We start from the raw sequence: 47,374 nt of genomic DNA on the forward strand, positions 1-47,374 counted from the left end.
CGATCGAGGCGACGCGGCGCGCGAAGGGTTTGAGGAAGGGAATAGCCGCGCCCTTGACGCCGAAGAGATGCAACCGCACCGCCGGCGGCAGGACGCGGTCGAGATGATCCACCACCGCGATGAGACCGGCGTCGCCATGGATGGGTCGTCGGCACATCGATCCGACACCGATGAGGGTATGGCGCTCGACAAGGCCTGCGAGCGCGGTGGCGCAGCGTTCGTAATCTTGCGGCAGGCGGCCCTGGATGACCGACAGGAACGTGCTGGCGATATTCCGATCGACAGCGCGCGCATGGCATTCGATATTGGCCCGGACGGTGCGCGCGGTCCGGTCCAGAACCTCCTCCCGGTCTCGGGCAACCTCTTGCTCCACGCAATAGTCGAGGCTCGCCCACCAGCGAAAGGGATAGGCGGATGCGAGCGCGACATAGTCGTCGATGGTCCAGGGAAAGCCGCCATAGCGAGCCATGGCGCTGAACCCGGCGCTGTCCAGGCAAAGACTGTGGAGACCGGCCGCATGCTTCAGGCCCTGGAGCTTCCAGCCGGCCCATTCACGCCCCTGCCTTGCGTCCACCCAACGGGAGAAGGCATTGGCGGAGACGAGGACCGGCAGGGCAAGGCTGCGCGCGCGGGCGAGCAGCGGGCCGGAGCGAAGATGCGGCAGCCCGACCATCAGCGTGATCGCGCGCGATTGGGACGAGGACGTAACCATGCGACATGTCCTTGGAAACCACCTCATCGGCAAAGCCCATCGACGGCACCGGGCTCGACCTAGTGCCGTACGGGGTGGGCCACGCGCTTCAAGCGCCCAGGCCTTGCGGAAAAGGGACTATTGTCGGCGCTCGCAGGTGAGGCGTTCGCCCTTGCGCCATCGGGCGGGGGGCAGCCAGGTGCCAGCAAAGGCCCCTGCCCTGCGGCCCTGGGCGTCGGCGAAGGCCGCCTCATAGCGCGCGCGGCGGGCGGGATCGCGGCGAAGATACTGCGCTTGCGGGATCGCAAGCCCGGCTCGGAGCAACGTCTCGCCGAGGTCAGCGCCGCGAACGGTCACGGTGGCGACGGGGCGGCCATAGGTTGATGAGGGCGTCAGCGTGATGACCGCCTCGGCATCGCGCAGAGCCCGCGCTGCGAGATCCTGCGCGGCCTTGCCGCACGACCAGCAGCCATTCCGGCGCTCGCACATCTGCCTTGTCTCGAAGGCATCGATCCCGAGCAGGCGGATATCGACGGCGAGCGTATCGCCGTCGAGCGCGCGGCCGCGCGCATGGAAGCTCTGGGCGTCCGACAGGCTGGAGCCCATAAGCAGGGCTGCAAAGACGCTCGCGAGCATGACCTTGCGACCCATCATGATACCATGACCGTCTCGACCTGCTCATAGCGGGCCGGGACCAGGGCCACCCGGTAGGGCTGGAGAAGATCGCCGATGCGCACGACGCTGATTGGCTCACCGCCGGCGGCGAACAGACGTGCAGCGACGCGTTCGGCATTCTGCCGGCTGCACAGGAGGTCGCGCTTGGCCGACCGGGGAAAGGGAAAAGGGAACATGATCAGATCCTTGTCTTCGCAGGAGGGACGGGAGGCAAGAGCGCTCAGGCGAAGAGGGTCTTGTGGACCTTGGTCTCCGGGACGATCGTCCAGGCCTGGTCCATGAAGCGGGTGATCCGGTAGGGCATGCGCGTCTCGGGATCGCGCAGGATGACGCGGCGGCCGATCCGGTCGACGATGAATTCCTCGCCCACATGCCCGTCGGAAAACCGGACCGGCGCGGGCAGCTTGATGCGCGCGCCGGTCTCGATCTTTCTGGAACGGCGGGCGAGCGCCTCGCGGCAGCGACGCCGCCAGTCGAGCGCATGCTCGTTGGTGGTCGGTGTGAGAAGATCGAGGATCGCGGCGGGACAGGCAGCCTCGCAGGGGCCCATATTTTCCGTCATGTCCTTGTAGCCAAAATTTTCGCCGCTCGCGCTGCGCGGGTTCCACAGGACGAGGCAGACGATGGCGACGACCTCGCCGCCGATGCCGTCGCGCGTCACCTGAGCGGCTGCATAATAGACGCGGTTTGCAGGGCAGGACGAGGCGAGCACCTTGAGGCCGCGCGTGCCGCCCTCGGGATGATCGCGCTCATAGGTGAACTGATCGTCGAGATAGGCTTTCGCGGTTGCGTGCCCGCCCATCGAATGGCGGGACATGGTGAGCCAACCCATGAGGGTTCTCCTTGGATGAGAGGGGATTACCAGTCATAGACCGGCAGTTCGGCGATCGGTGCGCAGTCGCGGTCGAACTGCAGCCAGGCCGCGCCGGTCGCTTCGGCGAGGTCGAGGCAGGCCTTGAGCGAGCCGGGCATATGCGCGCGGGCTGGCGACGCGACCCAGATGAACCAGCCACAATCCAGCCATCGGTCCATGAGGATATGCGCCTGCCACAGCTCGGGGTTGAGGCGGGCCGCAAGCGGCGGCGGATAGGCGAGGATGGCGTCCAGTTCCGCCGCGACCTCGGCTGAGAGATGGGCCGTCGACAGGCAGGCCAGGATCTTGGTTTCAAGGGTCATGGCGGCCGCCTCATGCAGCCGCGGCAAGTTCGGGCGGCGGGGCGCTGCCCGCTTGCCCGGCCTCGCCGAACGCCGTCAGATAGGCGAAGGCCTGTTCGGCCTTGGACGCAGCGTGGATGATGGCGGTCTTGTCGGCCTTGAGGATGCCGAGCCAGTGGCCGACATAGCTCGCGTGGCTGTCGTGCAACTCGTTGGAGAGGCCAAGCTCGGCGCAGACCAGCCCGGCGGTGATCTCGGCGACAAGTTCCTCGAATGCGTAGGCTTTGTCGCCGAAGCGTTTGCCGAAGGTGCGCGCGAGCCGGTCGCCATGGCCGGTCCAATGCCCCGTTTCATGGACCCTAACGCTCGCATAATGGTCCATCGAGATGAAGCTCGAGCGCTTGGGCATCTGGATATAGTCGAACGTCGGCGAGTAGAAGGCGCCGTTGCCGCCATGACGGACATCGGCGGGAATTGCCGCGAAGAAGCTGTCGATCGCCGCTTGCCGCAAAGAGGGGGTCAGCGGCGCGGCCGGCACCTCGGGCGGGTAATAATAGCCGGGCAGGCCATCGATCTGGTCGGCGTTGAAGACGATGTAATGGCGCAGGAAGCGGATGCTGCGTTCCACGGCCTCACCGCTCGCGGCGTCCGTCTCGGTCTTCTTGAACGAGGAATAATAGACCGACAGGGCGCCCTGCTCGCCGCGCCGGACCTGCGCGCCGAGCTCGCTCGCCTGCCGGTAGGTCATCCAGTAGCGCGACCGGTAGCCGTGCATGTCGCCGAGCGCCCAAAGCAGGAGATTGTTGATCCCCGTATAGGGCGTGCCGCAATGTCGGAGCGGCCGGCCGCCGCTGCCACTCGTGCGCCAGGGCCGGGTCCAGGGCGGTACGCCCTTTTCAAGGCGATCGATGATGATGGCGCTGATTTCGGCCGCGGCATCCCGGCCGGTTCGTGCAGGCTTGGACATGGTGAAAAACTCCTCACAGACGAGACGACCACCGGCGCGAGGACACGCCGGTGGTCGCTTGCGGACAGGATTTGAGGCTCAGGCCTCGGCGGCCGCGAGTTCGTCTTCGTCGGCCTCGGCCGGCGCGGAGGCCGTCGGCGCGGCGGTCACCGCGTCACCGTCGTCCGTCTCGCTGTCATCAGCCTCGTCGCTTTCGGTCACGTCCAGGTCGCCAAGCGCATCGAGGGGCTCCTCGGCCCGTTCCGCCACGCGATCCAGGAAGCGCATGGCATTGGGGACCCAGGCGAGCGCCGCCTCCTTGACGTCGGGCTCGACGATCGACTCCCCGGCAAAGAGCTTTTCGCAGCTCGCGGCGATCTCGCCCTTCTTGAGTGTGGCATGGCGCGCGGTGAGCGAGCCCCCGCCGACATCGTTGAGCAGGGTGAGGATCGTGCCCTTGTTGACCCGGTCGAAGAAATTCTCCGCGGTGGGTCGCCACCAGGCGGCGACATCGATCTCGAGGATCGAGGCGAGGCGGTTCTGCAGCGGGATCTGTTCCGCCTTGAAACCGCCCTTGGCCTCGAGCGAGACGGCGACGATGTAGGCGAGCCAGGCTGCCTTGGCGTCGTCTCCGAGCGCGCGGAAGGTCTCGAACCGCTCCACGATATCGGCTGGTTCCGTCCAGCCCGCGTCGAGCCCGTCATGGGCCTCGGCGAGATACTGCCGCGCCCGGGTCACCGGCATATCACCCGAGATCGGGTCTTGCGGTGCTCCGGCCCGCAGCGTCGAGCCATAGTGGACGCTGTGGTAGCCGGTATGACGCGTGGACTGGCTGCGCGCGTCGATCATCGTGAAGAGGGCATAGTCGAGCGCGAGCGCGGGTTCGGCGAGGAGCGAGGCCGCCAGAATGTCACGGCGCTGCATGGCCAGTTCGTCGTAGAGCCGGGCGCTGAGCGGCTTGCCGCCCGGACCCACGGCTTCCTCGGGCAGGCTGGGCGCCTCCTTGTCGGCCCCGCCGATGCGGAAACCGCCTGCCAGGCGCTCGCCCTCTTCGCCGCCCTCGCCGTCGTCCTCCTCACCCTCGCCCTGCGCCTCGTCATCGATGCGCTGGATGGGCTGTTCGCTGAAGAACTGCGTGTCGAGGCGCATTTCGCCCTGCGGGGTCAGGAGGAGGAACGCGCCGACATGCGGCTTGAGCTCGTCGGGCAGCACCGGCAGCCGGTTCTCGATGGCTTCGGCCTCGGCCATCAGCGCGTCGTCCTCGCTGTCGAGTGCCTTGAACTGATACTCGTCGAGCGCCTCGTCCTGCATCAGCTCTTCGAGCTCGCTGCGCCGCGCCTCGATCGCTTCCAGGCGCGCCGCCTGCTCGTCGGTCAGTTCGGGCGGATCGAGCATGACGCGGTAGAGATCCTGCGCGTGGTTATAGGCATAGCTGCTTGCGATCGGCCGGATCCAAGCGAGCCCGGATTCCTCGCCGATGCGCTTGGCCTCGGCTTCCATCATCTCGGCAGCGACGCCCTTGGCGATCTCGGGATCGATCCAGCGGTCGCCGCCCTCGCTGAAGAGGTCGCGATCGACCCGGCCGCCGGCGGCCGCATAGCGGTCCTCGCCGATCAGAAGCGCGATCGGTTCGTTGGATTTAAGGGCGTCGTTGGCGATGACGCGGCGGATGGAATCGGCGTTGACGTAGCTGTTCTGGCCGTAGGTGCTCCAGACATCGAGCTGCTTGTCGTGGCTTTCCGTCGAGGCATAGGCCTTGGCGATGTCGAGCGTAATCGCGCCCGAGGCCAGCGCGTCGAAGATCGGCTCGGCCAGCGAGGCCAGGCGCAGGCGGCCTTCGACGAAGCGGCGGGTCTTGCCGAAGCGTTTGGCGACCCCGTCGATGTCGGCGCCCTTGCCGATGAAATGCTCATAGGCGCGGCATTCTTCGGCGGGGGTGAGCGGCAGCTGGTGATAGGTGGCGGCGAAGGACGTTTCGCTCAGATGTGCGATGTCGCCCGTGATGACGCGCACCGGCACATCATAGTCGGCCGCGACGATCGAACCCGCCTCGACCAGGCGCATCAGTGCGCGCCAGCGCCGTCCCCCGTCGAGCACTTCGAACGTGCCCTTGGGCTTGGCCGGGGTCACCAGCATGTTCTGCAGGATGCCGCGGGCCTCGACGTCGGGGGTGAGTTCGTCGAGACGCAGCCGGTCTTCCGAAACCTTGCGCACATTGATCGGCGAGAGGCGGAGCTTGTTGAGTTTGACGCTGTCGATCACTGGAAGTCTCCTTGATGCCCGGACCATCCCGGGACACCCTTCCGACCCCCCTTCTCTTTGCAGCGGCCCCGCCGCTGGCCGTTTCGGGCGCCTGGGCTGTCCGACCGGGGGCTGCGGCCTGCGGGTGCGACAGCGATCGCCTAGGCACGCGGAACGGGGCGCCGACACCTGCCAACGACGCTGGGAACCCGGTCAAAAAAAGGAACCGGTTGGCCGCTCCCGGCCCCTCTGTTAGGGCGGGGCTGCGCTGCGCAAAGGGCAGCGCCGGACCTCGCAAGTCCGTGAACACAAGCAACTCGAAAACCATCGGTTTCCGGGCTGCCGTCGCGCATGTCCAGACCTTCGGGTTAAAGGTGACGGCGCATGTGTGTTCACATGTTGCGAGGTCCGGCGGCTCCCGCGTCCAGTGCGCGGGAGTTCGGACGACAGGCCAATCGCCCCCTCTCCCACGGTTTAATCGGGAGCTCGAGGATATGGGCATGGCAGAGACGAACAGCCGCGGCATCGCGATAGGCCTCATGCGGCAGGCGATGGTGTTTCTGGAAAAGGCCGAGGACTGGGATACGGCGGCGCGGCTGCAACATGCGCTCGATGTGGCGCTCGCGGCGCGGCCCCTCCAGCCCGGCGAAGAGCTCGATCCGCAAAGCGCCGCGCTCATCGCGGGTATTCCGCTCAGCAGCGATTAGGCCATTCGCCGGGCCTCGAGGGATTGGAAACCCTCCACCTCTTCCCTAGGAGGATCGCGGGAATTGGCGGGGCATCGCGTTGAGAAGAAACCGGATCATTTCTCCTCCACGGGAGGATCTCGACCGACTGCGCCAGCCCTTGACGCCCGGCGAGCGCGTAGTCCTCGAGTTTTTCGACGCGCATCTCGACCCGGAATGGGAGATTTATTGCCAGCCGCATCTCAACGGCCTGCGCCCCGACTTCGTTTTATTAAACCCCTCGGTGGGAATCGCCGTCTTCGAGGTAAAGGACTGGAACCTCGATGCGATGCACTATTTCGTGCCCGCCGGCGGCCGGGACCTGCACGGGCGCAAGGACGGAAAGAGCTTTTCCCTTGCGGCGCAGAACCCCGTCACCAAGGTCAATCATTACCGAGATGCGGTCTACAAGCTCTACTGCCCTCGCCTGAAGCAGAATGCCGGCTTTGCCGCAGTGACGGCTGGCGTGATTTTCCCCTTCGCCGACAGCCGGCGCGTGCGCGACCTCTTCGCCGGCTTCCTGACGCGCGATGAGAATGATCCTCTGGCGCGCTATCAACCGGTCAGCGGTCGGGTGGAGCTCGCCGCCGGCCGGATCGATTTGATCATGCCGGAATCGCAGCGCCGGCACTCGATGCTCATGCGCGAGGACATCGCGGCCGATCTGCGTGGATGGCTGGTGGAACCTGATTTCTCGGTCACGCAGCGCCAACCGCTGGAGATGGACGCAAACCAGCGGCAGCTAGCCGAGACCCGAACCACGAGCGGCTATCGCCGGATCAAGGGGCCCGCCGGGTCCGGCAAGTCGCTCGTCCTCGCAGCGCGGGCCGCGCGCCTTGCCGATGAGGGAAAGTCGGTGCTGGTCGCGACCTTCAACATCACCCTCTGGCACTATCTGCGCGATCTCGTCGTGCGCGCGCTCAAGGTGCGCGGGGGCCACCGCAATGTCGTGTTCGTCAACTTCCACAGCTGGTGCAAGCAGGTCTGCATGGAGGTGGGATGGAGCGAGGCCTATGACGAGCTGTGGAAGAGCGGAGACGGCGCATCGGTGATGGAAGCTGCCCTTCCCAGCCTTGTCGCTTCGGCCGCGGCCGAGGAGGACAGCCCGCGCTACGACGCGATCCTGGTCGATGAAGGGCAGGACTATCGCCCACTCTGGTGGAATACGCTGCGACGGTTTCTGCAGCCTGGCGGGGAGATGATCCTGGCGGCAGATGCCACGCAGGATGTCTATGGGACGGCCCAGGCCTGGACCAACGAGGCAATGGCGGGCGCGGGGTTTCGTGGCGCCTGGGCGCAGCTCGACGTCAGCTATCGCCTGCCGCCCGCCACCCTGCCGCTGATCCAGAGCTTCGTGACCAGCTTTCTGCCGGAAGAGGGCGTTGAGCTGCCCAGTCCGCCACAAGCATCGCTCGATCTGTTCCCAGTGTCACTGCGCTGGGTGCAGTGCACGTCGCAGCACAGAATCGAGACCTGCGTCACAGAGATCGTCGGAATGATGCGGCGGACGGGGAAGGCCCTGGCCAATGCCGATATCACCTTCCTTGCCGCCGACGCCTCGGTAGGCGCGATGGTCGTCTCTGCGCTCGCCGACCGCGACATTGCCAGCGTCGCCACCTTCGCGCCCGACATGCAGGAGCGCCGGCGCGAAAAGATGGCCTTCTACATGGGCGACGCTCGCGTGAAGGCCACGACCCTACACAGCTTCAAGGGCTGGGAATCGCCGCTCCTGGTGATCTATGTGGACGAGAATGCGGGCGAGCGGTCGCTCGCACTGGTCTATGCAGGTCTCACCCGCCTCAAGCGCCAGCAGGCGGGAAGCGCCATGACGGTGATCTGCTCGTCCGCGCTGCTGCGCGACTATGGCAGCACATGGCCGGATTTTATCGAGACAGGGCCACTCGCGACGCTTTGATCGGACGGACGGCCACATCATCCGGTAGCGGACGGCGGGGCTTATGCTATCCTAGGCCCATGGCACCAGCACGAGTGGATGCGATGGAAGCGATGCATGACAAGAGGGCGCTTGCGGTCGGCCTGATCCGCAAGGCAGTTCAGTTGCTCGAACAGGCGGGCGACAAGGCTGGCGCGGCAACGACCCAAGCGGCGCTCGCGGCCATGCTGCTGACCCAGCCCCTGGCGGGATTGGAAATCGAGCCGGATGCCGCGAGCCTGATCGTGGCTATGCCGCTCGGGCCTCTGGCCTGAGCAGCCTGCCGAGGATGTCGGCAGCGCCCTCCACCGGCACGAACACGCGCGTGCGGTAGCTGATGATCTCGGTGAAGCAGCCGAGCGATTTGAGATAGGCAAGCTGCGCGGGCGGCGCGCCCACCAGTTCGATGCGGGGCAGACCGTTCACCACGGCGCGCTTGATCGCCATCGGGAACGGCTGCGTCAGTTCGACGCTGCGACCGCCGAGCGCGGACTTGACGATATCGCCGGGCGGCAGGTTCTCGGCGCGATCGAGGCCGAGTTTGGTGTAGAGTTGCACGACATGATCGTCGAAGACGATGCGGCCGAGCCAGGACTGGCCGCTCTGGTCGGCGATGCGGTTGACGACGAGATGATCGCTCGGCAGCGCCGACCAGATCGGCAGCAGGAGCCCGGTCGCGAGCCGGATCGTCTCGGTATCGACCTGGGCCGCCGCCGCTTCGGCCTCGGCGGCCCAGAGTGCGCGGAAAGCCTCCTCGTCGATCGGTGACCAGGCGGTTTCGGCGAAATCGGCAAGGCGCATATAGTCGTTGCGGATCGGGCGCATGAGTTCGATGCGAGGGATAGGCGTGCCGTCCTTCTCTTCCATATGGGCGCGGGCCTTCACTTGCAGTGCGACCAGGCCGGACTTGGCATTGCGCAGGAAGGCGTGGCGGGGATCACTTTCGGCGATGCGCAGGATGCGCTCGAGCGAGACAGGCGTCTTGCGGCGCGCCACCTCGATGGTGAGGAGGTGGGAGGTCGCGCCGCTGACCGGATCGGTGCGCAGGATCGTGTCGTCGATGATCGTCGCGGTATCGACGAGCATGGTCTCCACGCCGACGTCGAGCCGCCCCGCTTCGCGCGCGGCCTGTACCCGGGTTTCGACGAGGGCGAGAAACTCCTCGAAGATCCGGTTCTGCAGCCCGATCGGGAGCGCAAGCAACCGGTTGAGCCAGCGCTGGATCGGCGGCAGCTCGTCCTTCAGCACGCCGTCCTTGTCGGTGAGCTCGAGGCCGGTGCGCTCCTCGAACTCGGCGAGCGTGGTGCTCTTGAGCTTGCCCAGGTGCAGGAGGTGGAACCAGCTCGTCAGCGCCGCGCAGGCGTAGCTGCTTTCCAGATTGTCGGCGGGGTCGAAGAGATTCTGTCCTCCGGTCTGGCGTTGCCCCCGGGTCAGCGCGCCCAACGTGTCCAGGCGCCGAGCGATGGTGCTGGTGAAGCGCAGCTCGCCCTTGCAGTCGGTGGTTACCGGCCGGAACAGGGGCGTGCAGGCCTGATGCGTGCGATGGGTGCGCCCCAGACCCTGGATCGCCCGGTCGGCCCGCCAGCCGGGTTCGAGCAGGAGATGGGCCCGCTGCTCCTGGTTCACCGCATCGAGGCTCGCATGATAGGAGCGGCCAGTCCCGCCCGCGTCGCTGAAGATGAGGATGCGCTTGAGGCCGCCCATGAAGGCGGCGGCCTCGGCCTGGCTGGTTCGGGTCGAGCGGGTCTCGAGCTTCTGGCGCCCGTCGCTCGCCTGGATCAGCCGCTTTGTGCGTCCCGTGATCTCGGCGACATTGTCATGGCCGAAATGATTGAGCAGCCCGTCGAGCGCGGAGGTAATCGGCGGCAGCGCGCAAAGCTGCTCGATGAGATTGGCGCGCGCCGCGAGCGCCTGCGGATTATAGACCGGATTGCCGTTCTCGTCGTCCATCGGCACCGAGCGCTCGGCGCCGGTGTCGTCGGTGAAGACGCGCATTTGCCGGGTCGGAAAGGCGCGTTCGAGATAGTCGATGACATATTCTTTGCAGTCGCAGTTTATGTCGAGCGTGGCGGCAGGAGGCGCAGGTTTCCTTCGGTTTTCCATGATTTCACTCCAGATAATTACGGTTCCCTCGACCTCAACAAGTCGAAGGAACCAACATGCGATCAAGATCATCATTGCCGTTTCGAGCGGCCCCGCTCCGGGTCGACGACCCGCCCAGTCACGACGCTCTACTCACCGCATTCCTCTCCTCTCTGTCGCTCGACGAGAGGTCAGGCAGTGCGGTTCTGTTTGGCGCTGCGGCCCGTCATTTCCTGCATTGGATGGAACTGCACGGGATCGCGATCCGCACGATCGACGATCGGACCGTTCGGCGGTTCGAGAAGCATCGGTGCCGTTGCCACCGGTATTCGGCGCAGCAGCCAGTTTATAAGGCGGACATTGCAGCGCGGGTCAGGCGCTTCGTCCGCTTCCTGGAAGATCAAGGCTACGTCGATGTCGACGACGGGATGGACGATCTGCCACGGTACCTCGCCGACTATTTCGATGGGATCGATCGCTTGCAACTCGCGCAAGGACCGGCCCAGTCCTATCGATCCGAGGCCGAGCATTTCGCGGCCTGGCTTCGCATTGTGCGGCGGCGGTGGGCCGATATCGACGACACGATCATCGACCAGTACGGCGCGCATGTTTGTCGCTGTCCGGTCTGGCGCAAGCGAGGCAAGCTCGTTGCATCAGGTGCGAAGCGTCGACGGCGGTGCGCTCGGCACTTCGTCGAGTTTCTGCGGCGGCAGGGTGCCATCCCACCAGTCGAACCGGTGGCGGATGCTGACCCGCACATGGCGGCTTACCTTGCCTGGCTTCGGCAACATCGCGGCGCCACCGAAGAGACGATCCGCCGCTACCGGGCCGACATTCGTCGGCTCATGCCCATGCTGGGCGAGCCTTCGCAATGGGATGCGGCGGCGCTCAGGCGGGCGTTTGAACGACGAAGCAAGGAGACGCCGGGATCCGTCTCGCTGATCGTCACGATCATGCGGAGCTACATCCGCTTTTTGATTGGGCAAGGCGAGTGTCGACCGGCACTGTTGCACGCGATCCCTTCGGTCCAGCGATACCGCCTGTCGACGCTGCCCCGCCACGTCGACCCGGCAACGGTCGAGCAGATCATCGACGCCTGTCCGACAGGCCGCCCAGTGGAAGTTCGGGACAAGGCCATCATTCTTCTGCTCGCCAGGCTCGGCCTGCGTGCCGGCGATATTCAGGATATGCACCTCGAAGACATCGACTGGCGGTCCGGTCATCTGACGGTCAAGGGCAAGACCAGACGGCCAGACCGGCTGCCGTTACCCCAGGATGTTGGCGACGCGATCCTGGACTACATTGCCACGGCCCGTCCCAAGGCCGCCGATCCGCACTTGTTCGTACGCGCGCAAGCCCCGTTCCGGCCATTCCGTTCGTCCGCCGAGATTGCCGGCATAGTTGCGCGCACGCGTGAACGCGGCGGGATCCAGGGCGTGCCGACCGGATCGCACATCTTCCGGCATTCGCTTGCCACCAACTTGCTGCGCGCAGGCGCGGGGCTGGAGTCCGTCGGGACCATCCTGCGCCACAGCTCACCCGAGACCACCGCCATCTACGCCAAGGTCGATCTGCCGATGCTCATGAAGATCGCCCAGCCATGGCCAGGAGAACCGTCATGCTGAACACGCACATTTCCCGCTACGTTGCACTGCACCGCAGTCTTGGCCGGAAGTATGACGAACAGGATCGGCTGCTCCGCCTCTATGCAGCCTACGCAGGGCATTTCGGTGACCAACACACCCAGGTCCAGCGCATCTACGACTGGTGCCACACGGCGAGCTCGCAATATGTGGCACAGACCCGCTTCGACACCGTTCGCAACTTCAGCCTTTTCGCCCATGCCGAGGAACCCGCCCACGAAGTGCCTCCTGCTGGCGTCTTCGGCCGGGGTAAGCGTCCACGCCCGACCCCGTATATCATCGAGCCCGAACAGATCCGCGCCATCATGGCCGCGGCGCTGGACCTGCCGCCCAAAGGCACAATCAGCCCCCACACCTACCATTGCCTGTTCGGATTGCTGGCAGCGACTGGCCTGAGGATTTCCGAAGCCCTCGCGCTACAGTGTGACGATCTGGGCGAAGACGGGTTGATCATTCGCAATGGCAAGTTCGGCAAGCAGCGCCTCGTCGCGTTGCAACCGTCGACCCGGCAGGCGCTCGAAGCATATCTCGCGACCCGAGCGAGGCTCGGCGCCACGGGCAATGACCTGTTCGTCACCATCCGAGGACGGGCACCCCACAAGGTTCGCGCCCACATCGTGTTCGTCCGGTTGGCACGACAGCTTGGATACCGCGGACCGACCGGAACAGCGGGTATGCGGATGCACGATTTGCGCCATACCTTCGCCGTGCGCTCGCTGGAGTCCTGTCCGCCGGACAGGGAGGCCGTGGCACATCACATGGCCGGCCTCAGCGTCTATCTGGGACACGCGTCGGTCGCCAACACCTACTGGTATGTCGAGGCCACCCCGGTGTTGCTGCGCGACATCGCGGTCGCCAGCGAACACCTTTACCTGGGAGAAGCGGCATGACGGCACTCGCCCCTTATCTCTCGGCGTACCTGCGCGAACATCTTCCGCGCGACCGCGCCGTCAGCCCGCACACGGTGAAGACCTACGCCAACTGCTTCGTGCTGCTGGTCCGGTTCGCTGCCGACCGGTTGAAGCGTCGGCCAACCGATCTTGAGGTCGAGGATCTCGGCACGGACCTCATCCTGGCCTTCCTCCACCATGTTGAGAACGGACGCGGCAGCTGCGTGAGGACCCGCAATGGCCGATTGGCAGCGATCCGATCATTCTTCCGGTACATCGAGTATCGCGTGCCTGCCTGTCTCGATCAGGCCCTGCGCATTCGTGCGATTCCAACCAAGAAGACCGACAAGGCACTGATCGACTACCTCGACCGGGCAGAGATCAAGGCTTTGCTTGATGCACCTGATCCCCGGACCCGCCTCGGCACTCGTGACCGCGCTATGTTGCACCTGGCCTATGCTGGCGGGCTCAGGGTGTCGGAACTCGTATCGCTGCAACAGCGCGATTTCCCGGACCGTTCGCTGTCCACCATGCACATCATGGGAAAGGGCCGCCGCGAACGGGTCTTGCCGCTCTGGAAAGAGACCCAGATCGCATTGCGCGCATGGCTTGCGATCCGCCCCGAAGCGCAGGTTTCCGAGATATTTCTCAACGCGAACGGGCAGCCCATGACGCGTGACGGGTTCGCATTCCGACTGGCCGAACACGTTAAGATTGCCGGAATCAAGCAGCCTTCGATCCTCGGAAAACGGGTCACGCCGCACGTGCTGCGCCATTCCTGCGCCATGCACACGTTGGCGGCGACAGGTGACATTCGCAAAGTCGCGCTGTGGCTCGGCCACGCCAGCATCCAAAGTACCGAGGCCTATCTGCGCGCCGATCCCGAGGAGAAGCTGCAGATTCTCGCGGCCCACGGCGCCCCCGCCATCATGCCCGGACGCTTCAAGCCGCCATCCGACGCTCTGATCACCATGCTTACCGACGTTCGAAGACTGGCCTGACCCGTCCCCAGACATTCCCCTGATCCTCATATATTATCTGGAGTGAAATCATGGAAAACCGAAGGAAACCTGCGCCTCCTGCCGCCACGCTCGACATAAACTGCGACTGCAAAGAATACATATAATGTTGAGCTCAACATTAGATCGCTTCGCGCGGGCTCAGGTCGATATCGAGTTCGGCGCGCTCATCCGGGGCGAGTTGGCCCAGGCGGCGGTCGAGGATGGACTCGGCCGTGGTGACAAGCTGCATGACCACCGACTTGCCTTCGGCGAGATGCTGCTCGGCGGCCGCGATCACGGTCGGCAATTTCATCGACAGGAGCACCTGTCCGAAGAAGCGCTGCTTGGTCGACTCGAAGCGCGAGCGCGCCGAGGCCTTGGCGCCGCTGTTGAGCGTATTGCCTTCGAGGCCGTCAACGACGCCGGTCAGCTCGAGGGCGGCCTCCATGTTGCGATGGATGATCGCTTATCACGAGGTCGCGATAATGTGAAGGAACGCGGCAGCGACGTGGATTCTCCTAATGCGGGGCGATGTTGCTGCGCATTATTTTGATTGCGAACCTCGGCGGTCTCTGGACCAGCTGAGGATAAAAGCATGTTGAAATTGCACGACGAGTTGATCGCCGAACTCTCGAATTTGCTCACGACGCAGAATTATAACCCGGTGGTCGTAGCGAACCATCGCCTGTACGCCCGCGCGTTTCTCGATTATCTGGCCGAGTGCGGCGTGCAGGTGGAAACTGTGACGCTGGCGCAGGTCGATCAGTATCTTGCCTATGCAGTTCAGGATTTCGAAGCCCAGTACGGGCGGCCTCCCTGTGCGCGCTGGCAGATGTTGCCCCGCACATCGATCAACAAACTGCTCCGGCTTGCCCAAGGCAAATGGCCGCCCGAGCCAGAGATGACCGAACCGGAAACCGCGTATCGGCAGGCGATCTGCTGCGAATACGAGGCATGGCTGCGCGACGAGCGCGGTCTGGCAAGCGCTTCCATCTCGGCGCTTCTGTGGGAGGCACGGAACTTCCTGCGATGGCAGTTCGAACGGGGCGGGGCGGCCAGCCTCGACACCTTGAGCATCGGGGAGGTCGATCTCTACATGGACATGCGCGCCCCTGGATTACGGCGCAAATCATTGGCCGATGTCGCTGAGCGGCTCCGGTCGGTGGTGCGGTATCTGCATCGGACGAGGCGCATCCCGATGGATCTCACGCCGCACATCATCGGCCCCATGCTCTACGCCTATGAAGACGTGCCCTCGACGCTGGACAGGCGCCAAATCGCCGCGGTGCTGGCGGCGACGAAGAAGGATGGATCGCCGCGGGGACTGCGCGATTTTGCGGTACTTCAACTGCTTGCCACATATGGGTTGCGCGAAGGTGAGATCTGTCGCCTTCGGCTTGAAGACGTGAACTGGCGCGGAGAAGCCCTGCGTATCCGTCACACCAAGACCAATGCGTACTCCTACTTGCCGCTATTGGCGCCCGTTGGTGAGGCGCTCCTCGACTATCTGCGTAATGGGCGCCCCCAGGTTGAGGGGCGGGAAATCTTCATCCGGTCCTGCGCGCCCTATATCGCAATGACAAACCTGTATGGCATGATCCGCGGGCGGTTGTCAGCCGCTGGCGTCGAGCCGCCGGGAAAGCGAGGAGCGCATGTCTTTCGCCACGCGCGGGCGGTCGAAATGCTGCGGGCGTCGGTCCCGCAAAAGATCATCGGCGACGTGCTCGGACATCGATCCACCGAATCCACCAACGCCTATCTCAAGCTGGCGACAGATGATCTCCGAGCCGTGGCGCTCGACGTGCCCGGATCGGAGGTGCTGCCATGAGCGCCTGGCACGATCCCGATCGCACGGTCATCGACGCCTTCCTGGAAAAATCGCAGTTCCGGCAGGGAAGCAGGCCGACTTATCGCTGGTTCCTTCGCAGCTTCGAGAATGTAGCCCAGCGTCATCCGGCGGTCGACCGGCAGATGCTCGAAGTCTGGCTGAAGGAAATGGAAAAACGTTGGCGAATGCCGACGCTGCTCAACCAGGTCTGCATTGTCGATCGCTTCCTCGACCACCTCGTCGAAATCGGGCTGATCGCAGATAATCCCGTTGCCGTGCTTCGCCGTCAATACAACGTCAAACAAAGCAAGCCGATCTGGCGAGCGCTGGCTTCCGCAAATCCCGACGGAGCCTTGGCCGCATTGCGACGCCCCGCGCCCTTCGGCAGCTCGCTGGGGGACTTCATGCGTGAGCATGTCGCGTTGATGCGGAGCCGGGGGTATCAGTATGAGACTCAGGCTCACTGGTTATTGCGGTTCGATCGGTTCCTCCAGGCGACCCCGGAACTGACAGGGGCATCGCTTGAGACGATGCTGGCGCGCTGGGCAACTGCCAAGCTGACCCGCAATCACGCGGCTGAATGCCAGAAGCTCGGGCGCCTCCTGACTAAGGCGCGGTATCGCCTTGATCCCAGCATCCCACCGAAACGCTTCAACGCCCGTCCCGAGCGGGAAGTGGCACGAGAGCATCGACGACCGCACATCTTCAGCCCGGCCGACGTTCGGCAGATGCTCGACGTTGCCCGCTCCTATCCGTCGCCGGACGCGCCGCTGCGGCCGATGGTTCTCTACACCATGGTGGTTCTGGCCTATTGTGCCGGACTGCGCCGTAGTGAACTCGCCGGGCTCGATCTGGGTGACGTCGATCTTCAATCAGACACGATCACAGTGCGGGAAACGAAGTTCTACAAGACCAGGATATTGCCGCTAACCGGCAGCGTCATGGCCGAATTACGGGCCTATATCGATGCAAGGCGGCGCGCTGGCGCCCCACAGGATCCTCGGTCCGGGCTCTTCTGGCACGAGCACTTCAATGATCGCTATACCCCGGTGACGGTCTCAACGATGATCACCAACGTCATGCGCCGTGCCGGGTTCAAGGCCCCGACCGGGCGGACAGGGCCGCGTGTTCATGACCTGCGCCACTCGATGGTCGTGAACCGGATCCTTCAATGGTATCGATCCGGCGTCAATCCGCAGGACAAACTGCGCTTCCTCTCCACCTACATGGGCCACCGGGACATCAACTCCACGCTGGTCTACATCACCGTCACGCAGGACCTGCTGCAGGAAGCAAGCGAGCGGTTCCGGACCGTCGGCGCCCGATGCCTCACGATGGAGGCGCGGTCATGACGAAGGGCAATCTCTTCCCCGCATTGTTGCGGGCGTTCTTTCAGGAATGGTTGGCTGAGCAACGCAGTGCATCTGTCCATACGATCCGGTCTTACCGCGACACCTGGCGGTTGTTGCTTCGGTTCATCGCGGAGCGAAAGGGCGGCGGGGTCGCGCGGATCATGCTGGCCGACGTCTCGGCCGGAGAGGTTCGCGCGTTCCTCCACCACACCGAGCATGGGCGCAGGGGCACGATCGGTACACGCAACTGCCGGCTCGCCGCGATCCGCAGCTTCTTCAGCTTCGTGGCTGACAAGGATCCCGAATACATCGCGCAATGCGCCGAGATCCTGACCGTCCCGCTCAAGCGGGAGCCTACCGTTGCACCCTGCTATCTCGAGCCGGAGGAGGTCGAAGCGATCCTTGCTCAGCCCGACCGGTCGACAATCGAGGGAATGCGCGACCACGTGCTACTCTCGTTCCTATATAACAGCGGCGCGCGCATCCAGGAGGCCCTCGACCTCTGTCCCGAGGCGATCCGGTTCGACGCACCGAACTTCGTGCGTCTTTACGGCAAGGGTCGCAAGGAACGTATCTGTCCACTCTGGCCGGAAACCGTGACGTTGCTCAGGAAGTTGTTGGAACGTCACCCGCGCGCGCCAGATCAGCGGATCTTCGTCAATCGATATGGTGAGCCGCTGGGCGCCTCGGGAGTGCGGTTCAAACTCGCCTCCTATGTAGGAAAGGCGTCAGAAACCGTGCCGTCGCTTCGGTCCAAAAATGTGACGCCGCACAGCTTCCGGCACGCGACTGCCGTTCACCTTGTCGCTGCCGGGGTCGACATCACCGTCATCCGCAGTTGGCTGGGACACGTCAGCCTCGATACAACCAACCACTACGCACAGGCCAATCTGGAGACCAAACGAAAGGCGCTCGAGCAGGTAGGGGCGCCGGCGGCGAGCAACGTGCCACCTTCGTGGAAACGAGAAGCCAGCCTGATGGAGTGGCTCGATGCCTTGTGAAATAATGTGAAGGACGTGGCGAAATGCTCAGCAGCTTTGCGGGCCTTCGCCACGTTCCTGCGCATTATCGCGACCTCGCGATAAGGCATCTTATGCGCAGCTGCGCATAAGATTGCCCAGGCATCGGCATAGATGTCGTAGATCTCGATCTGCGCCGGGGTCAGCTCGTGCTTCAATATGTCATATTCGACCCCGGCAAAGCTCAGGGCGCGGGCGAGATAAAGGCCGCTGGCCTTGAGATCGCGGGCGACCAGTTCCATCGCGGCAATGCCGCCCTGCCGGATCGAGGAGATGAACTGCTCGCGATCGGGGAAGGAGGTTTCCGGGCCCCAGAGCCCGAGCCGGACCGCATAGGCAAGATTGTTGATGTCCGAGGCGCCCGTGGCCGAAGCGTAGCCGACGCGCGCACCGGGCAGATGGTTCTGGAGGAGCACGCCGCAGATGCCCTGCTGCGAGCCGGCTTTGGCGCCAAGAGCCCCCTCCCCGCCGGCGACGCCGCCCATCTCGTGCGCTTCGTCGAAGAAGATGACGCCCTCGAAATCCTCGCCCGCCCAGTCGAGGATCTGCTTGAGCCGGCTATGATCGCCGCGCGCCGAGCGCAGGGTCGGATAGGTGACAAACAGGACGCCCTGCTCGAGCGTGATGGGCTCGTCGATCTTCCAGTTGCCGACCGGCTGGACATCGGCCGAGACGCCGCCGAGCGCGGTCCAGTCGCGCCGCGCATCTTCGAGCAGCGGCTCGTTCTTGGTGACCCAGATGTTGCGCCGCTGGCCCTGCAGCCAGTTGTCGAGGATGCAGGCGGCGACCTGCCGGCCCTTGCCGGCCCCGGTGCCGTCGCCCAGGAAAAAGCCCTTGCGATAGGTCCGCCCGTCCTCGGCGAGGACGAGCCCGGCGCCCTCCTTGTCCGGCTTGAAGCGGCCCGGGAGGGTCTGCGACCAGGCATGGCCTGCATAGACGACCGTTTCGAGCTGGGAGGCGGAGAGCAGGCGTTCTGACACAGTGCGCTCGGGCAGTCGGGGCACATAGTGTGGGATAGGAGCGGCGATCGATCCCATCGCGACGGATTCGACGAGTGCGGTCGGGTGCTCGCCCGCTTTGTCGAATACGATGCGGCTCGGCCGATAGGGCAGATAGACACCGGTCTGCTCCAGCAGCGGTGCCGGGGCTTCGAGGCGCTCATAATCGACCGGGAGAACGTCGTTGCGCGCCGGTGCGAAATAGGCGCGCGGCTTGACCGAAGCGCTCTTGACCGCGCGGAAGAGCGAGATGCCTTTGGCGGGCACCGGTGCCGCGCGGACGGGTGCTGTAATGACAGGCGGCGCGGCACGCGGCGGCACGGTGAGGACCGCGGCCAGTTCTTCGACCGACGCGCGCTGGATGACGGCGGGCGGCGCGTTCCCCGCGACCTTATCGATGACGAAGACCCGCACGGCGATGCTCGTACCATGCTTGGTGTAGCATTTCTCGAGCCGCAGCGACGTTCGCACGCTCGCCTCGCGCAGCACGGTTTCGAAATGGTCGCGCATGCGCGCATTGGGGCCAAACCAGTCGGGCATGATCGCCACCAGGCGTCCACCCGGGGCAAGGTGGCGCAGTGCCGCCTGGAGGTGCCGCACAGCGGCCAGGTCGTCGGCGCCGCGGCCCAGCGAGCGCGAGAAGGGCGGGTTCATCAGGATGATGCTCGGCCGCTCTTGCCGGACCATGAGCGACCCGATCGCGGCGCCGTCATACCCGGTGATGAGGGCTTCGGGGAACAGGGCCGCCAGCCGCGATCGCCGCGTGGGATCGAGTTCGTTGAGTTGGAGCGACCGATGATCTCCGAGCTGTGCGACGAGAAGGCCATTGCCTGCGCTGGGTTCGAGCACCACGTCCTGCGGCCCGACGTCGGCGAGCAGCACCGCGAGCGCCGCGATATCGGCGGGCGTCGAGAATTGCTGCCAGGCGATCTGCGCTTCGCTGCGCACGGTCTGGGTCGGCAGGCGCTGAACGAGCGCATGGGCCTGCGTCACGTCGGCGAAGCTCTCGAGAGCATAGGGCTTCTCGCGCAGATAGAGGGCCGTTGCGTGCTCCAGGAGTTCGAAGCTGTCGCGCTGTGTCCAGCGGCCATCGGCGTCGCTGCCGCCAAAGGCGCTCGTCATCGCTTCGTTGAGCTGGCGGCGGGTGATGGGCGCCCCCCTGCGCAGCAGGAGAAGCAGGGCCTGGGCAGCAAGGCGGTCGGATGCGCCGGCGGCGGCGAAGAGATCGGACATGAGGGTATGCTCCTGTGAAAGCTGCCCCTTCGGCAGCATCACAATTCCGATCCCCCTTCCCTTTTCCGGGCCGCGCCGCGCCGGGATGGTGATGGTCATCCGGCGCCCTCCGGGACGTCGCTCGGCCTCGCTATGGCCCCCTGCGCGAGACCATTCGCTCTCAGAGCTAGACTGCGCGCCGAACGCGCATTTCCCCTGCATGTTGAACGGCGCATGTCGCTCTTGCAGGTAGCGTGATCCGCAATATGAAGGCCGGGCCGGTCGATGGCCGCTGCTGCTTTAGGGCCCTAACAACGGAGAACAGATTGGCCGACGATCTTCTTGTCACACTGACCGCCGATATCGTGTCGGCCCATGTGTCGAACAATTCCGTGTCTCCCTCCGACCTGCCGGTACTCATCGAGGCGGTCTATGGAGCGCTGGATCAGGCCGGGACAACGCCTTCCGTGTCCGAAACTGCCAAGTTGCAACCGGCCGTTCCGATCCGCCGGTCGATCATGCCGGACTATCTGGTGTGTCTGGAAGATGGCAAGAAGCTGACGCTGCTCAAGCGCCATCTGGCGACCCATTATCAGCTGAAGCCCGAAGCCTATCGTGTAAAATGGGGCCTTCCGAAGGACTACCCGATGGTCGCGCCGAACTATCGGGAACGGCGGAGCACATTGGCCAAGGCGTTAGGGCTGGGGAGAAAGGCTGGCGAACAGGCTCCGGCGACGAACGCCACTGGCAAGGGCCGTAAGAAGCTCGGCATCGCGATCCCCAAGCCGATCGACGATCGCCCATAGCCTGCAAGTGCAGGTTTATCGGTCGGCAACGCGACAGGCTAGCACGATCCGATGGCGTTCCGCGAAGATCGCTTATCGCGACCGGCGTAATCTCATGTCATTTGCCGCCACCTTTTGGCGATAATGCTTCAGGGTGCCGCGTGTTTTGCTCAATGGCGTCGTATCAAGGGCACCGGTCATCATCTTGGTCTGCAGTCCGATCATGGCGCGGACTTTTTCTGAGACCATCAATTCCGCTTCGACGCTTCCATCGTCTTCGCCTGCGGCGATCTTGGCAAGCCTCATCGTCATGACTGTCCCGGCTTCGGCGCCCAGCATCCAGAAATCGAATCCGGCTTTCATCCACGCGGTGTACATGGCGGTCATCGACTGGCTCCTGCCTCATGTGTGGTATCATTGTCGGCTGTCTGCATCTTCCTTCCAGACTGTGCCGTTCGACTGAACATTCTCATCGGCCCGCATCAAGATGCCTATTCAACGCGCAAAGCACAGATTTCGCTTGCAGTAGGCAGGCGCACAAGCTCCAGGGTGCTGCCGCGCCACCGCACAAGTCCAAGCCGTTCGAAATCGCGCAGCCAGCCTTCCATCGGCCATCGTTTCCAGTGTGCGTGAAATGTCTTTGCATTGCGAACAATATCGGACACGTGCTGCACGGGCGGTTCATAGCTTTCATGATATTGGTGGCAGGCGATGGCCTGTCCGACGAACAGCAGCCTGAAGCCGGCAGCGACAGCCCTGAAACCAAAGTCGGTGTCCTCCGCGCCATAGCCCGTGAACGCCTCATCGAAGCCGCCCAACGCCGCAAAGCTTGATCGGCGCAGCGCAAAGGCCAGCGACCAGAACAGCCCGGCATTGCTCTCCTCGCGCACGCCGCGGGCAGGAAATGAGCGCACAGGGTGCGCCCGCCCGCGTTCAAGCAGGTCGCACTCCTGCCAGCTTCCGCGCGCATCGTCGGGGCCAAGATAACGAACATCGGCGCACAGCAGGCTATCGTGCTCGCTGAGGGTATCGGCCAGCAGGCCGACGCACGCGCGCAGAGGAATGCAATCGACATCAAGGAAGATCAGCATCTCATGCCGGGCCAGGGATGCGGCCCGGTTGCGGGCGGCCGCCAGGGGGAGCCCTTGGGTCTCGAACCGATCGATGCGAACGGGAAAGCTTGCTGCGCCGACCTCGACCGGCTCGTCACTCATATCCACGATGATCAGTTCATCGGGTTGTCGATCGCTTCTGCGCAGGCCCTCGACAAGCTGCGCCAGATGCGCGCTGCGGTTACGAACGATGGTAAGGACCGATATGCCCATCAGCGACGCGTCCACAGGTCGAGCCGGTAGGTATCTCGGCGCTCGGCCAGTTCCACATCGAATTTCTGGGCCATGTCGAACCACAAGGTCTCGACCGCCGCATCCCCGCTTTGCGGATAATCGGTTTGCGCGGTGTAATGGACCAGGATGACCCTGCCGCCGCGCACAACATGATCGCGCAGCCATTTGCCAGCACGATCCAGATCGGCCAGATCCCAATAATAGGTCACCTCAGACAGCACCACCAGATCGAAGTCCTTGGCTTCGGGGGCCTCCTGCGGGAACGCCATGCGTGCCAGCCTGACGCCGGGCTGATCGCCCAGGCGCGCCCTCGCCTGCGCCAACGCCTTCGCGCTGATGTCCACGGCAAGAAGGCTGTCGCATAGGGGTGCGAGATAGCCCGTCAGAACGCCATGCGCGCAGCCGATCTCGAGGGCGCGCGCATACCGTCGGTCGGCCAGCACATCATGGGTGTGGGCAAATTTGGCGGCTTCATACGCGCTCGACGCCAGATCCCATGGGTCGTCATCCGATCCGAAAATGTCGTCGAAATATTGTGCGTCCAGGCTCGAGCGGGTCATCGGCAATCCCTTCTCAATGTCAGCACGTCTCGCGCGGCCATGCGGCGCTTTTCGCGCGGAAGCCGAAATCCATCGCCCATCACCGGCGAAATCTGGCTTCGATGGGCGAGCAGGGCCTGACGCCGCTGTCCGACGGGCATGGCCGGCGTGGCGATATGTCGCGCCAGGCGCGGCGCCTCACCCCAGACATGATAGGCAAACAGAGCGACCGGGCGCTTCGCCCTGTGCACAGCGGCCTCGGCCAGTCTGAAGGCCGCGACATGGTCGCAATGCGCCTCGCTATGGTCGGAAACGGCGATCGCATCGATCCGGCGCCAGCGCAGCAGCGCCGCGAGCCGACCGGCCTCCCGCATGAACGGATTGCTGTCAATCGGATGGGGATGCGCGTCGCGCCACCCCATCCAGATCGTCGGGACCGCTTGGGCGCCCAGCCTGCCGAGTGCGTGGCGGGCTTCTTTGCGTCTGGTCACAGCGACGCGCGGCGTAGTTTCGAGATGCGAGCCCGTGCCATCGGTCAGAAATGCGATCATACCGAGCCGGTCTTGCGCGGCGCAATGCGCGATCAGCGCGCCCGCCCCCAATGTCTCGTCGTCGGGGTGGGGAGCTAGGACGAGCCAGCGCGCCGATGCCCATCGGCTTTGTACCAGAGGCTCGACCTTCACCATAATCGGTCACTCTCGTCCCAGATGTCGTGATCCAGAAGCATTTGGGCGGCCTCGTCCCGCGCATGATCGGGTCCCGCTTGGCGCAGATAGAGGGAGAGATCGCGAATGATCTTGTCCGCCCGTTCCCCATCGAAGGCACTGCGCGTCCCCAATATCCGGGCTGCGGCCTCCATCACGGCAAAGCCTGCATTTTCGACGACCCCGCGGGTCAGGCGCGCAACGGCGACGGCATCGTCATGACCTGACGCAAAGCGCCGTGCCGCTTCATCGACCCAGAAACCTGCGGTGCGCACCGCAACGACCGCATCGGCAAACCGTGCCCGCTGCTGCGGCTCGTTGCGACCCGCATCGCCCATGGTCGATCGGATTTCCGCGACCAGGGCCTCGATGCCACCCAGTTGCGCCGCGCAGAAGCGCCAGGCTCCGGCCGTAAAACGAGGATCACGGTCATAGTCGCCCGGTTGGCCCAGCAGCATGCGCGGTTCGACGGCTATTGCGTCGAGCAGATAGCGACCGCTCACGCTCGCGCGCATCCCCCGGACCCGCCATCCCGACAGGTCCGTTCGGGCCTGCTCGTTGGCGGGGACGATCACCAGGCGCCGGTCGGTGCCTTCGCCGGCGGCAGTGACCAGCGTATAGTCGAGCCCGCCCGCCCCGCTTGCGAACATCTTCTGGCCGACAAGAGACATGGCCGCTCCGCCGACTATCCGTACGCCGGGGGAAGGCTCGGTGGCCCACACCCCGAACCATGCGCCGCGATCCAGAACCTGGGTCAACCAGTCTTGCTGATCGCGCGTCCCGTACCAGTCGAACAGCGACATCGCATTGACATGCCCTTCGTAGAGCCGTCCGATACTAAGGTCGCCCCGTCCCACCTCGCGCAAGGTCTTCGCCATAGCGCATGCGCGCGCCGCTTCATTTTCAAAGCGAACCCCTCCGCATGCTTCGGGGGCGAACCTGCGATGATGACCGCTCTCCACCAGAACCGCTAGGCTATCACACGGGAAATTGGGGGCCGCGTCGTAGCCCGCGCCCAGCGTTGCAAGGCGATCGACGATGTCCGCCGTCGTCTCCATGACCCGCTCGTGTTGGTCCAGGATCATGCGATACCACCTTTATGTTCCATGGCAGCGACAGAAAGGCTGTTCAACCACTCCGCCACCCGTTGCGGCCCGCTCTCCCCGGTCAGGCAAGTGGGCCACTGCTGATTTTGCGCGATCGCCCGATCGATGAGGTTGGACCACTCCCGCGGATGAGGTGGCTCGCGGCACAGGATCGCACCGCCCACGGCAGCCAGGCTGTTGGCCTTGGACATCTGCTCGTCGAAGGGCCGTGGTTCGGGTAGACAGATGTAAGGCCGGCGCGCCGATAGTACGGCGCTGACGACGCCATCGCCGGCGCCGCCGATGACCACCCCGGCAGTCGCAATCTGCGCGTCCGCGTCATCGACCCACCCCCGCAATTCGAGATTATCGGGCATGTCGCAGGGCATGGTGCAGGGCCCTATGACGCGCCATCGCCATGCGGGCGTGGCTCTGGCTGCGGCGGCCCATCGCTCTCCGTCGGAGATGCCGCCCCGCGGCCCACAACGACCAGCACGGTGCTATCCCCGCCGGGCGCATAGTGTCGATCCGACTGGATGATGCCCGGCGCATGGAAAGTTTTCTCGCGGATCCAGATCGGTATGTCGTCATCGTCCATGGCTTCGTGGAACGGCGCAAGCAGCCCCGTAGCCCCACGAAATGCGTCCAGATGGGCTGGATCCAGCCGTTTCCCGCTCAACCGAACATAAACCGTCGGCACCGAGGCAAGTCGTGCCAGCATCGCCACTTCGGCCGACACATCCACCACCATCAGGCGCGGACGTGCCTCGGCGATCCAGCCTGCCATCCGTCTGATACGCTGACGGATGCCTTCATGATCCAGCGGCGCATAATGCAAGGAGGCCGGACGATCGGCGTGGTCGATACCCGCGAAACTCGCGTCCAGACGATCGTCGGGCAGGTCCAGGAAGGGAAGGTTTCCGGTCCGGCCGGCAAGACCGGTCCCCATCAGCATGACATCGTCGAGCGATTGCCCGATCGCGATCGCGCGCTGGCGATGGCCGTGGCCATGATGATGGATATAATATCCGATCGGGCGGCTCAACCGATGTCTTCCAGGGTGGGCAGCGGCATGTCGCAGGGCATAGGCGCAAGCGCGCGTTCTGCGATCAGGCAATCGGCGGCGCTCATCTCTCCCTTGGCCCATAGCCGCCAGCGGGCGCGCTCCTCCCAGTGCGATAGAGCGGGAACCATGGGATTCTTCTCTTTTGCGACGTAGTCCATCCATTGCTGCATGTCCGCTGCCATGCCGCCACTGGCGCGGCCGGCGGTTCGGGCGGATGCGCGGGTCCATACGGCGTAGGGGTGGATCAGTTTGCCGCCTGCACCACATGCGGCTTCGACCAGGGCGCGATCCTCGCCGGAGGACAGGAGCGGTACGCCGCCGGCTTGGCGATAAAGCTCGACCGATAGGGCAAGGCTTGCCCCTGTATGATCGCCGTGCCGGGGCGGCCTATCCCAGGGGACCGGATCGATGGCGTCCTCGATCGCACGCACCGCCCGCCAATAGGCATCGAACCGGCGGCGTAGCAAGAAAATGCCCGGCGCCGTTTCCGCCTCAAGCTCGTCAAGCTCGATGCGGCCGCCAATGATCCGATCGGCGGAAAAGTGCCTTAAATTGGTCTCCACCCAGTCCAGAGGCGGTCGACAGTCGGCGTCTGTGGAAAGCAGCATGCCTTCGGACGAGATAAGATCAGCGCCCATGTCCATCGCGGCGCGGCGGGCGGATCCGGCATGGGCCCGCGCGGGCTCGAACACGCGCTGGACGATGTGAAGATCGAACGCCGCGTGGGATCGAAGCATGGCGTCTACCGCTGTTGCGTGCGTGGCATCGCTACTATTGTTCACGCAGATAGCGACAGCGAAGGTTTGAACAGTTTGCTGCGCCAAGGCGTCAATCAAGCGGCCGATATGCTCAGCCTCATTTCGGGCCGGTATGCAGACGCAGACAGCGGGGGTCATGCAACGCTGGCAATGAGCGGTGCGGTCTCTGGCTCGGCGGCGAGAGCCGGGAGGGCAACGAGCCTTCGATATACAGCTTCATACTCGTCGACCATGCGCTGCGCGTCGCAATATCGCTCCGCATGTGCCCTGCACGCGCTGCGGCTCAGCCCCGACGCTGCGAGCGCCGCAGAGGCGAGCGACGCGACATCGTCGGGCTTTGCAAGAACGCCGCACTCTTCGGTCAACAGCGCAGGCACGCCGCCGCGCCGGAACGCGGCCACGGGGGTGCCGCATGCCAACGCCTCCGCCACGACCAGGCCATAAGGCTCTTCCCAGCGCGGCGTGCACAGCGCGGCGATCGCCCCGCCCACGAGTTGGGCGAGTTCGCGATGATAAAGATGGCCGACATATTCGACATTCGCTCCCAGTCGAGGCGCGACGGCCTCGTCGAAATAGCTCTGGTTCGAGATGGGGCCAGCGATACGCAACGGCAGTCCGGCAAGGCGGGCCGCATCGATCGCATAGTCCAGCCCCTTTTCCGGGACGATCCGGCCATACCAGACGAGATAAGGTGTCTCGCTCGCGACCGGTTGATAGGGAAAATGCGTCAGGTCGATGCCGTTGGGAATGATATGATCCGTTTTCGCCACGTGGCTCCACATGTGAGCCGTTGCCTTCGACACAGCGACATAGGTCATCGGCCCGCGGTTGAGCCGTACCCCGCTTTCCAGCCAGCAAAAGGGCGGCGTGTGGAGCGTCGTCAGGACGGGACTGGCAAGCGTTTCCGCCATGCTGACGGGAAGATAGTGCAAGGAATTGTTATGGATCACATCGAAGGATCGCGACCGTAGTTCGGTCATCAATCCAAGATAGGCATGATGTTCGCGGAAGAAGGCGACATCATTGGCTTCGGCGATGCCCGTTTCAAGAAGCGAGGTTTCATCGCAGATCGCTTCGACACCCAATGCGGGATCGGAGCGCGTCGATGCAAAGAGAGTAACCTCGTGTCCACGTTCGCGCAGCGACCGTGCGAGCATGTGAGTGTGCATCTCCAGCCCGCCCGCGAAGGGCTCACCGATCGGGAACTTTAAATGAGCTATTATCGCAACGCGCATCAACGACTCCCCGCGACGATCCAGATGGTTCGCCATCGCTGGAAAACTAACGCACATGAGAAGGATTATTTCCCGGCTCCGGGGCATTTTCTGGGTGCGCGATCGGCGTGATTCACAGGACTATAGCCCGCACTATTCATGAGCCCGCATGACTGAACGTATCCGGCCGGATTTTTCGGTGATCGTGTAATCAGGGCGAGCGCCATCGTCGGCATTTTCACCGAGTCAGGATCAATTGGCTTTTCAAGGTTGATGGACGAGGGCTCAGGCTTTGTGCGGCACGGCCGCGCTGACTATGTAGGTGCTGGCCGGAGGCTGATGGCGATGGCCTTGAACACGTTGGCATCGGGGCAGGCTGACGCAAAGGCGACACGGATGCGCGTGGCAGTCTCGATGACGCGGGCGGCGACCTTGAGCAGCCGCAAGCGCAAGGTGGCGAACTCTGCAACGGCGAGAGCCGTTGTCCTGGGGATCGCCTGCTGGATGCGCCACATCAGCCAGTAAGCAGCAGTATGCAGGATCAAGCGCATCTGGTTGGCGTTGGCCGAGCGGCACGAGGTGCGGTCGCTGGCGAGTTGGGTCTTATGCCGTTTGATCAGGTTCTCGGCCTGACCACGAGCGCAGTAGAGTGTGTCATAGATGTATTCGGCCGAGCCGTCCGTCAGGGAGGTCACGACGTAGCGGATGTCCATGCCGAGCTTGCTGGCCTCGATCCGGGCGGCGACGCGGCGCTGGCATTTCCAACTTTTAGCACCGTAGCGGGTCTCGGCATAATTGCGCAGGACGGCCCGATCTTCCTCGGCGCGCTTGACTGCACAGGCATCGGCGGCTGCAACGATGACCGGATCGGCGCGCAGCGCGGCATTGGTCGGCAGGCCGAACACGTAATCGACGCCAGCTTCCTCGCAGAAAGCCATCACCTCTGGTCTGCCATAGTGCCCATCGCCGCGGACGGTGATGCGGGTTGTGGGCCAGTGCTTGCGGATGTGGTGCACCAGGCGCCGGATGTGACCTGCCGCTTCGGCGCCCGATGGCGTCTTGCCGGTGCGCAGCAGCATCGCCACGGGTCGCCCTGTCGCGGTATCGTAGACATGGATCGGAAGGAAGCAGCGCTCGCCGTGGTGGCCGTTCCAGAATGAAAGCTGTTGGTAGCCGTGCACGACATCACACGTATCATCGATATCCAGCGTCACCGCCTTGGGCGCTATCGGATAGCTGGCGCAGTAGACGCCGATCATGGCCTGCATCATGCGCACCAGTTCGCGCGTGGTGGCTGCGTTTTCCCACCGGCTCATCGTCGGCTGACTGGCAAGGCCCGCGCCGGCGCCTGGCAGTTTGCCCAGCGCCAGGCGGAAGCCGGGATCATCGCGCAGAGCATCAAGGTCATCGGCATCCTCGTAGCCGCAGCAGATTGCCAGAACTCGCGCCCGCAGGATGTCGTCCAGCGCATGGATTACCCGAGAGGGATCGCGCAGATCGGCAATACAGCCGGCGAGCTGCGCGCAAATTCCCATCTCGCGTTCGGCCTGCGCCAGCAGTAGAACTCCGCCGTCCGAGGTCAACCGGCCACCGTCGAACGCGGCGCTGACTTTCTTGCGCCCGATGGCTGGAAACGAAAACCGGGGCGCGCTAACCTCGCTGTCGACGGGTGTGGCTTGTGGCATTTTCTGTCCTGAACAGGAACGGTGTAGACAACCAATTTCCTACTTTAGAACAGTGCCTTACGCCACTCCCGTCAACTGCCTCATGCGCCCCGGTGAATAACAGCGGATAGTTACCATTACGCTTTGAGTTGCTCGAAGACACTTCTGTTCTTAACTTTAACTGACCTAATTAACGATACCATTGCGCTTTTATGAGCGAGATCCCTGCATTTGCGATCATGCATACCCATTTATTGAGGTTACCTCTTGCGCACTTTGCTTCGTCATCTGTCCAGGGAGATGAAAGCCGGCCGCTGAAGGCCTGTTTGCGTATCCAGAAACCAGCTTGGGAACAGGTTTTTCCAATTTGTGTTTTACAGATGTATCTTGAGAAGGAGAGTGTGATGAGCATCGAAGGTAAAGCCAAAGAAGCCGCTGGTTTCGTGAAGGAAGAGCTGAACGAACACGGCGACACACCCGAAGCAAAGAAGAAGGCGCAGGAAGGCCGCGATCTGCGTAACGAAGGTCGTGTCGAAGATGGCAAGGCTCCCAAGACGACCGAACCGGGAAACGGCGCCAAGGAATAAGGCTCGTTGCGAGCTTCAGGGCGCCGCGCCGAAAGGTGCGGCGTCCTTTTGTTTAGTCGTCCCGCATCCGGGTGTCAGGACGTCGACCCGTCTCTCATCACGGCCGTTCGTCTCGGGCATTTGCTCAAGTGGCCGCCGGGAAAATCATCGCTGAGCTATATTGGGCAAAGCTCTTGATGGCTCTCGACCCTGGCTTCGAGCACGCGGGCCCAATCCTTCGCGCAACCGGGGGGAGGCATGTGGACAATGTCGAGGTCATCGCGGGCGTAGTAATCCTTCGCCTGGGCCGCCGCGCGCCGTCCTTCCAGATCATTGTCACTGGCAAGGAATAGCCGCTTCACGCGAGGCGGTATGGTCATCTGATGAAGCCTGCGTGCGCCCAAGCTTGCCCAGCAGGGAATGCCGGTCAGCAAAATAAAGGCCCAAGCCGTCTCGAAGCCCTCGGCAATCGCCAGGGTCTCTCCTGGCTGTCCGCCCTGCCATGCGCCCCGCCCCGGCGTGCCCAGCATGACCTTGCGCGTATAGCGGCCTTCAGGGTCCAGGAAGATGCGCTGGATGGCGGTCAGGCTCTGACCTTCCTGGACGGGCACCAGCAAGGCGGGAAGAAACTGCGTTCGCGGCTTGGGAAGATAGGGACAACGTGGATGGAACCGCAGGCCCTGGACGAGCGGCACGAGGTGGCGCCCGCGCAGGTAGGTTTCCCCAAGCGTACCGATGATCTCGGTGCCCTGGTCCCACACGGGCTGTGGATTGCCCCTTCCCCGCCCTTCAGTGCTGCTGGGCGCAGGGAAATGTCGGCCCGGTTGCACGCGCCGAAGCTCACGCAGCACGTCTTCGCGCGCGCAGCCGGCAAAGCAGGTCACGAGGAAACCGCGGTCGCCCTGGCGGATCGAAAGGCTGGGGTCGCTGTCGGCATGGGCGGGGCATCGGCACATGGCGACATTACCGCTCCATGTGCCCCCGAGGGCGCCGACGAGATCGATGAGTTCCTGGGACGGTCTAAGGGCTGTAAGCGGCATGATATCCTCCTTGCTTACCGTCCTGTTCCCCCTTTCCTCCTCCTTGGGGTGGACGTGGGCTGCAGAGCCCGTTCAAATTCAGTGCTCGGTCCGGGGCACCTTGAGCGAAGCGCGCGCAAGGGCTCGGACGACCCTGCGAGCCTTGGCATCGTAGTCGACGACATCCGTATCGGGCAGATGGCCGCGGACGGTCTGGCGCGCGGGTGGAAACCCGGGGTCTGTGCTCGCGAAGACGACACGGTTCCCGCCATTTTCGGCCGGAACGACGATCGTGCGGTTCCCGAAGCTGGCCCCGATGCGGCGCACGAGCGTGGCAAAGGCCATGGCATTGTCGCACAGATTGGCTACCAGCAGCCCGCTCCTGCCGAGGCGCTGTCGGCAGCTGTCGTAGAAGGACTGCTCGCTCAGCGCCGGGGGAAGGCCCCGGCTGTCAAAGCCGTCGAGAATGAGGATGTCGGGCGCGCCAGGGGCGCTAAGGATATAGTCCAGGCCATCGGCGCAGATCACGCGGAACCGGTCGTTGTCAGAAGGAATGTGGAACTGCTCGCGCAGGGCAATGACCGCGGGATCGATCTCGACCACAGTGATGTCGCACTGGGGCAGGCAGCGATAGCAGGCCTTGGCGAGCGATCCGCCACCCAGACCAATCATTTCGATCTTTCGCGGCGCGGGACGGAACAGGCGGAAGCCCATCATCATGCGCGTATAGTCGAACAGGAGATGGTCGGGATCGCTGATCCGCATGCCGCTCTGGACCGTGGTCCAGTCGAAGAGGAGCGACAACATGTCACCGAACCGGAACAGCATCGGCCCCGTCTCGCCAAAAGGCGCGTCAAGCGCGATCGGGACGTTCCCTGCGCCCTGGAAGCGGCCCTCGAGATTGCTGCCTGGCGCAGGCCGATCGAACCGCAGATCGAAGACCATGTCGTGAAACAGCTCGAGATCGATCGACGGCCCTACCCCGCCCCCGTCGGTCATAGGCGCGGCGCCTTCGCCGACGGTGTCAGGTTCACATCGCGGCGATGGAGAGCGATGCCAAGCAGCAAGGCCGAGGCGGCGGCAACCCAGATGGCCTGGTGGCCGATGAGGCCGAACAGCATGGCGCCCAGCACCGCGCCCGCCAGGAGGCCAAGCCATAGCAGGAGATAGGGAACCCATCCGAACCGGTCGCCGCCCATAAGCGCGGACAACAGGCGCTGGCCCAGCTTCACCAGCGTACCGGTCATGTAGGTGAGGCCGATCTGTACCTCGCCATCATGTTCGAACAGGGCATTTTCTGCGCCCATTGCCATGGCGAGCACCGCAGCCGCGGCCCAGGTCGCGTCGGCCGCCGCAAGCAAAGAAGCGGCGGTCAGCATGGCCGCGATGAGGTACATGAGCGCGCCATGGCGGGCGCGCCTGATGGTTCGTCCGCACAGCGAGCCGAGCATGACGCCCACGACAAAGGACGCGATCAGCCCGCCGGCGGTCAAGGCGTCTGCGACATGCTCGCTCAAGCCGACAGCAAGCCGCGTGGAGTTGCCGCTCATGAAGGAGACAAAGAAGCCGCCAAGATAGAGGAAGCCGAGCGCGTCGACAAAGCCAGCGAGCGCGGAAAAGCAGGCGGCGAGACCCCAGACGCTTCGCGCATAGCGGTTCATCGCGGCGGGTCCCTAAGCAGCGCTGGCCGTGCCGCTGCACGACACATCACGATCCCACCGCGCAATCTCATGGCGGTTCGCCAGATGGATTGCGGAAAGCCGAGCCAGGTCCTGCGTTTCGAGCGACCGGTCCGTGAGACCCTGTCGGAGAAAATCGTACAGTCTCTGATTGTGAAGGAGAAGGAATTCCCGAACTGCCCGCGCCGTCATTATGTCTCCCGATTATGTCTCAGCGCAAACCGCTTTGCTGACGGGCCTCTCGATCGATGTTTGATCATTCAGCCCGTTTTCTGACGCCGCGAACCTTAGCACATTCGCTCTCATTTCGTAAGATTGAATTGTGATGCATGAAACATCATTGGGCCAGTCGGGCGCTTGGCATTCACAGCCGCCGCCTGCCCCGACCCGCCCCCTCCCCTACCAGGAAGGCAGCGCCCTCGACCGAGGACGCCGCCCTGGCTACCGGCGCGCTATCGCAGCCGCACCGGCACATAGGCCGGCGCTTCGCCGCGCCCCTTGACCCGTAGCAGGATCGCCGAACGTCCCGCCGTCCTGGCCTGCCGGATCGCGGCTTCCAGATCAGCGGCGCTCGCGACCGGCCGGTTGTTGGCCGACAGGATGATGTCGCCGCGGCTGAGGCCCCTGCGCGCCGCATCGGAATTGCCCTCGACGCTGCTGATGACGAGGCCCTGGGAGACGTCGCTCGCGCCGAGCTGACGGGCGATGCTTGGAGTCAGCGGTTCGACGGCAAGGCCGAGCGTCTTTTCGCTGGGGGATGCGCGATCCTTGTCGAAATCGTCGAAACGACGGTCATCGCGGCCAAAACCCTGCCGGGCGAGCTTGTCCTCGCTCGGGCGAAGCACCGGCGTGGCAATCACGGTCATGCGCTGGTTGCCGCGCATGAGTTCGACTGCGACCTTGCGGCCAGGTTCGACGCTCGCAACGAGGTACGACAGGCTTTGGCTTGGAGTCACCTCCTTGCCGTCGACCCGCAGGATGACGTCGCCGGCGCGAATGCCGGCCTGTGCCGCGGGCCCGCCGGGCTCCACGCTCTGGACGAACTCGCCGCGGTCTCGCGGAACGCCGAGCGATGACGCGAGGTCTTCGGTCATCGGCTGTATGGTCACGCCCAGATAACCGCGCTCGATGGCCTTCCCGGCCTTGAGCTTCTCGACGATCGGCGCGGCGATCTCCGCGGGGATGGCAAAGCCGATCCCGACATTTCCGCCCGTGGGTGAGAAGATCGCATTATTGATGCCGATGACCCGCCCGCTGCTGTCGAACATTGGGCCGCCCGAATTGCCGCGGTTGATCGAGGCGTCGGTCTGCAGATAGCGGTCATAGGCGCGCCCTGTACCGGTATTGCGGTAGACCGCCGAAACGATACCGGCCGTGACCGTGCCGCCCAGGCCGAAAGGATTGCCGATCGCGAGCACCCAGTCGCCGACCCTGACGCGCGTGGAATCGCCGAAGGTCACGAAGGGCAGTTGTTTGCGCGACGTGATCTTGAGGACCGCCAGGTCCGAGGCGGGATCGCTGCCGACGAGGGTCGCCGGATATTCCTCGCCATTGTGCAAGGTGACCATGATCGTCTCCACCTTGCCCTGCCCATCAGCGGTGATGACGTGGTTGTTGGTGACGATATAGCCGTCGGCGGAAAGGATGAAGCCTGAGCCGAGCGACTGTGCCTCGCGGGTGCGCGGTCCCGCGGGACCTCCGAAGAAGCGCTCGAAGGGCGTGCCGGCAAAGGGGCTGGAACTCGGCATCTGCACGCGCTGGCGGGTCGAGATGTTGACGACGGCGGGCGCCAGCCGTTCGGTGAGATCGGCAAAGCTTTGCGGCGCGCCCGGGCGCGGCACGACTGGCGATGCGGCGGGCGGCGATTGCGCCGCAGCGGACGATGGCTGGCCGATGACAAGGCCCAGGGCGGCAGCGGTGGTTAATAGGGAGGCAAAGATCCTGTCAGGATTTCGCACGAAATTCTCCTCTTCCTTCCTTTCTCGAGATGGTAACGGGCGGCGCAGCACTGGCTACGCCGGCTTTGGTCGATGTCGGAAGCCGCAGGGTCCGCAAAGAAATGCGATGTGATGTCCTCACGCCAATGGCCGCGCGCTCACGCACGCGGCCAAAGTGTCACCGGACCCGGGCGGCCCGCATCAGGTCGTGTGGGATGGACCCGCCTGAGCCTGCGCCGGCCCGCTGGTCGTCTGCATCTGCGGCTTGGCCGCGGCGCTGCAGTCGCCGGTGCTGGTCTTCGTCACCTTCGGCTGCGCGTTCGCCGTGCCGTCCGAGGTCCAGGTCACGCTCTGCGCGCATCCATTGGGACCGATGGTGGTCGAGCTATAGCTGTAGTGGACCTGCGCGCCCTTCGGCAGGCCGGAGAAGGACACGAAATGCGGTGCCTCGCTCGCCGTCACGTCAGCGCTTTGGGCATGGAGATCCACGACGCGCCGCATCATGGCGTTCATCTGCGCATCCATCAGCGCCGATATCCGGTCCATCTGCGCGAAAGGCTGGAAGGCCGCATCGACGAAGTCGATCTGGTCTGGCTGGGCTTGGGAAATTTTGACCTGCGGAGGTGTATCGCCGAAATAAGTGATGTGGGCGATCTCACCGCCCGGCAGGTTGACGGTCATTTTGTGCTCGTGGGACGCGGCATAGGCCACACCGCCCACCAGCGAGGCGGCAAGACAGCCGCCGAGCAGAAGTTTGTGCGTGGTTCGCATGGGGATCTCCCTTACAATTCAAGCACAGGTCAAATTGCCATTCGAAGGCTGAACGCGCGATGACTGCGGCTCAGCGAGACTGTCGCGGAACGGCACTCCGCGTGCAAGCGCATTGTCCCGCCGTACCGCCCCTTATCCCTCGATGCGAAGGAAGGAGGCCGCGTTGTCGTGGAGGATCAGACGCTTTTGCCTCTCTGTGAGAAATGGCGCGCGTCTGATCCGCTCGATCGCGATTCCGATAGCGTCGGGCCATACCATGTTGTCGGACCCAAACATGATCCGCCGTTCGAAACCGGCGTCGATCAGCCGACGCAGATAGGGGTAGAATTGCTGGTCGGGATAGGCCCAGTCGAGAACAGCCACATCGACATAGAGCTGCGGATGGGCGAACATCATCGCGATCATCGCGTCTCCGAAAGGCCAGCCGGCGTGGGCAACATAGACCCGCAGCTTGGGATGACGGATGAGCACGGGTTCTAGGCGGAGCGGATCACCGGCCGAGACGAGATAATGCGGCGTGGCGAAGTAAGCTGTGCCAGGGGGCCTGGGCCCCATGTGGATGCCGATCGGGATGTCGTTGGCCTCCGCGAAAGCGAAATAGGGCTCCATGCGTGGGTCGTCGGGGGCGATGCCCGCATATTGCGTGGTAATTTCGCTCAGCGCCTGCATTTTGCCTTCGGCGTGGAGCCGGCGCAGATGTTCAATCGGAGGGAGGGTGCCGCTGCTGCCGAAGCCGATGCCAGGAAGTATGTGGCCATCCCCATGACGGCGATAGTCATCCACCACCTCCGCTGGGCCGCCGGCAAGGGCCAGCACATTGTGCCGTTTCAGCTGGGCGATGCCACGATCGCGCAGAGTATCCGCGTCGGTCGGCGATGACAGCACGGTCGGGCAATCGGGGCGGCCGGTGAACCAGTCGAGATACCCGTCCATCGGTTGCCCGGGATCGCGCGGGGCCCATTCAGGATAGGGAGCGCAGGCCTTGCCCCCGGGAGGTCCCTGATCGTCAGGACGATCGGCGTGGAAATGCATATCGATCACGTCGAACTTCGGCTGAGCGGGAGCTGGTGTTCCGGTAAAGGCGATAGCAACGGTACAGCCAAGCGTCGCTACGTAGTAAAGCGCTCGCCGGCTCGTTGCACATCTCGCCCCATTGCGCATGTTCTTGCCCGTTAAAACAGTATCGGCCGGTCCCGGTGAACACGCCTGATTCGCAATACGATCACCTTGATACGGTCGTTTCGTTAGTCAAGCGGCGTTCAAGATCGACGCGAGGCGGTGATCGATTGCACGGAAGTTTGACTTGGAGGATGTTTTGCTCCGGCGAGGATGATAGGCGGTTGTGGGATGCGATGGGGCAGCCGACCAGGGCATGGTGCGCAACCTCGGCAGTTCTGCGCAAGGGTACTTCTTCCTCAAAAAATCAATCTTTAGAAACGCCCAAGCGGAGCGCGGGAGCTTCTATATTTCAATGATTCTAAGATTCAGGGGCAATTTCGCCCGTGGAACCAATGGGTTAGACCCCATTCATGTGAGCAGCTGGGGGCTTTATCGTGAGGACTCGGGGGCCTTTATGCGAGCGGCCGGGGGCCTTTGCCTGAGTGGCCGGGGGATTATGTGAGGGATCGGGGGAATCGTCCCAGTGGCTTGCAAAACAACACGGGAATGGCTTGAAAGGCCAGCCTTTTTGGTACGACGCCGGCCCTAAACCTCGACCGACCTTCTTATGTGAGCGATCGGGGGCAATCCCCTGCCCTTCCCGTCCGTTTATATGAGCTTTCGGGGGCCTCACTATACCGGTCAAATTCCTTATTTCGAACCGAGTCGCTCTATATGAGCGATCGGGGGGCTGTCAAAAAACCCAGTAAAAGCAAGTAGATGCGGTGGTTTATATGTGAGCGCGCGGGGATGTCGCAATGCGGCCGGAAAAAGCGCTGCACTGGGGAATGTCGGGTCAGGATCTTTATATGAGCGATGGGGGGACATCGCGAGACTCGCGGTGAATCGGCGAGTCGGACAATTTCTTTATATGGGTGGTTGGGGGCCGCCGGTTTGCGCCCCTGTCAGCCTTTATGTGAGCGCTCGGGGGCACGTCTATGTGAGTGAACGGGGGGGATGTTCTCTTTATGACAGAGTGATGATATGCAACTCACATGAAGCCCGATTCGGACATCGTTGAGATCGAGGTTTCCCCGGAAGCGGATGGCCTGAGCCGGACGCTGCGGGTCGCTGATGTGATTCGCCGCCGCGATCTCGATTTTGTAAGCAAACCGGGCGAACTCGTCGAATCCGAGTTTGAAACCGGCTCCTTGAGCGCCGCCGGGCGCAAGGCCTTCGCCCTGATGCTGCGCAAGGCTGGGCCTGACGCTGGCGAGGACAGAAACTTCACGATTACCAAGAAGGAGCTGCGCGGATCGCACAAGGGCAATGAGCGCATCCAGCCCGTGATGGATGAGCTTTTGCGCGTGATCGTGCGCATTCGCACGACGACCAAAAAGGGCAAGCCCGCGATCATGTCGCAGTCCCTGCTCTCGAGCTGCGTGGAGGAAATCTCCGAGGACGGCATGAGCGTCGTGGAGTACGAGTTTTCGGAAGCCTTCAAGCGCGTGATGCAGCGCTCGGACTATTATGCGCGGGTCAACCTGGGCGTCATGCTGGCGCTGCAGTCGCGCTATTCGCTGACGCTCTATGACCTGGGCTGCCTGATCATCAACCGGCAGAACCGTGTCGTGAAGATGGAGGTCGAGGAACTGCGCCGGCGTCTGGGCGTGCCGGAGGGTAGCTTCAAGAATTTCGCGGAATTCCGCCGCGATGTCCTGGCAAAATCGAAGCTGGAGATCGACCAGCTCGCGGATTTCACCGTGGAATGGGACGAGATCCGCGGGTCGGGGCGTGGACGGCCTGTCGAGGCTGTGAAGCTCACCTTCAGTCCCAAGGATCCCGTCGATCAGGAGGAAACCGCCAAGGAGCTTGATCGGCCGAAAGTGGGTCGGCGTGCCAGGCGGGACGGAACGGTCGAAACCGTCGCACCGCCGCGCGTCCCCCTGCCCTCGGCGCGCCCCTTCCCTTCGGGATCGCTGAACTTCTGCCCTGACCAACGCATTATCACGATTTTCCGCGATTTTGGCGGAGGCTGGGACAAGGATATGATTGCCGATGCCTACCGGCAGAAAATGGGCGCGAAGCTGGAGACCCTGACGGGCGCCGCTCTCTACAAATCGTGGGAAGGCTTCTGCAAAAGCTGGGTCGCGATGCGCGGGACGCCCTGAAGTCTCCTCCCCCCGTTCCTCACATAAAGAGCCGGGCCCTACTCCCCGCTACCCCCCTCCCCTTCCGCGAGATCGATCAACGCCATGATGCCGTCGGGCAGGCTGAGGTTGCGATCGTCGCACCAGCGAACGAGCCGGTCGCGCTCAGGCGGCGACAGGCGCATGCTTATATGCAGTGAGCGCGCGGGACCCCGCTGCGGCTTGCGCTTCGGGATGATGCCCACCTCGCTCGCGACTTGCGGGAAATAGCCTGACGGAAGCGTCGCTGGCGCCGGTTCGCGGACGGGCGCCGGTGCGGCGGCCGGAGCGGGCTTCGGCGTCGCAGCGATCAGGTTCTTGAGACGGTCGGCCGGGTCTTCGCTATGCTCGATGCGCTGCCGGGTGGAGCCGATGATGTCCCCCATCGCGCCGGCAGCAGACTTGGGCTCAGGCATTGACGGCCTCCTTGTTCTGAATTTCGCTGAGTATGTCGGCGAGGATGCCTTGCGCGATGCGCCGCGCCTTCTCGGTCTTGGCCAGGCCGGCGGCCTCCACCTCGGCCAGCGTCATGCGATAGTTGGACATGGCGCGGAACGCGTCGAGCGTATGCATCTGCTCGTTGAACGTCGGCAGAGCATTGCTGATCTGGCTGTCGATCTCCCATTCGGCCTTGGAGCGGGCGACCTGCCCTGTCTGCGTGATCAGGACCCTGTAGGGCACGCCGCCACACATCTTGCCAAGCATGTCGCTGGTTTCCACGGTGCGCTCGAGATCGAGGCGCGATGAGCGCGTCGGAATGACGACGAAATCGGAGTCCATCGCCGCGTAGGCTGTCTTGAAGTTGGAAGTGCCCTCGGAATCGACAATGACGAGCTGCGCGGCATCGCGCGCGCGCGCGATAGCGGGTCCAATGTCCGCGTCCCGGAGCTGCGAGGCGTCTTCCACCGTGATGCGCCCCTCCCCTCCCCTGTCGGCATTCATCCGATCCCGATACCAGTTGAGCAAGCTGTTCTGACGGTCGGCGTCGAGCATGAAGACCGAACCGCCGAGCGCCTCGAATTCGGAAGCGAGCGCGAGCGCGAGCGTGGTCTTACCGGCGCCGCCTTTGCTTTGCGCGATCGTGATGACGGGCATGCGAACTCCTGTAATGCGATAGCGCTGCACACTGCGCGGCACAAACATGGCCCGCCCCGCACCGCGCCGCACACAATGACAGCGCCACTGATAGCGTCACCGCCCGCGCCACGCAAGGCGCGTATACGCGCGACAGCGCGTGCAAGTGCGCGGCAGTATGCGGCAGCGCTGGGCGTAGTGCCAGCGCGATGAAACGCGAGTGCGCGGGCGCATTACAGTGCGAACACGCCAGCGAGCGCGCAAGCGCTTCCGCTGGCGACATGTGCCGCGCTGGGGTAAGCGTCATCGCTGCATAAAGTACAGCGGAATGTGGTGCGGACGCGCGTTACAGCGCGCGACACATCGTGCGGCACAAGCTTAAGTGCTGAAATCAAAAGGAATTCTATTGTGTGCAGGGCGACGAGAAGCCGAGGTGATCCGCGCTGAAATGCCTTATCGGGAATTTAGAAGCTGATCGATGGCTGCCATTTCCGCGTCGAATTGATCGAAGACAGCCGCCAGATTTCGAGACGGCGAGGGGAGAGACCTCTCCACGCGGGGGCGCCCAAGAGGCGCTCTGGCAAAGCCAAACTCGACAGCGAGGTCGACGCTCATGAAAATGCGCCATGTCCGCCTTGTCGTGATTTCGGTTAGAAGTCCGGTACCGGCGGCGCGCTCCAGCAACTTGCTTGCGCCGGTCACGGTCAAATCAAGAAGTCGCGCCACAGCCTGTGGCGCCAGGACCGGTTGGTGAAGCGTAAGCGCGAGGAGGGAGGGCAGGGCGCCGGGACGATAAGACTCCGCGATTGCCGTTCGGGCTTTGCGATGGAGGCGCTCCAGATGGTCAAGGCGTTCAAGGCCACGCTCGGCGCGCGCGGCAAGGGCCCGTAGGAGCGCGAGCCAGTCGGCTTCGTTCAGTGTCTTCTTCAAGCGGAAGGCTTTGGCGCCGCCGACGAGGCAGGGGAGGGGGCTGGCCGTCAGATCCTGGTCCCGTAAGGCGAACGGCAGACCGAGCCAGGGGTCGGGCCCGCCTCGTACTCGTGCATAGCGCCGGATCTGTTCGAGCGCGCGGACGAGGGGAGGGTGGTCCGCGGCCTCGACCGGCAATTCGACAGCCTTGGGGAGCGCATCGCGCCAGACAAAGGGGTCTGATGACCCCAGTATGTCCTGCCAGGGGGCGAACGCCTCATATTCGCAGCGGTTCGTGGCGCGCAGCGGGCGGCCGGGGATCGTGACCCGACAGCCCCAGGAAAATAGGTCGATCTCATCGAGCTCGTGACCTTCCAACTGAAGAGCCCGCGCATAACCAGCCCAGGCTGCGCGGGTCTGCCACGCCGAGTGCACTAAACTCCCGGAAATTCGGTTGTTTAGCGTCGCAATCACTGCGGTCGCATGTGCAACTTCAGTAACGACCCTTGGCGTATAGCTTGGTCCGAAGCCAGCGATATCCATGGGACCAAAGTAACAAATACTGAGCTTAAAAGCAATCTCGGTTTACTTTGCTCACACATTTATGGCGGCCCCTTGCCGACGCGAGGGGCGACCCCTCGTTAGAGGCGCCGGTAGGCCCCGCTGTCGCTTGCCGAGACGCAGATTTCATCCGCGTAAATCGGCCGGCGGGGCCGTCCAAGCGCCCGCAAGTCGCCCGCATGCCCATGGGACGCGGGAAAGGGCCGCGGGTCGAATCCCGGGGGACGGGGCTGGCCAAAACCGGTGCTGACGTTTATCAAACGGGGGCAACCCTTCGATTGCTCCCGTTTGATGGAATGTGACAGTGGCTCTGATTGGCTATGCCCGCGTATCGACCGAAGATCAGGACACGGCCGGCCAACGCCTTGCGCTGGAGCAGCAGGGCTGCGCCCTCATCTTTGAGGACAGGGCCAGCGGGGGAAGCCGGGACCGCCCGAACCTCAGCAGGGCATTGGCGAGGGTAGGGGAGGGCGACACCCTCATTGTTGTGCGGATCGATCGATTGGCGCGCTCGCTCGTCCATCTGCTGGAGATCGTCGAGCAACTGCGGGCGAAGGGGGCCTACTTTCGCTCGATCAACGACCCGATCGACACTTCGAGCGCGCAAGGCATGCTGATGACCCAGATGCTGGGCGCCTTTGCCGAATTTGAACGCGCCCTTATCCGAGAACGCACGCGGGCAGGGCTTGCCGCGGCGATGGCGAGGGGCGCCAAGCCCGGCAATCCCAAGATGCGCGCGCGCGATCCGGCGGCAATCGCGGATATAGGCTACGCGCATAAAGAGCGTTATCTGCACGCCTTGGTCGACGATCGCCACCGCTGGCTGCCGACCGTAGAGCGCCTGCGACCCCATCTTCCCTGGTCGGTAGTCTTGCGCCAGATCCGCGCGATAAAGCCCCCCGTTCGCTCATTTAGTGAGCGAACGCTGGTGAAGGCCTGCAGGGCCCTGGTTAAAGCTGGTTATGCCGACGCCGTTATCCTCCAGGCTGCGCCGCGCCTGCCACCGGATACCCGCGTCGCGCGCCTGGTGGCGGACAGGTTGAAGACATATCCGGAAGCGTCTCTGCGCGACCTTGCGGGCTGGCTCAGCAGAGACTTGCGCGAACCTACGCCACGCGGCGGCATACACTGGTCGGCCGAGGGCGTGCGGCGTGTTCTGGAACGGGCGAGGGGGCTCGGGCTTCTCCTAGATCGCGAGGCGTCTTCGGACCCCTGTCTGATCGCCTAACCAGAGCTCGATAATGTGCCGCGTCTTGTGGGGCGCGGCACAAGGCGCGGCACTTAGAAGCTGAAGTGGTGCGCCGTGCGCTCTGCGGCGACCGGATTGTTCAGTCGGAGTGGAGTTTCAAGCCCGTGAGGCCAAAAAGGAAGCTCGGGCCTGGCTGTTGCCTGACAGCTTTGGGCGGACCCTATCAAGCAGCCGAGCGGCCTTCAGGCCGCTGCTGGCTTGTGCCGACGAGCAGCTAGGCCAGCAGTCCAACCGGCCCACACTGTGAGCCCACTGACGATCGTCGCGACAGCCAGCACCGGCAGCGAAGGCAGTTTTCCAAGCCCGACAAATACCGTCGGTCAAACGCTGCTCTCCCCCAGGGTCTCGACCAGGACGGCCTGGGCGACCATCGCCATGCCGACGATGAAGAACGGCCGCCCGTAACGTGTTGCCGTCGCGTAGAGGCACGCCGCGGCAACAAGCCCCCCAAGCTCTGCGGCACGCACAGTCCACGCGAAGTGAGCGGGGTCGAACGACGTGAAAGGTGGGGCCAGATGCCCGAGCAGCCGTTCGATAATGGGCTCGACGAGGGGCAGGGCTGTCGCGAGAATATAGCGGGCGTGCAGCTGCACTTTGCGCCTTTCTTTCAGCGCGACATAGAAGAGGACCATCAGAAGGATGGGTGTCGCGGCATCCAATATACCCAGGCGTCCGCCGTTGATCTGGTAGAAGGCCCAGTCGGCCCCAAGCTGCGATTTTGGCCAAGTCGGAGAACGTTTTGGGAACGTGGCATTCGGTATTGACGATGGAAATCATAGAAGAGGACAGTTCGCTCCATCATAGGGAGTGGGTTGATGGATCGGAGTATTCCGGGCGGGGATTTGATCGGACGATGGAGCCTGAGCTTTGCCGATATTGATTTTGTAAATTCGAAGCCGGCCCTGACGCGCCTTGGCCTCGCCGCGCAGCTGAAATTCTTCGCTTCCCTGGGGTTTTTCGCGATCGATCCCGGCTCAATCCCTACCGATGGCCTCTCGTATCTGGCCGAGCAACTCGGTGTCGAGGCTGGCGAGATAGCCGGTTATGACTTTTCCAGTCGGACAGCACGACGGCATTGTGCGGAGATCCTGATCCATCTTGGATATCACCGCATGAAGCGGGTGGATCGCGCGCAATTGACGGAATGGATTGCTGGCGAGCTGTGCCCGGGCGGCCAGTCGATCAATGCCATGCTTGAGCATGTTTTCCTGTGGTGCCGGGACCGGCGTATTTATGGGCCGTCGCGCAAGGAGCTTGAACGTGTCGTTCGCTCACAACGGCAAGATTATCTGGACACCTGGCTGATCGGAACCAGTGATCGGCTTTCGTCAGATGCGGTGGCGTTATTGGAAGCCTCGCTTGCCGATCCGGACAGCTCGACCGGATTCAACAGGATGAAGGGTGACGCCGGACAGGCAACGCTCGACAACATTCTCGACGTGACCGAGAAACTCGCCTTTATCCAGAGACTTGATCTTCCCCATGATCTCCTGACGGCTACGGGCAAGCCATGGGTCGATCAGATTGTTCGCCGCGTTGCCGGTGAAAAGGCCTCGGAGATGCGCCGGCATGCGCCGGCGCGACAGCTCGGCCTTTATGCGATTTATCTAATGTCGCGGGAGGCGCAACTCACTGACGCGATGATCGACCTGCTGATCGAAACCGTTCACAAGATCGGAACGCGCTCGAAACGCAAGGTGGTGGGCGATATCGCGAAAGACATCGAGCGGGTCTATGGAAAGGAGCGCCTGCTGGTCGAGATCGCCAGCGCCTCGATCAATGAACCATCGGGGCGCATCTGCGATGTCATTTTCCCGATCGCCGGTAAGGCCAAGCTGGCGGCGATCGTCAAGGAGAGCCATGCGAAGGGCGCTCTGGACCGGCGCATCTACAAGGTGATGCGTGGTTCCTGGGCCAATCATTACCGGCGCATGCTGCCAAGCCTGCTTTCCGTACTTGAGTTCCGGTCGAACAACGCGGTGTGGCGGCCGGTCCTGGCGGCCCTCGACTGGATCAGGAGCAAGGTGGATGGCGGATGCCGCTTCGTGCCATTGCAGGATGTTCCGATCGATGAGGTGATTCCAGCGCGATGGCGCAGTTCCGTCATTGATGACGATGGGCGGGTAAACCGGATCAGCTATGAGCTTTGCGTCCTGACGCAACTGCGCGACCGCATCCGCTCCAAAGAAATCTGGGTGGTCGGGGCGGATCGCTATCGCAATCCCGATGACGATCTTCCCAAGGACTTCGAGATCAGGCGAGATGCGTACTATTCCGGCCTCAGCCTGACGCCAGATGCGCAGGCGTTTTGCGCCTCGATCCGGGAGGAGCTTGAACGGGAACTGTTGCTCCTCAATGCCAATATTCCACAAAACGACAAGGTCCGGCTCCTGTGGCGCGGCGACAACCGGATATCGATTACACCGTTCAAGCCCTTGCCCGAACCGAAGGGTCTCGCTTCGATCAAAAGCGAGATCGGTCAGCGCTGGCCGATGACCGGACTGCTGGACGTGTTGAAAGAGGCTGCTCTGGACACGGGATTGATGGATGCTTTCGAAACGTCGGCCTCGCGGGTTACCCTGTCGAAAGCAGCCTTGGCTCAGCGTCTTTTGCTGTGTCTCTATGGCTTGGGCACGAACGCCGGGCTCAAGCGGGTCGCTGGCGCAACACCCGATGTCAGTTACGAGGAATTGCTGCATGTCCATCGCCGTTTCATCCACGCGCCAGCGCTGAGGGAGGCGTGCGCGCGGGTAGCAAACGCGACACTGGCAATCCGCAATGCCGCAGTATGGGGAGATGCGGGCACGGCATGCGCGTCCGATTCAACGAAGTTCGGCGCGTGGGACCGCAACCTGATGACGGAATGGCACGCCCGCTATGGCGGCCGTGGCGTCATGATCTACTGGCATGTGGAGAAGCGCGCGACCTGCGTTTATTCCCAGCTCAAGCGGTGCTCTTCCTCGGAGGTCGCCTCCATGATCGAAGGCGTGCTACGCCATTGCACCGACATGGAAATCCAGCGCCAGTACGTCGATAGCCACGGCCAGAGCGCAGTCGGCTTTGCGTTCTGCCGACTCCTTGGATTTGAGCTTGCCCCGCGGCTGAAAGCAGTGGCACGCCAGAAACTGGCCCTTCCCCAAGCCGGCATGCGCACGCGGCTTTCCAATTTACTGCCGATCCTCTCCAGCCCGATCGACTGGGACGAGATCGAGCAACAATATGACGAAATGGTCAAATATGCCGCTGCCATGCAATCGCGCACCGCCGATCCGGAAGCGATCCTGCTCCGGTTTGCCAGAGCCGAAGTGATGCACCCGACCTACAAGGCGCTGAGTGAACTCGGCCGCGCGGTCAAAACAATCTTCCTATGCCGGTATTTGCGTCAGGAGGCATTCCGCCGCGAGATCCACGAAGGGCTGAATGTGGTTGAGAACTGGAACGGCGCTAATGGTTTCGTGTTCTTCGGCAAGGGCGGCGAGATCGCCACCAACCGCATCCATGAGCAGGAAATCTCCGTTCTGGCGCTACACCTCCTGCAAGCGTCGCTGGTGTATGTGAACACCCGCATGCTTCAGACCGTACTGGTTGAGCCGAAGTGGGCGGGGCGGATGACGCCGGAAGATTATCGTGGTCTCACGCCGTTGATCTACAGTCATGTGAACCCTTATGGCCGCTTCGACCTCGACCTGAACGACCGGATTGATTTTGGACGGCTTGCAGCGTGAGGCGGCTGATCGGCCTATAACATTTGGGTACACCCCAGAGTGATAGGGCCGAGTGACACCATTCGTCTGTCACAAAAGGGTGGGTTTGCGCTCAATGTGACGATACACTGCAAGAGCCACCCTAATGTGACGGATTTTGCACTTGGCTCGTATCGGATATGCCCGCGTCAGCACCACGGACCAGGATCTGGATATCCAGATTGGCCGCCTCAAGAATGCAGGTTGCGAAATTATCCGTTCCGAGACCGGATCGGGGGCCTCGCGGAGCGGGCGCACGGAACTGGAAACGATCATGCAGTTTATGCACACCGGCGACGAGCTGGTCGTGCTGCGGCTCGACCGGCTCGGCCGCTCCACGCGCGATGTCCTGAACCTGGTGCATGAGCTTGATGAAAAGGGAGCTTCGCTGCGCATCCTTGAGCCAGAGGTGACGACGGCGGGCGACATGGGGCGAATGGTCATCACCATACTCGGCATGGTCGCCGATATGGAGCTGAAGTTCATCAAGGATCGTCAGCGCGCCGGGATCGAAGCGGCGCGCGCCGAAGGCGTTTACAAAGGCCGGAAGAAGAACGTCGATGACGATGAAATCCGCCGTCGCCTTGCCGCCGGCGCCAGCAAGGCCCGCGTTGCCCGCGACCTGAAGGTCTCACGAATGACCGTCTATCGGGCGCTCGACATTATTCCGTCACAGACCAAACTGCCGGAAAAGCCGCCCACTGCCAGCATCGCCCTGCATCTGATTATCGAGAACTTCAACAAGCGTGGAAGAGGTAGAAAACCCGCTCGGGAGCGGATTGAGGCGATGCTGGAACGCGACTACGCCATGGTAAAAAACGGCAATTGTGATTACAAACTGACCGTCGCCTATGACCCCGATCCGGATGGCATTTCCCTTGATGAGGAAATCCAAAGCCTCCTCTCCGAGATGTTCAACATCGCAGAGAGCTACAATTGCTCCATGGAAGCCGATATCTACGAGGTCGGTGGTCAGCAACGGTCCTGGTAGAATCAATCAAGCGTTCAGTGTTCGTTCTTCAACCTG

At 63.4% G+C, this 47,374-nt stretch carries 45 protein-coding genes and 1 pseudogene (1 of these 46 only partly in view); 16 read left to right on the plus strand and 30 right to left on the minus strand.

All coding sequences use genetic code 11. The features are described 5' to 3' along the window. The 7 genes from CJD35_RS19145 to CJD35_RS19175 form a co-directional block, all read right to left on the minus strand. Window positions 1–712 carry the 5' portion of a deazapurine DNA modification protein DpdA family protein gene (locus CJD35_RS19145; protein ID WP_095687455.1) on the minus strand. It extends 347 nt beyond the left edge of the window, so 712 of the gene's 1,059 nt are visible here — the first part of the coding sequence; the start codon lies at window positions 710–712; its stop codon lies off the left edge, out of view. Between the two features lie 117 nt (window positions 713–829). Further along, entirely contained in the window at window positions 830–1,345 is a 516-nt protein-coding gene (locus tag CJD35_RS19150) for a thermonuclease family protein (protein ID WP_095687456.1), read from the minus strand. Further along, complete coding sequence (locus tag CJD35_RS19155; protein WP_095687457.1) at window positions 1,342–1,542, minus strand: hypothetical protein; 201 nt, start codon at window positions 1,540–1,542, stop codon at window positions 1,342–1,344. Before CJD35_RS19155 ends, CJD35_RS19150 begins: the two co-directional genes overlap by 4 nt. Window positions 1,543–1,586: 44 nt before the next feature. Beyond that, a complete protein-coding gene (locus CJD35_RS19160) occupies window positions 1,587–2,198 on the minus strand; it encodes a DUF6927 domain-containing protein (protein WP_095687458.1) in 612 nt (203 codons plus the stop codon). Between the two features lie 26 nt (window positions 2,199–2,224). Then, window positions 2,225–2,542, minus strand: coding sequence for a DUF5983 family protein (locus CJD35_RS19165; RefSeq protein WP_036529779.1), 318 nt, complete (start codon window positions 2,540–2,542; stop codon window positions 2,225–2,227). A 10-nt stretch (window positions 2,543–2,552) separates the two neighbouring features. After that, window positions 2,553–3,488, minus strand: a complete 936-nt coding sequence (locus CJD35_RS19170) for an ArdC family protein (protein ID WP_095687459.1) — start codon at window positions 3,486–3,488, stop codon at window positions 2,553–2,555. Window positions 3,489–3,566: 78 nt separating this feature from the next. Further along, window positions 3,567–5,729, minus strand: coding sequence for a ParB/RepB/Spo0J family partition protein (locus CJD35_RS19175; RefSeq protein WP_095687460.1), 2,163 nt, complete (start codon window positions 5,727–5,729; stop codon window positions 3,567–3,569). Between the two features lie 479 nt (window positions 5,730–6,208). Between CJD35_RS19175 and CJD35_RS19180 the strand changes: the two genes are divergently transcribed. The 3 genes from CJD35_RS19180 to CJD35_RS19190 all read left to right on the plus strand — a co-directional run bounded on the left by CJD35_RS19180 (window position 6,209) and on the right by CJD35_RS19190 (window position 8,641). Beyond that, the gene (locus CJD35_RS19180) at window positions 6,209–6,415 is read left to right on the plus strand and encodes a hypothetical protein (RefSeq protein ID WP_244917323.1); all 207 of its coding nucleotides are present in this window, start codon (window positions 6,209–6,211) and stop codon (window positions 6,413–6,415) included. A 139-nt stretch (window positions 6,416–6,554) separates the two neighbouring features. After that, on the plus strand, window positions 6,555–8,348 hold the full coding sequence (locus CJD35_RS19185; RefSeq protein ID WP_244917324.1) for an NERD domain-containing protein: 1,794 nt from the start codon (window positions 6,555–6,557) through the stop codon (window positions 8,346–8,348). Window positions 8,349–8,407: 59 nt separating this feature from the next. Then, window positions 8,408–8,641, plus strand: coding sequence for a hypothetical protein (locus CJD35_RS19190; RefSeq protein ID WP_157742342.1), 234 nt, complete (start codon window positions 8,408–8,410; stop codon window positions 8,639–8,641). Here the strand turns inward: CJD35_RS19190 and CJD35_RS19195 are convergent. Next, window positions 8,616–10,544: a strawberry notch C-terminal domain-containing protein gene (locus CJD35_RS19195; protein WP_244917325.1), complete on the minus strand. Its 1,929-nt coding sequence runs from the start codon at window positions 10,542–10,544 to the stop codon at window positions 8,616–8,618. The two genes, CJD35_RS19190 and CJD35_RS19195, sit on opposite strands and share 26 nt — an antisense overlap. On the opposite strand from CJD35_RS19195, the gene CJD35_RS19200 reads away from it, so the two are divergent. From CJD35_RS19200 to CJD35_RS19210, 3 genes are read left to right on the plus strand one after another with little or no spacing between them, the layout of a single operon-like run. Further along, entirely contained in the window at window positions 10,526–12,073 is a 1,548-nt protein-coding gene (locus CJD35_RS19200) for a tyrosine-type recombinase/integrase (protein ID WP_095687465.1), read from the plus strand. The two genes, CJD35_RS19195 and CJD35_RS19200, sit on opposite strands and share 19 nt — an antisense overlap. Further along, on the plus strand, window positions 12,067–12,981 hold the full coding sequence (locus tag CJD35_RS19205; protein WP_095687466.1) for a tyrosine-type recombinase/integrase: 915 nt from the start codon (window positions 12,067–12,069) through the stop codon (window positions 12,979–12,981). The genes CJD35_RS19200 and CJD35_RS19205 overlap by 7 nt, the downstream gene beginning before the upstream one ends. Further along, window positions 12,978–13,982 (plus strand): tyrosine-type recombinase/integrase, encoded by a 1,005-nt coding sequence (locus CJD35_RS19210; RefSeq protein WP_093067947.1) that lies wholly within the window; start codon window positions 12,978–12,980, stop codon window positions 13,980–13,982. The genes CJD35_RS19205 and CJD35_RS19210 overlap by 4 nt, the downstream gene beginning before the upstream one ends. A 139-nt stretch (window positions 13,983–14,121) precedes the next feature. On the opposite strand, the gene CJD35_RS19215 is transcribed toward CJD35_RS19210, so the two are convergent. After that, complete coding sequence (locus CJD35_RS19215; RefSeq protein ID WP_380823423.1) at window positions 14,122–14,445, minus strand: methylase; 324 nt, start codon at window positions 14,443–14,445, stop codon at window positions 14,122–14,124. Window positions 14,446–14,577: 132 nt separating this feature from the next. On the opposite strand from CJD35_RS19215, the gene CJD35_RS19220 reads away from it, so the two are divergent. Genes CJD35_RS19220 through CJD35_RS19230 form a run of 3 tightly spaced genes read left to right on the plus strand, consistent with a single transcriptional unit; the run spans window position 14,578 to window position 18,163 of the window. Next, a complete protein-coding gene (locus CJD35_RS19220) occupies window positions 14,578–15,810 on the plus strand; it encodes a site-specific integrase (protein ID WP_008832423.1) in 1,233 nt (410 codons plus the stop codon). After that, on the plus strand, window positions 15,807–17,162 hold the full coding sequence (locus CJD35_RS19225; RefSeq protein ID WP_008832422.1) for a tyrosine-type recombinase/integrase: 1,356 nt from the start codon (window positions 15,807–15,809) through the stop codon (window positions 17,160–17,162). Before CJD35_RS19220 ends, CJD35_RS19225 begins: the two co-directional genes overlap by 4 nt. Then, a complete protein-coding gene (locus CJD35_RS19230) occupies window positions 17,159–18,163 on the plus strand; it encodes a site-specific integrase (protein WP_095687245.1) in 1,005 nt (334 codons plus the stop codon). The genes CJD35_RS19225 and CJD35_RS19230 overlap by 4 nt, the downstream gene beginning before the upstream one ends. Window positions 18,164–18,270: 107 nt before the next feature. On the opposite strand, the pseudogene CJD35_RS23200 reads toward CJD35_RS19230, so the two are convergent. Then, window positions 18,271–20,412: pseudogene (locus CJD35_RS23200) on the minus strand (strawberry notch-like NTP hydrolase domain-containing protein); the annotation flags it as partial. A gap of 305 nt (window positions 20,413–20,717) precedes the next feature. Here CJD35_RS23200 and CJD35_RS19240 point away from each other — a divergent pair. Then, on the plus strand, window positions 20,718–21,197 hold the full coding sequence (locus CJD35_RS19240; protein ID WP_276327794.1) for a Ros/MucR family transcriptional regulator: 480 nt from the start codon (window positions 20,718–20,720) through the stop codon (window positions 21,195–21,197). A gap of 72 nt (window positions 21,198–21,269) precedes the next feature. On the opposite strand, the gene CJD35_RS19245 is transcribed toward CJD35_RS19240, so the two are convergent. The 9 genes from CJD35_RS19245 to CJD35_RS19280 all read right to left on the minus strand — a co-directional run bounded on the left by CJD35_RS19245 (window position 21,270) and on the right by CJD35_RS19280 (window position 27,909). Continuing rightward, window positions 21,270–21,563 (minus strand): hypothetical protein, encoded by a 294-nt coding sequence (locus CJD35_RS19245; RefSeq protein ID WP_244917326.1) that lies wholly within the window; start codon window positions 21,561–21,563, stop codon window positions 21,270–21,272. Between the two features lie 104 nt (window positions 21,564–21,667). Beyond that, window positions 21,668–22,585, minus strand: coding sequence for a glycosyltransferase family 2 protein (locus CJD35_RS19250; protein ID WP_338057787.1), 918 nt, complete (start codon window positions 22,583–22,585; stop codon window positions 21,668–21,670). Beyond that, window positions 22,501–23,082, minus strand: a complete 582-nt coding sequence (locus CJD35_RS19255; RefSeq protein WP_095687469.1) for a class I SAM-dependent DNA methyltransferase — start codon at window positions 23,080–23,082, stop codon at window positions 22,501–22,503. Before CJD35_RS19255 ends, CJD35_RS19250 begins: the two co-directional genes overlap by 85 nt. After that, window positions 23,079–23,747 carry a PIG-L deacetylase family protein gene (locus tag CJD35_RS19260; RefSeq protein WP_095687470.1) on the minus strand — a complete coding sequence of 223 codons (669 nt, stop codon included), beginning with the start codon at window positions 23,745–23,747 and terminating at the stop codon, window positions 23,079–23,081. Before CJD35_RS19260 ends, CJD35_RS19255 begins: the two co-directional genes overlap by 4 nt. Beyond that, window positions 23,741–24,850, minus strand: a complete 1,110-nt coding sequence (locus tag CJD35_RS19265; protein ID WP_036529389.1) for an acyl-CoA dehydrogenase family protein — start codon at window positions 24,848–24,850, stop codon at window positions 23,741–23,743. The genes CJD35_RS19260 and CJD35_RS19265 overlap by 7 nt, the downstream gene beginning before the upstream one ends. Beyond that, on the minus strand, window positions 24,847–25,227 hold the full coding sequence (locus CJD35_RS23205; protein ID WP_244917327.1) for a glycosyltransferase family protein: 381 nt from the start codon (window positions 25,225–25,227) through the stop codon (window positions 24,847–24,849). The genes CJD35_RS19265 and CJD35_RS23205 overlap by 4 nt, the downstream gene beginning before the upstream one ends. Window positions 25,228–25,250: 23 nt before the next feature. Beyond that, window positions 25,251–25,895: a hypothetical protein gene (locus CJD35_RS23210; RefSeq protein ID WP_244917328.1), complete on the minus strand. Its 645-nt coding sequence runs from the start codon at window positions 25,893–25,895 to the stop codon at window positions 25,251–25,253. After that, window positions 25,892–26,812 (minus strand): glycosyltransferase family 2 protein, encoded by a 921-nt coding sequence (locus CJD35_RS19275; RefSeq protein ID WP_036529386.1) that lies wholly within the window; start codon window positions 26,810–26,812, stop codon window positions 25,892–25,894. Before CJD35_RS19275 ends, CJD35_RS23210 begins: the two co-directional genes overlap by 4 nt. After that, entirely contained in the window at window positions 26,809–27,909 is a 1,101-nt protein-coding gene (locus tag CJD35_RS19280) for a glycosyltransferase family 4 protein (protein ID WP_244917350.1), read from the minus strand. Before CJD35_RS19280 ends, CJD35_RS19275 begins: the two co-directional genes overlap by 4 nt. On the opposite strand from CJD35_RS19280, the gene CJD35_RS23470 reads away from it, so the two are divergent. Further along, window positions 27,886–28,020 carry a hypothetical protein gene (locus tag CJD35_RS23470; protein ID WP_276327796.1) on the plus strand — a complete coding sequence of 45 codons (135 nt, stop codon included), beginning with the start codon at window positions 27,886–27,888 and terminating at the stop codon, window positions 28,018–28,020. The genes CJD35_RS19280 and CJD35_RS23470 overlap by 24 nt on opposite strands. A 182-nt stretch (window positions 28,021–28,202) precedes the next feature. On the opposite strand, the gene CJD35_RS19285 is transcribed toward CJD35_RS23470, so the two are convergent. After that, window positions 28,203–29,573 carry an IS1380 family transposase gene (locus tag CJD35_RS19285; RefSeq protein WP_088184704.1) on the minus strand — a complete coding sequence of 457 codons (1,371 nt, stop codon included), beginning with the start codon at window positions 29,571–29,573 and terminating at the stop codon, window positions 28,203–28,205. Window positions 29,574–29,956: 383 nt separating this feature from the next. On the opposite strand from CJD35_RS19285, the gene CJD35_RS19290 reads away from it, so the two are divergent. Continuing rightward, the gene (locus tag CJD35_RS19290) at window positions 29,957–30,139 is read left to right on the plus strand and encodes a hypothetical protein (protein WP_095687509.1); all 183 of its coding nucleotides are present in this window, start codon (window positions 29,957–29,959) and stop codon (window positions 30,137–30,139) included. A 155-nt stretch (window positions 30,140–30,294) separates the two neighbouring features. Here CJD35_RS19290 and CJD35_RS19295 read toward each other — a convergent pair whose 3' ends face one another. From CJD35_RS19295 to CJD35_RS19325, 6 genes are all read right to left on the minus strand, one after another. Then, the gene (locus CJD35_RS19295; protein ID WP_095687471.1) at window positions 30,295–31,158 is read right to left on the minus strand and encodes a DUF7146 domain-containing protein; all 864 of its coding nucleotides are present in this window, start codon (window positions 31,156–31,158) and stop codon (window positions 30,295–30,297) included. A gap of 78 nt (window positions 31,159–31,236) precedes the next feature. After that, on the minus strand, window positions 31,237–32,136 hold the full coding sequence (locus CJD35_RS19300; RefSeq protein WP_095687472.1) for a fused MFS/spermidine synthase: 900 nt from the start codon (window positions 32,134–32,136) through the stop codon (window positions 31,237–31,239). After that, a complete protein-coding gene (locus CJD35_RS19305; RefSeq protein ID WP_095687473.1) occupies window positions 32,133–32,798 on the minus strand; it encodes a YoaK family protein in 666 nt (221 codons plus the stop codon). The genes CJD35_RS19300 and CJD35_RS19305 overlap by 4 nt, the downstream gene beginning before the upstream one ends. Window positions 32,799–33,268: 470 nt before the next feature. Further along, complete coding sequence (locus tag CJD35_RS19315) at window positions 33,269–34,774, minus strand: Do family serine endopeptidase (RefSeq protein WP_174703675.1); 1,506 nt, start codon at window positions 34,772–34,774, stop codon at window positions 33,269–33,271. Between the two features lie 180 nt (window positions 34,775–34,954). Beyond that, on the minus strand, window positions 34,955–35,524 hold the full coding sequence (locus tag CJD35_RS19320; protein ID WP_095687475.1) for a hypothetical protein: 570 nt from the start codon (window positions 35,522–35,524) through the stop codon (window positions 34,955–34,957). Between the two features lie 132 nt (window positions 35,525–35,656). Then, window positions 35,657–36,685: an amidohydrolase family protein gene (locus CJD35_RS19325; protein WP_095687476.1), complete on the minus strand. Its 1,029-nt coding sequence runs from the start codon at window positions 36,683–36,685 to the stop codon at window positions 35,657–35,659. A 992-nt stretch (window positions 36,686–37,677) separates the two neighbouring features. Between CJD35_RS19325 and CJD35_RS19335 the strand changes: the two genes are divergently transcribed. Continuing rightward, window positions 37,678–38,793: a replication initiation protein gene (locus tag CJD35_RS19335; protein WP_036529376.1), complete on the plus strand. Its 1,116-nt coding sequence runs from the start codon at window positions 37,678–37,680 to the stop codon at window positions 38,791–38,793. Window positions 38,794–38,831: 38 nt separating this feature from the next. On the opposite strand, the gene CJD35_RS19340 is transcribed toward CJD35_RS19335, so the two are convergent. From CJD35_RS19340 to CJD35_RS19350, 3 genes are all read right to left on the minus strand, one after another. Then, complete coding sequence (locus tag CJD35_RS19340; RefSeq protein ID WP_095687478.1) at window positions 38,832–39,227, minus strand: hypothetical protein; 396 nt, start codon at window positions 39,225–39,227, stop codon at window positions 38,832–38,834. Further along, window positions 39,220–39,906, minus strand: a complete 687-nt coding sequence (locus tag CJD35_RS19345; protein WP_008829214.1) for a ParA family protein — start codon at window positions 39,904–39,906, stop codon at window positions 39,220–39,222. Before CJD35_RS19345 ends, CJD35_RS19340 begins: the two co-directional genes overlap by 8 nt. Before the next feature lie 432 nt (window positions 39,907–40,338). Beyond that, window positions 40,339–41,337 carry a hypothetical protein gene (locus CJD35_RS19350; protein ID WP_167383174.1) on the minus strand — a complete coding sequence of 333 codons (999 nt, stop codon included), beginning with the start codon at window positions 41,335–41,337 and terminating at the stop codon, window positions 40,339–40,341. 322 nt (window positions 41,338–41,659) lie between these two features. Here CJD35_RS19350 and CJD35_RS19355 point away from each other — a divergent pair, with 322 nt between their 5' ends. After that, window positions 41,660–42,583, plus strand: coding sequence for a recombinase family protein (locus tag CJD35_RS19355; RefSeq protein WP_095687479.1), 924 nt, complete (start codon window positions 41,660–41,662; stop codon window positions 42,581–42,583). Window positions 42,584–42,924: 341 nt separating this feature from the next. Here the strand turns inward: CJD35_RS19355 and CJD35_RS19360 are convergent, their stop codons facing one another. Continuing rightward, window positions 42,925–43,236, minus strand: a complete 312-nt coding sequence (locus tag CJD35_RS19360) for a hypothetical protein (protein WP_095687480.1) — start codon at window positions 43,234–43,236, stop codon at window positions 42,925–42,927. 183 nt (window positions 43,237–43,419) lie between these two features. Here CJD35_RS19360 and CJD35_RS19365 point away from each other — a divergent pair, with 183 nt between their 5' ends. Together CJD35_RS19365 and CJD35_RS19370 are read left to right on the plus strand one after the other, a co-directional pair. Beyond that, a complete protein-coding gene (locus CJD35_RS19365; RefSeq protein WP_048938210.1) occupies window positions 43,420–46,329 on the plus strand; it encodes a Tn3 family transposase in 2,910 nt (969 codons plus the stop codon). 142 nt (window positions 46,330–46,471) lie between these two features. Continuing rightward, window positions 46,472–47,338 carry a recombinase family protein gene (locus CJD35_RS19370; protein WP_006953933.1) on the plus strand — a complete coding sequence of 289 codons (867 nt, stop codon included), beginning with the start codon at window positions 46,472–46,474 and terminating at the stop codon, window positions 47,336–47,338. The last annotated feature ends 36 nt before the right edge of the window (window positions 47,339–47,374 follow it).

Source organism: Sphingobium xenophagum, from assembly GCF_002288285.1.
Lineage (GTDB): Bacteria > Pseudomonadota > Alphaproteobacteria > Sphingomonadales > Sphingomonadaceae > Sphingobium > Sphingobium xenophagum.

What these genes read in the sequence shown, in the direction of transcription:
- CJD35_RS19150 (WP_095687456.1), bottom strand. Translation starts at nt 1,345, where the DNA reads ATGATGGGTCGCAAGGTCATGCTCGCGAGCGTCTTTGCAGCCCTGCTT.
- CJD35_RS19155 (WP_095687457.1), bottom strand. Translation starts at nt 1,542, where the DNA reads ATGTTCCCTTTTCCCTTTCCCCGGTCGGCCAAGCGCGACCTCCTGTGC.
- CJD35_RS19160 (WP_095687458.1), bottom strand. Translation starts at nt 2,198, where the DNA reads ATGGGTTGGCTCACCATGTCCCGCCATTCGATGGGCGGGCACGCAACC.
- CJD35_RS19165 (WP_036529779.1), bottom strand. Translation starts at nt 2,542, where the DNA reads ATGACCCTTGAAACCAAGATCCTGGCCTGCCTGTCGACGGCCCATCTC.
- CJD35_RS19170 (WP_095687459.1), bottom strand. Translation starts at nt 3,488, where the DNA reads ATGTCCAAGCCTGCACGAACCGGCCGGGATGCCGCGGCCGAAATCAGC.
- CJD35_RS19180 (WP_244917323.1), top strand. Translation starts at nt 6,209, where the DNA reads ATGGCAGAGACGAACAGCCGCGGCATCGCGATAGGCCTCATGCGGCAG.
- CJD35_RS19190 (WP_157742342.1), top strand. Translation starts at nt 8,408, where the DNA reads ATGGCACCAGCACGAGTGGATGCGATGGAAGCGATGCATGACAAGAGG.
- CJD35_RS19200 (WP_095687465.1), top strand. Translation starts at nt 10,526, where the DNA reads ATGCGATCAAGATCATCATTGCCGTTTCGAGCGGCCCCGCTCCGGGTC.
- CJD35_RS19195 (WP_244917325.1), bottom strand. Translation starts at nt 10,544, where the DNA reads ATGATGATCTTGATCGCATGTTGGTTCCTTCGACTTGTTGAGGTCGAG.
- CJD35_RS19205 (WP_095687466.1), top strand. Translation starts at nt 12,067, where the DNA reads ATGCTGAACACGCACATTTCCCGCTACGTTGCACTGCACCGCAGTCTT.
- CJD35_RS19210 (WP_093067947.1), top strand. Translation starts at nt 12,978, where the DNA reads ATGACGGCACTCGCCCCTTATCTCTCGGCGTACCTGCGCGAACATCTT.
- CJD35_RS19220 (WP_008832423.1), top strand. Translation starts at nt 14,578, where the DNA reads ATGTTGAAATTGCACGACGAGTTGATCGCCGAACTCTCGAATTTGCTC.
- CJD35_RS19225 (WP_008832422.1), top strand. Translation starts at nt 15,807, where the DNA reads ATGAGCGCCTGGCACGATCCCGATCGCACGGTCATCGACGCCTTCCTG.
- CJD35_RS19230 (WP_095687245.1), top strand. Translation starts at nt 17,159, where the DNA reads ATGACGAAGGGCAATCTCTTCCCCGCATTGTTGCGGGCGTTCTTTCAG.
- CJD35_RS19245 (WP_244917326.1), bottom strand. Translation starts at nt 21,563, where the DNA reads ATGACCGCCATGTACACCGCGTGGATGAAAGCCGGATTCGATTTCTGG.
- CJD35_RS19255 (WP_095687469.1), bottom strand. Translation starts at nt 23,082, where the DNA reads ATGACCCGCTCGAGCCTGGACGCACAATATTTCGACGACATTTTCGGA.
- CJD35_RS19260 (WP_095687470.1), bottom strand. Translation starts at nt 23,747, where the DNA reads ATGGTGAAGGTCGAGCCTCTGGTACAAAGCCGATGGGCATCGGCGCGC.
- CJD35_RS19265 (WP_036529389.1), bottom strand. Translation starts at nt 24,850, where the DNA reads ATGATCCTGGACCAACACGAGCGGGTCATGGAGACGACGGCGGACATC.
- CJD35_RS23205 (WP_244917327.1), bottom strand. Translation starts at nt 25,227, where the DNA reads ATGCCCGATAATCTCGAATTGCGGGGGTGGGTCGATGACGCGGACGCG.
- CJD35_RS19275 (WP_036529386.1), bottom strand. Translation starts at nt 26,812, where the DNA reads ATGACCCCCGCTGTCTGCGTCTGCATACCGGCCCGAAATGAGGCTGAG.
- CJD35_RS23470 (WP_276327796.1), top strand. Translation starts at nt 27,886, where the DNA reads ATGAGCTATTATCGCAACGCGCATCAACGACTCCCCGCGACGATCCAG.
- CJD35_RS19280 (WP_244917350.1), bottom strand. Translation starts at nt 27,909, where the DNA reads ATGCGCGTTGCGATAATAGCTCATTTAAAGTTCCCGATCGGTGAGCCC.
- CJD35_RS19285 (WP_088184704.1), bottom strand. Translation starts at nt 29,573, where the DNA reads ATGCCACAAGCCACACCCGTCGACAGCGAGGTTAGCGCGCCCCGGTTT.
- CJD35_RS19290 (WP_095687509.1), top strand. Translation starts at nt 29,957, where the DNA reads ATGAGCATCGAAGGTAAAGCCAAAGAAGCCGCTGGTTTCGTGAAGGAA.
- CJD35_RS19295 (WP_095687471.1), bottom strand. Translation starts at nt 31,158, where the DNA reads ATGCCGCTTACAGCCCTTAGACCGTCCCAGGAACTCATCGATCTCGTC.
- CJD35_RS19300 (WP_095687472.1), bottom strand. Translation starts at nt 32,136, where the DNA reads ATGACCGACGGGGGCGGGGTAGGGCCGTCGATCGATCTCGAGCTGTTT.
- CJD35_RS19305 (WP_095687473.1), bottom strand. Translation starts at nt 32,798, where the DNA reads ATGAACCGCTATGCGCGAAGCGTCTGGGGTCTCGCCGCCTGCTTTTCC.
- CJD35_RS19320 (WP_095687475.1), bottom strand. Translation starts at nt 35,524, where the DNA reads ATGCGAACCACGCACAAACTTCTGCTCGGCGGCTGTCTTGCCGCCTCG.
- CJD35_RS19325 (WP_095687476.1), bottom strand. Translation starts at nt 36,685, where the DNA reads ATGCGCAATGGGGCGAGATGTGCAACGAGCCGGCGAGCGCTTTACTAC.
- CJD35_RS19335 (WP_036529376.1), top strand. Translation starts at nt 37,678, where the DNA reads ATGAAGCCCGATTCGGACATCGTTGAGATCGAGGTTTCCCCGGAAGCG.
- CJD35_RS19340 (WP_095687478.1), bottom strand. Translation starts at nt 39,227, where the DNA reads ATGCCTGAGCCCAAGTCTGCTGCCGGCGCGATGGGGGACATCATCGGC.
- CJD35_RS19345 (WP_008829214.1), bottom strand. Translation starts at nt 39,906, where the DNA reads ATGCCCGTCATCACGATCGCGCAAAGCAAAGGCGGCGCCGGTAAGACC.
- CJD35_RS19350 (WP_167383174.1), bottom strand. Translation starts at nt 41,337, where the DNA reads ATGGATATCGCTGGCTTCGGACCAAGCTATACGCCAAGGGTCGTTACT.
- CJD35_RS19360 (WP_095687480.1), bottom strand. Translation starts at nt 43,236, where the DNA reads ATGGTCCTCTTCTATGTCGCGCTGAAAGAAAGGCGCAAAGTGCAGCTG.
- CJD35_RS19365 (WP_048938210.1), top strand. Translation starts at nt 43,420, where the DNA reads ATGGATCGGAGTATTCCGGGCGGGGATTTGATCGGACGATGGAGCCTG.